Annotated in this window: 53 protein-coding genes, 1 tRNA gene and 3 pseudogenes (2 of these 57 cut by a window edge); 17 read left to right on the plus strand and 40 right to left on the minus strand. The window is 69.0% G+C overall.

The window, feature by feature from the left end; translation table 11 throughout:
* The 14 genes from AB0P03_RS14005 to AB0P03_RS14070 form a co-directional block, all read right to left on the minus strand.
* On the minus strand, positions 1-187 hold the 5' portion of the coding sequence (locus AB0P03_RS14005) for a hypothetical protein (RefSeq protein ID WP_363629016.1). Its footprint begins 77 nt before the window's first position; only the first 187 of its 264 coding nucleotides appear in the window; its start codon is at positions 185-187; its stop codon lies off the left edge, out of view.
* A gap of 5 nt (positions 188-192) precedes the next feature.
* Positions 193-786 carry a hypothetical protein gene (locus tag AB0P03_RS14010; protein WP_363629018.1) on the minus strand — a complete coding sequence of 198 codons (594 nt, stop codon included), beginning with the start codon at positions 784-786 and terminating at the stop codon, positions 193-195.
* 90 nt (positions 787-876) lie between these two features.
* Complete coding sequence (locus AB0P03_RS14015) at positions 877-999, minus strand: hypothetical protein (protein WP_363629020.1); 123 nt, start codon at positions 997-999, stop codon at positions 877-879.
* A gap of 846 nt (positions 1,000-1,845) precedes the next feature.
* On the minus strand, positions 1,846-2,415 hold the full coding sequence (locus AB0P03_RS14020) for a hypothetical protein (protein ID WP_363629022.1): 570 nt from the start codon (positions 2,413-2,415) through the stop codon (positions 1,846-1,848).
* 128 nt (positions 2,416-2,543) lie between these two features.
* Complete coding sequence (locus AB0P03_RS14025) at positions 2,544-2,972, minus strand: hypothetical protein (protein ID WP_363629024.1); 429 nt, start codon at positions 2,970-2,972, stop codon at positions 2,544-2,546.
* Entirely contained in the window at positions 2,965-3,219 is a 255-nt protein-coding gene (locus AB0P03_RS14030) for a hypothetical protein (protein ID WP_363629025.1), read from the minus strand. Before AB0P03_RS14030 ends, AB0P03_RS14025 begins: the two co-directional genes overlap by 8 nt.
* A gap of 109 nt (positions 3,220-3,328) precedes the next feature.
* Positions 3,329-3,799 (minus strand): hypothetical protein, encoded by a 471-nt coding sequence (locus AB0P03_RS14035; RefSeq protein WP_363629027.1) that lies wholly within the window; start codon positions 3,797-3,799, stop codon positions 3,329-3,331.
* Positions 3,799-4,140 (minus strand): hypothetical protein, encoded by a 342-nt coding sequence (locus AB0P03_RS14040; protein WP_363629029.1) that lies wholly within the window; start codon positions 4,138-4,140, stop codon positions 3,799-3,801. The genes AB0P03_RS14035 and AB0P03_RS14040 overlap by 1 nt, the downstream gene beginning before the upstream one ends.
* Positions 4,140-4,739 carry a hypothetical protein gene (locus AB0P03_RS14045; protein ID WP_363629030.1) on the minus strand — a complete coding sequence of 200 codons (600 nt, stop codon included), beginning with the start codon at positions 4,737-4,739 and terminating at the stop codon, positions 4,140-4,142. The genes AB0P03_RS14040 and AB0P03_RS14045 overlap by 1 nt, the downstream gene beginning before the upstream one ends.
* Before the next feature lie 238 nt (positions 4,740-4,977).
* A complete protein-coding gene (locus AB0P03_RS14050) occupies positions 4,978-5,451 on the minus strand; it encodes a hypothetical protein (protein ID WP_363629032.1) in 474 nt (157 codons plus the stop codon).
* Positions 5,452-5,511: 60 nt separating this feature from the next.
* Positions 5,512-5,901, minus strand: a complete 390-nt coding sequence (locus tag AB0P03_RS14055) for a hypothetical protein (protein WP_363629034.1) — start codon at positions 5,899-5,901, stop codon at positions 5,512-5,514.
* Positions 5,902-5,913: 12 nt separating this feature from the next.
* Entirely contained in the window at positions 5,914-7,734 is a 1,821-nt protein-coding gene (locus AB0P03_RS14060) for a glycoside hydrolase family 15 protein (protein ID WP_363629035.1), read from the minus strand.
* A 244-nt stretch (positions 7,735-7,978) separates the two neighbouring features.
* Entirely contained in the window at positions 7,979-9,142 is a 1,164-nt protein-coding gene (locus tag AB0P03_RS14065; protein ID WP_363629036.1) for a ThiF family adenylyltransferase, read from the minus strand.
* Positions 9,143-9,224: 82 nt separating this feature from the next.
* Complete coding sequence (locus tag AB0P03_RS14070) at positions 9,225-9,347, minus strand: hypothetical protein (protein WP_363629038.1); 123 nt, start codon at positions 9,345-9,347, stop codon at positions 9,225-9,227.
* Between the two features lie 268 nt (positions 9,348-9,615).
* Between AB0P03_RS14070 and AB0P03_RS14075 the strand changes: the two are divergent.
* Both AB0P03_RS14075 and AB0P03_RS14080 read left to right on the plus strand, forming a co-directional pair.
* Positions 9,616-9,894 (plus strand): annotated as a pseudogene (locus AB0P03_RS14075) (M14 family zinc carboxypeptidase); the annotation flags it as partial.
* Positions 9,895-9,915: 21 nt separating this feature from the next.
* Positions 9,916-10,845 (plus strand): hypothetical protein, encoded by a 930-nt coding sequence (locus AB0P03_RS14080; protein WP_363629159.1) that lies wholly within the window; start codon positions 9,916-9,918, stop codon positions 10,843-10,845.
* 62 nt (positions 10,846-10,907) lie between these two features.
* On the opposite strand, the gene AB0P03_RS14085 is transcribed toward AB0P03_RS14080, so the two are convergent.
* From AB0P03_RS14085 to AB0P03_RS14120, 8 genes are all read right to left on the minus strand, one after another.
* A complete protein-coding gene (locus tag AB0P03_RS14085) occupies positions 10,908-11,462 on the minus strand; it encodes a LuxR C-terminal-related transcriptional regulator (RefSeq protein WP_363629040.1) in 555 nt (184 codons plus the stop codon).
* A gap of 48 nt (positions 11,463-11,510) precedes the next feature.
* Positions 11,511-11,891, minus strand: a complete 381-nt coding sequence (locus AB0P03_RS14090) for a hypothetical protein (protein ID WP_363629042.1) — start codon at positions 11,889-11,891, stop codon at positions 11,511-11,513.
* Positions 11,892-12,136: 245 nt separating this feature from the next.
* Positions 12,137-12,637, minus strand: a complete 501-nt coding sequence (locus AB0P03_RS14095; RefSeq protein WP_363629044.1) for a hypothetical protein — start codon at positions 12,635-12,637, stop codon at positions 12,137-12,139.
* A 12-nt stretch (positions 12,638-12,649) separates the two neighbouring features.
* Positions 12,650-13,120, minus strand: a complete 471-nt coding sequence (locus AB0P03_RS14100; RefSeq protein WP_363629045.1) for a hypothetical protein — start codon at positions 13,118-13,120, stop codon at positions 12,650-12,652.
* Complete coding sequence (locus tag AB0P03_RS14105) at positions 13,117-13,713, minus strand: ATP-binding protein (RefSeq protein WP_363629046.1); 597 nt, start codon at positions 13,711-13,713, stop codon at positions 13,117-13,119. Before AB0P03_RS14105 ends, AB0P03_RS14100 begins: the two co-directional genes overlap by 4 nt.
* Positions 13,714-13,824: 111 nt before the next feature.
* Positions 13,825-14,289 carry a recombinase family protein gene (locus tag AB0P03_RS14110; RefSeq protein WP_363629047.1) on the minus strand — a complete coding sequence of 155 codons (465 nt, stop codon included), beginning with the start codon at positions 14,287-14,289 and terminating at the stop codon, positions 13,825-13,827.
* A gap of 114 nt (positions 14,290-14,403) precedes the next feature.
* Positions 14,404-15,054 carry an HAD family phosphatase gene (locus AB0P03_RS14115; RefSeq protein WP_363629049.1) on the minus strand — a complete coding sequence of 217 codons (651 nt, stop codon included), beginning with the start codon at positions 15,052-15,054 and terminating at the stop codon, positions 14,404-14,406.
* 16 nt (positions 15,055-15,070) lie between these two features.
* The gene (locus AB0P03_RS14120; RefSeq protein ID WP_363629050.1) at positions 15,071-16,279 is read right to left on the minus strand and encodes a helix-turn-helix transcriptional regulator; all 1,209 of its coding nucleotides are present in this window, start codon (positions 16,277-16,279) and stop codon (positions 15,071-15,073) included.
* A 254-nt stretch (positions 16,280-16,533) separates the two neighbouring features.
* Here AB0P03_RS14120 and AB0P03_RS14125 point away from each other — a divergent pair.
* Positions 16,534-16,710 (plus strand): annotated as a pseudogene (locus AB0P03_RS14125) (DUF4158 domain-containing protein); the annotation flags it as partial.
* Between the two features lie 256 nt (positions 16,711-16,966).
* Here AB0P03_RS14125 and AB0P03_RS14130 read toward each other — a convergent pair.
* Positions 16,967-17,620 carry a hypothetical protein gene (locus AB0P03_RS14130; protein WP_363629051.1) on the minus strand — a complete coding sequence of 218 codons (654 nt, stop codon included), beginning with the start codon at positions 17,618-17,620 and terminating at the stop codon, positions 16,967-16,969.
* A gap of 256 nt (positions 17,621-17,876) precedes the next feature.
* On the opposite strand from AB0P03_RS14130, the pseudogene AB0P03_RS14135 reads away from it, so the two are divergent.
* Positions 17,877-18,107, plus strand: a pseudogene (locus AB0P03_RS14135) (Tn3 family transposase); the annotation flags it as partial.
* A 175-nt stretch (positions 18,108-18,282) separates the two neighbouring features.
* On the opposite strand, the gene AB0P03_RS14140 reads toward AB0P03_RS14135, so the two are convergent.
* Complete coding sequence (locus tag AB0P03_RS14140) at positions 18,283-18,654, minus strand: hypothetical protein (protein WP_363629053.1); 372 nt, start codon at positions 18,652-18,654, stop codon at positions 18,283-18,285.
* Between the two features lie 111 nt (positions 18,655-18,765).
* Here AB0P03_RS14140 and AB0P03_RS14145 point away from each other — a divergent pair, with 111 nt between their 5' ends.
* Positions 18,766-19,887: an IS630 family transposase gene (locus tag AB0P03_RS14145; protein ID WP_363629157.1), complete on the plus strand. Its 1,122-nt coding sequence runs from the start codon at positions 18,766-18,768 to the stop codon at positions 19,885-19,887.
* 171 nt (positions 19,888-20,058) lie between these two features.
* Here AB0P03_RS14145 and AB0P03_RS14150 read toward each other — a convergent pair whose 3' ends face one another.
* From AB0P03_RS14150 to AB0P03_RS14160, 3 genes are all read right to left on the minus strand, one after another.
* Positions 20,059-20,427, minus strand: a complete 369-nt coding sequence (locus AB0P03_RS14150; protein ID WP_363629054.1) for a hypothetical protein — start codon at positions 20,425-20,427, stop codon at positions 20,059-20,061.
* A 385-nt stretch (positions 20,428-20,812) separates the two neighbouring features.
* On the minus strand, positions 20,813-21,118 hold the full coding sequence (locus AB0P03_RS14155; RefSeq protein ID WP_363629056.1) for a DUF397 domain-containing protein: 306 nt from the start codon (positions 21,116-21,118) through the stop codon (positions 20,813-20,815).
* Complete coding sequence (locus tag AB0P03_RS14160; protein ID WP_363629057.1) at positions 21,115-21,981, minus strand: helix-turn-helix transcriptional regulator; 867 nt, start codon at positions 21,979-21,981, stop codon at positions 21,115-21,117. Before AB0P03_RS14160 ends, AB0P03_RS14155 begins: the two co-directional genes overlap by 4 nt.
* 308 nt (positions 21,982-22,289) lie before the next feature.
* On the opposite strand from AB0P03_RS14160, the gene AB0P03_RS14165 reads away from it, so the two are divergent.
* The 7 genes from AB0P03_RS14165 to AB0P03_RS14195 are packed head-to-tail and all read left to right on the plus strand — an operon-like array spanning position 22,290 to position 28,364.
* On the plus strand, positions 22,290-23,504 hold the full coding sequence (locus AB0P03_RS14165) for a cytochrome P450 (protein ID WP_363629059.1): 1,215 nt from the start codon (positions 22,290-22,292) through the stop codon (positions 23,502-23,504).
* A complete protein-coding gene (locus AB0P03_RS14170; protein WP_363629060.1) occupies positions 23,501-24,004 on the plus strand; it encodes a deoxycytidine deaminase in 504 nt (167 codons plus the stop codon). The genes AB0P03_RS14165 and AB0P03_RS14170 overlap by 4 nt, the downstream gene beginning before the upstream one ends.
* Positions 24,001-24,540: a dCTP deaminase gene (dcd, locus tag AB0P03_RS14175; RefSeq protein ID WP_363629061.1), complete on the plus strand. Its 540-nt coding sequence runs from the start codon at positions 24,001-24,003 to the stop codon at positions 24,538-24,540. Before AB0P03_RS14170 ends, dcd begins: the two co-directional genes overlap by 4 nt.
* On the plus strand, positions 24,533-25,186 hold the full coding sequence (locus AB0P03_RS14180; RefSeq protein WP_363629062.1) for a hypothetical protein: 654 nt from the start codon (positions 24,533-24,535) through the stop codon (positions 25,184-25,186). The genes dcd and AB0P03_RS14180 overlap by 8 nt, the downstream gene beginning before the upstream one ends.
* Complete coding sequence (locus AB0P03_RS14185; protein ID WP_363629064.1) at positions 25,183-27,042, plus strand: amino acid--tRNA ligase-related protein; 1,860 nt, start codon at positions 25,183-25,185, stop codon at positions 27,040-27,042. The genes AB0P03_RS14180 and AB0P03_RS14185 overlap by 4 nt, the downstream gene beginning before the upstream one ends.
* Positions 27,006-27,797, plus strand: a complete 792-nt coding sequence (locus AB0P03_RS14190; protein WP_363629065.1) for a class I SAM-dependent methyltransferase — start codon at positions 27,006-27,008, stop codon at positions 27,795-27,797. Before AB0P03_RS14185 ends, AB0P03_RS14190 begins: the two co-directional genes overlap by 37 nt.
* Positions 27,798-27,824: 27 nt before the next feature.
* Positions 27,825-28,364 carry an AAA family ATPase gene (locus AB0P03_RS14195; RefSeq protein ID WP_363629067.1) on the plus strand — a complete coding sequence of 180 codons (540 nt, stop codon included), beginning with the start codon at positions 27,825-27,827 and terminating at the stop codon, positions 28,362-28,364.
* 99 nt (positions 28,365-28,463) lie between these two features.
* On the opposite strand, the gene lysS is transcribed toward AB0P03_RS14195, so the two are convergent.
* The 3 genes from lysS to AB0P03_RS14210 all read right to left on the minus strand — a co-directional run bounded on the left by lysS (position 28,464) and on the right by AB0P03_RS14210 (position 32,054).
* Positions 28,464-30,125, minus strand: coding sequence for a lysine--tRNA ligase (gene lysS / locus AB0P03_RS14200; RefSeq protein WP_363629068.1), 1,662 nt, complete (start codon positions 30,123-30,125; stop codon positions 28,464-28,466).
* Positions 30,126-30,303: 178 nt separating this feature from the next.
* Positions 30,304-30,738: a hypothetical protein gene (locus tag AB0P03_RS14205; RefSeq protein WP_363629069.1), complete on the minus strand. Its 435-nt coding sequence runs from the start codon at positions 30,736-30,738 to the stop codon at positions 30,304-30,306.
* Positions 30,738-32,054: a phage major capsid protein gene (locus AB0P03_RS14210; RefSeq protein WP_363629071.1), complete on the minus strand. Its 1,317-nt coding sequence runs from the start codon at positions 32,052-32,054 to the stop codon at positions 30,738-30,740. The genes AB0P03_RS14205 and AB0P03_RS14210 overlap by 1 nt, the downstream gene beginning before the upstream one ends.
* Positions 32,055-32,406: 352 nt before the next feature.
* On the opposite strand from AB0P03_RS14210, the gene AB0P03_RS14215 reads away from it, so the two are divergent.
* Positions 32,407-32,850 (plus strand): hypothetical protein, encoded by a 444-nt coding sequence (locus tag AB0P03_RS14215; protein WP_363629073.1) that lies wholly within the window; start codon positions 32,407-32,409, stop codon positions 32,848-32,850.
* A 247-nt stretch (positions 32,851-33,097) separates the two neighbouring features.
* On the opposite strand, the gene AB0P03_RS14220 is transcribed toward AB0P03_RS14215, so the two are convergent.
* Positions 33,098-37,072 (minus strand): ricin-type beta-trefoil lectin domain protein, encoded by a 3,975-nt coding sequence (locus tag AB0P03_RS14220; RefSeq protein WP_363629075.1) that lies wholly within the window; start codon positions 37,070-37,072, stop codon positions 33,098-33,100.
* Between the two features lie 404 nt (positions 37,073-37,476).
* Here AB0P03_RS14220 and AB0P03_RS14225 point away from each other — a divergent pair, with 404 nt between their 5' ends.
* Positions 37,477-45,093 carry a ricin-type beta-trefoil lectin domain protein gene (locus AB0P03_RS14225; RefSeq protein WP_363629076.1) on the plus strand — a complete coding sequence of 2,539 codons (7,617 nt, stop codon included), beginning with the start codon at positions 37,477-37,479 and terminating at the stop codon, positions 45,091-45,093.
* Between the two features lie 399 nt (positions 45,094-45,492).
* Positions 45,493-45,957, plus strand: a complete 465-nt coding sequence (locus tag AB0P03_RS14230) for a hypothetical protein (RefSeq protein WP_363629078.1) — start codon at positions 45,493-45,495, stop codon at positions 45,955-45,957.
* 903 nt (positions 45,958-46,860) lie between these two features.
* Here AB0P03_RS14230 and AB0P03_RS14235 read toward each other — a convergent pair.
* From AB0P03_RS14235 to AB0P03_RS14245, 3 genes are all read right to left on the minus strand, one after another.
* Positions 46,861-46,934: transfer RNA gene (locus tag AB0P03_RS14235), tRNA-Met, on the minus strand.
* A 72-nt stretch (positions 46,935-47,006) separates the two neighbouring features.
* A complete protein-coding gene (locus AB0P03_RS14240) occupies positions 47,007-47,696 on the minus strand; it encodes a hypothetical protein (protein ID WP_363629080.1) in 690 nt (229 codons plus the stop codon).
* Complete coding sequence (locus tag AB0P03_RS14245; protein ID WP_363629082.1) at positions 47,693-48,319, minus strand: sigma factor-like helix-turn-helix DNA-binding protein; 627 nt, start codon at positions 48,317-48,319, stop codon at positions 47,693-47,695. The genes AB0P03_RS14240 and AB0P03_RS14245 overlap by 4 nt, the downstream gene beginning before the upstream one ends.
* Positions 48,320-48,687: 368 nt before the next feature.
* On the opposite strand from AB0P03_RS14245, the gene AB0P03_RS14250 reads away from it, so the two are divergent.
* Positions 48,688-49,500, plus strand: coding sequence for an SAM-dependent methyltransferase (locus AB0P03_RS14250; protein ID WP_363629084.1), 813 nt, complete (start codon positions 48,688-48,690; stop codon positions 49,498-49,500).
* Positions 49,501-49,583: 83 nt separating this feature from the next.
* On the opposite strand, the gene AB0P03_RS14255 is transcribed toward AB0P03_RS14250, so the two are convergent.
* From AB0P03_RS14255 to AB0P03_RS14270, 4 genes are all read right to left on the minus strand, one after another.
* Entirely contained in the window at positions 49,584-50,729 is a 1,146-nt protein-coding gene (locus AB0P03_RS14255) for an HK97 family phage prohead protease (protein ID WP_363629086.1), read from the minus strand.
* Between the two features lie 67 nt (positions 50,730-50,796).
* Positions 50,797-51,834 (minus strand): hypothetical protein, encoded by a 1,038-nt coding sequence (locus tag AB0P03_RS14260; protein WP_363629088.1) that lies wholly within the window; start codon positions 51,832-51,834, stop codon positions 50,797-50,799.
* 80 nt (positions 51,835-51,914) lie between these two features.
* Complete coding sequence (locus AB0P03_RS14265) at positions 51,915-52,940, minus strand: hypothetical protein (protein ID WP_363629090.1); 1,026 nt, start codon at positions 52,938-52,940, stop codon at positions 51,915-51,917.
* A 93-nt stretch (positions 52,941-53,033) separates the two neighbouring features.
* Positions 53,034-53,951 carry an Eco29kI family restriction endonuclease gene (locus AB0P03_RS14270; protein ID WP_363629091.1) on the minus strand — a complete coding sequence of 306 codons (918 nt, stop codon included), beginning with the start codon at positions 53,949-53,951 and terminating at the stop codon, positions 53,034-53,036.
* Positions 53,952-54,061: 110 nt separating this feature from the next.
* Here AB0P03_RS14270 and AB0P03_RS14275 point away from each other — a divergent pair, with 110 nt between their 5' ends.
* Positions 54,062-54,241, plus strand: coding sequence for a hypothetical protein (locus tag AB0P03_RS14275; RefSeq protein ID WP_363629093.1), 180 nt, complete (start codon positions 54,062-54,064; stop codon positions 54,239-54,241).
* A gap of 17 nt (positions 54,242-54,258) precedes the next feature.
* On the opposite strand, the gene AB0P03_RS14280 is transcribed toward AB0P03_RS14275, so the two are convergent.
* Together AB0P03_RS14280 and AB0P03_RS14285 are read right to left on the minus strand one after the other, a co-directional pair.
* The gene (locus tag AB0P03_RS14280; RefSeq protein ID WP_363629094.1) at positions 54,259-54,504 is read right to left on the minus strand and encodes a hypothetical protein; all 246 of its coding nucleotides are present in this window, start codon (positions 54,502-54,504) and stop codon (positions 54,259-54,261) included.
* A 61-nt stretch (positions 54,505-54,565) separates the two neighbouring features.
* Positions 54,566-56,377 carry the 3' portion of a phage portal protein gene (locus tag AB0P03_RS14285; protein WP_363629096.1) on the minus strand. Its footprint extends 243 nt past the window's final position, so the window shows 1,812 of its 2,055 coding nt (coding positions 244-2,055); the start codon falls outside the window, past its right edge — the gene reads right to left on this strand; its stop codon occupies positions 54,566-54,568.

Genomic DNA, 56,377 nt, shown 5'->3' on the forward strand with positions numbered 1-56,377 from the left:
GCGCGCGGCCAGCGCTCAGGTAGGCCGGGCGCGGCAGCTCGACCGGCCGGCGCAGGCGGTGCTCCGCCGCCAGCACCGACACCAGCTCAACCAGCTGCGCCAGCAGCTCCTGTGTCAGGCCCCAGCGATCCGCACCGACCTCCGCCTCGTCCCGGCGCAGCAGGGCGTCGGCAGGCAGCCCCCGCATCAGGGTCAGGAGGCGTCGGGTGCCGACGAATTGAGGGTCACCGGGCCGTCGCCAGACGCCTCGGACGTCGAGCTGGTAGTACCGCTGAAAGTCGGCCTCGAGGTCGTCCCAGCGCTCGAAGGCGTCTCGGACGGCCCGATGAGTTCCCCCAGGCCGCCACCGCCCGCCAGGTACTTGGTCCAGGCGTAGCGCACCAGCTCCAGGATGTCGGAGTGGCTGGGGCGCTGGGCCATCAGCCGGGCGAAGCCGTCCTCGCCCAGCAGTCGGCGGCCCATCTCGGCGGCGGCCGCGATCAGGTCGGACGGCAGGCTCGGCTCCGAGCCAAGCACGTCCACGATCAGGTTGGCGGCCTGCGTCTGCTGCTCACCCTGTGCCTGAGCGGCCTCCACCAGCGAACGCAGCAGCAGCGGCAGGTACGGGATGCCGATCAGCGGCTGCCACACCTCCAACGGCAGCTCCGCCGGAAGAACGGCCACCTCGGTGCCGCCGAGGATCACCGGCTCCTCCCCGACGGTGTACTCGGCCTGCGCGGCGCCCGCCCTCTCGGCGGCGGCGGTCAGCCGGCGCCGGCGGGCGGCGTCCAGGTCGATCCCGGCCATGTCGGCTCCTCGGTCAGTCGGCAACGGAACGCCGCAGACCGTAGAAGCCGAAAGCACTTAGCGTCGCGCCGGGCGCGCGACCTCTTGACGCTAAGTGCGGTGGATCAGCCACGTCACGAGTGCGCCGCCGGTCGCGTACGCCGCCCCGCGCAGAGCTTGGAACAAGGCGGCCCGGCCGAGCCGGCGGATCGTTCGGAGCTGCTTTTGGGCCATGTACGTGTCCTTCCTCGTAGGGAAGAACCACGGTGGACGCCCGATCCAACTCGCCGGACGAGCAAGAACATCGGCAACCGCGTCGGACTGCGACTTGCTAACGTTAGAGGCGGTGGAACACAGTTGAACGGTTGTGAACGGTGGTGGGGGCGGCCGTGGGACGTGCCGGACGACTTAAACGGCCAGACCTTCCCGATGGGCCGCACAAGGAGCTGAACGACTGGCTCCATGACCTACACCGGCGCGCGCACTCGCCGTCCATCGGAGTGATGACGAACGCGCTGGCGGCCCGTAGTGTGCCCGACGCGAGCAGGACCACGATCTACAACGCTTTCAGCCACCCTCGTCTGCCGATGGCCAGCCTTGTAGACGCCCTTGTGGTCGAGCTTCTCAGCCGGATCAAGGGCCTATCGCAAGACCAGAGCGAGTCCACTGCACTGACCCTCAGCCAGCTGTGGATCCAGGCCGATGACGAAGACCGAGCGAAGCCTCCCAGCTCAACTACGCCTACGCCAACGAACACCCGACCATCCCTCTGGGGCGACTTGCCTGGCCTCGAGCAGAGATGGGCCGCCCCTTCGCCATCAGCACCGCTCGCGGGTAGGGGGTCATCTCTGTTCGATGACCTCCCCCTGCCTGGCTTCGAGAGTCCGACGGCGCACCTAGACGTGGCCCAGCCACCAAAGCCACCCCCCGTATGAACACGGCGATGCCCCGGCCAGGGGGGTAGCCGGGGCATCGCTGGGTCGGGCTGCCCCAGGGGGGGAGGGCCGCCCGACGTGATCCACAGTAGGCGCAGGGGCCACCTATGGGCACAGGCCCAATGTTGCTACTTCCAGGGGAAGTTCACGCCGCCGCCGGAGCGAAGCCGGGGTCGTCAGTCAGGTCGTACCACGGGTCGCCGACGGCCCCGCCGATCACCTTCAGCTCCAGCGGCAACGTGGACTCGGAGTCGTTGGGGAACTTCTGGTTCACCGACGCGACCTGCTCGCACAGCGGCACCAGCCGGCGGTAGTGCTTCGAGCCGTCGATCAGCTCCACCGCCGCCTCGAACTGCTTGCGACCGCCCACCTTGGGCGGGCTGTACCGGTAGAACGTCTTGCCGCTCTGGGTGGTCGAGGTGACCTCGCCACCGCCGTACACCGCGACGATGTTGCGAGCGTTCCACTCCTGAAGCTCGACCTTGACCGTCGCCGCGTCCTCGGTCTGAATCGTCCGAGCCGCGTACCGCAACTGGTGGCTCTTGATGTCCTCGAACTTGGGGTCGGTGTTCCACTCCAACGAACCCGGCTTGAACAGCCCGACCTCCGTCCACCCGGTCGGCATCGCCGCCACCGGGTCCGTGGGCGCGATCGTACCTGGCGGCGCCAGGTACAGCCGGGCCATCTGGGCAACGAACAGGCTCTCCGTGGGCACGGTCGATCCTCCTCAAGGGACGCGCCAGGGACGTGCCGGACCGTAGGCCCCGCCGGGCGGTAGCGTCGCGCCGTCCCCGCCCCTCACCGCGCATGAGGCTGTCGCGCAACTCGCACAATCCCCCGGCCTCACCCGGCAGCGGGGTGCGCGGTGAACGCGACTACGCCCACGTACCGGCCCTGCCCGGTCGGCTCCGGCAGCCACCCGCCCGCCGACAACGCCCGCACTGCGGTCACCACCGGCCTCCCCGGCTTCCCCTCCTGCGCGGCCAGCTCGTGCAGGGCCTTGACCGCGGTGGTGAACGCCAGGCGCAGCACCGGGCGCGGTGTGGAGCGGTCGAGGTCGCCGAGCGCTTCGACCTGGAGGTGAAAGGTGGCGGTCCAACGCCACCCCGGGGCGGAGCCACCAGGCACCTGGGTGATGCGGATACGCGGGTAGGGCGGAGCGTTGCGGGCCCCCACCCGGCCGGGGCCTCCCAGGACACCGGTCAGCTCGTCGTGTTGGGACAGCCAGGTGACGGCAAGCTCCTCGGCGTCCAGGGAGGCCAGGTCACGCACTCGCCTGGCCCTCGGCGGCCTTGTTGGCCGGCGCCTTCGACAGGGCCGGCTTGCGCTCGACCGCGGGCGCGAGGGCCTTGGCGACGGCCTCGGCGTCGGATGGGTCCACACCGGCCACGTACCCGGCGCTGATCAGTTGCCGGGCCTCATCGTGCGGCACCTCGATCTCGTCGCCGGGCAGCAGTGGCTTCCCCTGCCGGTCGAGGTGGTGGGCGAGGATGATCCTGACGGTGTCGGTGTGTGCCATGACGGGTCCTTCGGACGGGAATGGGGTGACCGGCCGAAGGAAAGCAGTCTGGACCTCTACCGTCCCGCCGGGCCAGACCGCGGGCAGGCCCGGCGCCTGGGGCTTGCGGTCACCGGTGCCGGTTGGCGACCTGCGAGGTGGCGCCGCTCATGAAGTGCGTGCCCTCGCCGTGCGCGAACTCCGCCTCGGCTGCCCTCGGGAAGTCGCACGTCACCTCAGCGCGGGTTCGCTCGCCGTCGATGGCGGCCTTGCCTGCCGAGATGGTCGCGGCGACCGCTTCCGGGTCCTCGGTGACCGTGCACCGGCAGCCGGCTGTCTCCTCGGCCGAACCGTCCGGGTCGCGGGGCCCGACGAGGAAGGCGTCGCCGACCTTGAACGGCACCGGGGCGGGCACAGTCTGCCCATCGGCGGCCTGATGGGTGGGCCGTGCCTGACCGTCCTCCTGGATGTGCCAGGTCTTCGCCGCCGGAGCTCGTCGCCGGGCCTCCTCCGCGACCTCTTCGGCCAGGCTCTGTGTGTGCCGCAGCATCAGCGGGGCCAGAAGCTGGGCGATGTCGGCGGGCAGGTCGAGGTGCGCCATCAGGGGTGCCCTTCGGGCCGGGTACCGTTCGAGGTACGGGCTCGGGCCCTCACCCGCACGTACGCCAGGGTCGGATGGCTGGCGCTGGTCACCTCGTCGGCAGCAAGCACCGTCCACTCGGTGCCGGTGGCCGGCTCGGCTACGACGTCGCCGACCAGCAGAGTGCCTGCCTGCCCGTCCAGGGCCAGGTGCCACGTGCCGTCGGTCTGCGGCGCGGCCCGCCCGGGCCACGGTCCCCGCAGCGGACCGAGCGGCCCGGTCATCTCCGCGCCGTGCACGTCCAGGACGGGTGTTCCCCGGGTGCGGACGCCGAGTTGCCGGTCGGCGAGCAGAACAGCCATCACAGCCCGCCCGTGCCGTAGCCACCCTGGATGGTGAGCCCGGGAGGGTTCGGCCTGATCGGCACCTGGTAGATGCGGCGGCCACGCAGCCGCCACCGGTCGGTGGTGTCAAGGTCCGGCGGCGCGAGCAGCACCGGCGGCTCGGCCGCGGTGTCGTAGGTGACCGACTGGCCCTCGACGGAGGCGGAGGCGATACGGCGCTGCCGCACGGGTGCGTCCGCGAGCAGCGGGTGATGGCAGGCCGTCGCCCTGACCCACAGGCGCAGCGGGGCTGTCTGCGGGTCGGCGCGGGCGTCGATGCCAGCGGTGTAGGTGATGGTGTAGGTCGGCGAGCCGAAGGGGCCCGACGGCGTGCCCGTGTCGAGGACGGCGGAGATCACCGCGATGAGGGGCGCGTGGTGGAGCACCCAGCCGTCGGTGCCAGCGTGGACGCCGCTCTCGGTGTACTGGACGGGCAGCAGCGGGCGGCCGAGGTGGGCGACGAGGGTGTCTTGGGCGTCCTCGATGGCGGTCTCAATGCGCTGCCGTACGCCGTCGTTGAGTGGGCTGAGAAAGCCGAGGCGGCGGGCGATCTCCTCGGCCGTGACGATCAGCTCCACCGTCGTCCTCCTGGTGTAGCTCGGTGGCGGGGGCCCGAAGGTAGGCGGAGGCGCCGTCTTGTGTCGTCCCGGGCCGCCGCACGATGGCGGCGGCCCTGCGCCGTGCTGCGAGTGCCAACACCTCCACTCACCCGTGTCCGACTGTCCCCGGCACTGGTAGGCGGCCTCATCCAATCCGCGAGCGCTCACCCGGATGAGCTGGAGGACCGGCCGGTTCTGTGCTGGTGGGCGCTTGAGGTCAGATCGGCAGACGGTAGTCGAAGTCTCGGTGCAGGTAGAGGCGTTCCTGGAACGTGTCCGCCCACACCTCCACGAGAATCAGGCCGTGGTCGGAGACTTCGGGCAGAGGCACGACCTTGACGCTCTTCACCGCGGGGAGCAGCACCCGGGGGAATCGAAGGAAGTCGATCCGTTGAGGCGGGCCCTGTCGAAGGTTGACCTCGGGGTACATGCTGGCGGTCGGTTCGAGGGCGTCGTCTTGGCTGAGGTGGGTGGCGGCGTACAGGGCGACGTCGTCGATACCAGCCCGGGTGAGGATCTGGTCGGGTTCGGTGTCGTCGTGGACGCCGTCGCGTGTGCGGTGCTCTTGATGGGTGCGGTCGAGCGTGTTCGGCCAGTCCGGACCCGGGGTCTTCTCCTGGGCGGTGGCGCTCTTCGAGTTAAAGTCGCCTGCGGCGATCAGGACTTGATTTTGGTTCTGCCAGGTCGTCATGATCCGGGCCTCGACCGTGCGAACCTCCGGAGAGTGGTAGCAGAGGTGCACTGAGGCGAGCTAGATGGTGGTCAGCGCCTCGCCGTACCGCACGGTCACCGCGGCCGGCGACTGCCACCAGCTCCTGGTCTGCGGCCACTCGCCGACTACCCGGAAGGCGTCCTGGTTGACGAAGACCGCCGGCGGGTTGCTCGGGTCCGAGGGTGCCTGCGGGGCCTGTGGGGCGATGAAGCTCCGCATCCCCAACATGCGCTCGGCTTCGAACCGGAGGAACCCTCCTCGCTGCTCAGAGAAGCTCGTCTCCTGTCGGAACAGCGCGGCGAAAGGGTACTTGGACAGTTCTTCATGGGCGGCGTAGAAGCGGTCGAAGTTGCCGCCGCCGCGACCGTCCGGCGTGAACCCGTCCTTCTCGAGGTTGAAGGTGCCGAACAAGATTGTGGGCCTGGCCATTTGGTGTCCTTCTCAGTGGGATTGGCAAGCCGGGGCGGCGACGGCGAGGACGGCGCGGATCACGCCGTCGTGGGACAGGCCTTGCGGGTAGTTTCCGAGGTGGATTCCCTGGGCGGGGTCGTACTGCTCGGCGAGGAGGCCGAGGTCGCTGCGCACGGCCAGGAGGCGGTCGAGTAGTTCCCGGGCCTCGCCGTTCCTGCCGATGAGGGCGAGGGCTTCGACCATCCAGAACGCGGTGGCGAGGAACGCCCCTTCGTGGCCGGCCAGTCCGTCCACGTTGTCGGCGGCGTCGGCGTGGGTGGGGTAGCGCAAGAGCATGCCGCCACTGGTGGAGAGTTCGCGCTCCACTGCTTCGACGGTGCCGATCACCCGCTTGTCGTCCGGGGGAAGGAAGCCGACGCGGGCGATGTGTAGGAGGGATGCGTCCAGATTCTGGCTGCCGAAGTACTGGGTGAAGGTGTTGCGTTCAGCGTCGTAGCCCTGGGCGCACACCTCGGTGTGGATGGCCTCGGCGGTCGCCGCCAGGCGCAGCAGGGTTTCCTCGTCGGTGGCACCGTGGCGGGACAGCACGCGGACTGCCCGGTCCAGGGCGACCCAGGCCCAGACCAGGGAGGAGACGTAGCGGCGGCGGGTGCCCCGGCTCTCCCACATTCCGTCGTCGGGTTGCTCCCACAGCGCCTCGACGTTGAGGGCGATGGCGAGCAGCAGGCGGTCGGCGTCGGGGCAGGGCGGGATGCCTGCGTCGTCGATCTGCTGGAGCAGGTCTGCGAGTTCGCCGTACACGTCGAGCTGGTGTTGTCCGGCGGCGGCGTTGCCGATCCGCACCGGCGTGGAGCCGCGGTAGCCCCTGAGGTGGGGCAGGGTTTCCTCGGCGGGGACGGGCTCGCCGTTGAGGCCGTACAGGGGTGTGGGGCCGTCCGGGCCGACGTGGGTGGTCAGCCAGTCCCGGTAGGCGGTGGCCTCTTCGGTGTACCCCAGGGACAGGAGGGACTGCATGATCCAGGCGGTGTCGCGTGGCCAGGTGTAGCGGTAGTCCCAGTTGCGTACCCCGCCGATGGGTGCGGGCAGTGAGGTCGTCGGGGCCGCGACCGTCGCGCCGCCGGCGTCGCACAGGCCCTTGAGGGTGAGCGCCGACCGGACGACGGCGTCCCGGTGCTGGCCCTGGTAGGTGCAGGCGGACGCCCACTCGGTCCAGTACCGCTTCGTTGCCTCCAGTGCGGTGCTGTCCGTCATCGGGGTGGGCGCCGGGGCGCCGGTGCGCGTCCACGTCAGGGCGAAGACGACGCTCTGTCCGGAGCGCAGCGGCATGTCGCACGAGGCGGTACCGCCGAGGTTGACGTTGTGGCTCGGGCCGTCCAGCCAGTAGGTGTCGCTGCCGGCTGTCACGCGCAGCCTGGAGGTGCCGTAGTCCACCTGGTGTATCCCGGGGGTCAGGGAGCCGTAGCCGGGGCGGGGGCGGAACTCGGAGCCGAGGCGGACCATGCCGCTGCGGCAGGTGGCGATGCGCACGATCGTCGGCGGCGCGTACCCGGTGGCGTCCGGGCTGGGCAGGAAGTCGACCACCTCCAGCACGCCGCTGCCGGTGTCCCAGACCTGTTCGACGGCAAGGGTGTCGCCGACGTAGCGGCGCTGGCTCACGGGCGGCGTGTTGGTGTATGTCGCCGGGCCGACTCGCCAGAATCCGGCCGCAGGGGTGCCGAGGAGGCTGGCGAAGACCGCGGCGGAGTCGAAGCCCGGCAGGCACAGCCACGTCATCGTGCCGTCGGACCGGGTGAGGGCGGCGGTGCGGGTGTTGCTGAGGAAGGCGTGCTCCTCGATGAGCGGATCGGGCATGGTGGAACTCCTGTGGCGCGGTTGGGTGGTGGGAGTGCGGCCCTAACCCGGACGGCCGCCATGGGTGGTGCGTGATGTGCGGATGCGCAGGAGCGCGGTGTTCTCGCCCCGGAGCGCTCGGCGATCGACGGCGGGCCGCCGTCGGGTAGGGAGAGAGCCGGCCATGGAGTCGGCCGTCCGGGAACTCATCGGACGGCGGGCGGTAGGCGTGCTGTCCTCCAGGCCCGGACGGTGCTGCTGTGGGTCAGCGGACGGCAGGGATCTTCCGCGAGTCGGCCTGTGTGGCGTTCGGGTGGTACGGGGCGCAGGAAGGGCAGTCGGGGGTGCGGGGGTGGGTGACGGGGCCCAGCGGCTGGTCGGCGGGGGCGATGAGGCTGTGCCGCTGGATGGTGCCTGCCGGGTTCGTACTGCGGGTGCCAGTGAGGTGGGTGAGCGCGGCGTGGGCGGCGTAGGAGCCCGCCAGGAGTGCGCTGGTGGAGATGACGGGGTTGCCGAGGGGGCGGGGCAGGGCGGCGGCCAGGACGTCGCCGTGGACGCCGGGCAGTCCGTAGGCGGTGGCGTCGGCGTGGCGCACGCACTCCCAGCACGGGCCGTCGCCGGTGCCGGGCGTGTACAGCGCGGTGCTGATGACGGGGCCGTGGTAGCCGGGGTCGATCCAGGCCCGGGAGGTGGCGAGGGCGGCGCGGTTGGCAGTCAGGCACAGGCCGTCGGGTTCGTCGGCGGCGAGGATCAGCAGGTCGCACCGGCGCATCAGGCGCGTGAACTGCACCTGGCGGGTGATCTGTTCGGGCAGCAGGACGAGGTCGAGGTCGGGGTGGCGTTCCAGCAGTCGTTCGCGGGCGGCGTCGACTTTGTGTCGGCCGAGGTCGGCGCGGGTGTAGAGGAGCTGCCGGTTGAGGTTGGAGTCCTCGACGCGGTCGTGGTCGGCCAGGATCAGGCGGCCGACTCCGGCGGCGGCCAGCGCGGCCGCGGCGGTGGAGCCGACGCCACCGATGCCGACGACGGTCACCGCGCAGCGCGCGAGGGCTTGTTGGATGTCCGCGCCGGTTCGGCGGGGGTTGCGGTCGACCATCTCCCAGTACTGGATACCGCGCCGGTGGAGTCGGACGGTGCCGGCGTTCAGGCGGGCGGCCGGGCCGGGTGGGGTGGCGTCCTGCACGTGCCCGGCGCGGATCAGGTCGAGGAGCAGCAGTCGCACCTGGGCGGCCGGGACGTCCGGGCGCTCGGCGGTGATCGCGTGAACTGCCTGGTCTGCCGTCAGGGTGCCGTCCAGGAGCTGGAGGAGGCGCCAGCGCCAGCCGTAGAGGTCGGGCAGGATGCTCGCGAGGCCGGGTAGCGAGCCGATCTGGATCCGGCCGTCCGGCCGGATCGTGGGCTGGTGCTCGGCGCGCAGTCGCAGGTGGCTCACTGGGGTTCCTCGAGTCGAGGGCGGACCGGGGGCAGGGCGGGCCTGGCACGCTGCCGGGCCCGCCACGGATGGTGCCGGTGGGCTACTGGCCGGAGACGGTGCAGCCCAGCAGCTCGTGGGCGGCGGCCGGGCGCAGCCCGCTGTCCTGCGGCTGCTCGGTGTCCTGCGGGTCGGTGGCCGGGGCGGCGGCGAGGGGGGCGTCCATGAAGGTCCTCCTGGCGGTATCGAAAAGGATGGTGGCGAATTCGCCGACACCTATGAAAGCATTCATCAACTCCCCCCGGAAGAGTTTTCCAGGGATTTAACAGATCACTTTCAATGCCCATTTTCGGGCAGCGCTTAATTCCGGCCCAGGATTATCCTGGACCGGTTTCGAGAAGGGGTTTTTAGCGGTGGCTGATTTCCTTTCCGGTCTGGACGAGCGGCTGGCCGGCTATGCGGAGCTGGTGCCGGCCGCGGAGCTGGTGCCTTCGGTGGAAGAGCTCACACGGCGGCTTCGCGGCATCGCCCGGCGCGAGGCAGGGTTGTGCCGGATGCGGCGTATCGGCACGTCACGTGGGGGTCGGGCGCTGGAGGTGCTGTCGGTCGGGGCGGGGAGGCGGTCCGTGCTGGTGGTCGGCGGACCGCACTCGAACGAACCGGTGGGGTATGCGACCGTCGCGTTCCTGGCCGAGCTGGTAACCGCACGGCCGGAGCTGCGCGACGGTGTTGCCTGGAATTTCCTGCCATGCGTGGACCCCGACGGAGCAGCGCTGAATTCCGAGTGGACGAGCATGCCGCTCGACCTCCACACTGAACACCGCTACTTCTACCGTCCGGCGCTGGCGGAGCAGCCGGAATGGACATTTCCCATTCCCTGGCGGGGCGGGGTCCACCGGTTCGGACTGCCGGAGCAGCAGGCGCTGGCCGACCTGGTGGACGAACTGGAGCCGGCCGCTGTCGTGAGCCTGCACAACGCCGAGTTCGGCTCCCCGTTCTTCGTCGCGAGCCGGGCCGTGCCGGGCCTGGCCGCCCACCTGGCCGCCATCGCCGGACGGCACGGCCTGCCCGTTGGCGACGCCGCGCCGTCGGACGTCGTCGGCTGGCCGGTGCTCGGCCCCGGGGTCTACCGGATGCCGCCGATCGAGGAGTTGACGGTCCGCGACCACGGGCAGCAGGCTCCGGCCTACGGCGAGCACCTGGCCCACCATGCCGCCCGGCACGGCACGCTGACCCTGCTGCCGGAGGTTCCGCGCTGGCACGCCGCTACCCGGTTCGAGGACTCCCCCGCGGTGGCGCTCGCCGTCCTGGCCGAGGCCCTGACGGGTGAGGCCGCCGAGGTGCAGCGGCTGCTGGGGCAGGCCGGCCACCCTGGCGACGTGTTCGCGCGGGCGGCCGCTGATACCGCCGCCGTCGCCGACGCCGTCACCCGCTCCTGGCAGCAGCGCGCCCAGGACGACACCCCGGTTCCGGGCACCGAACTCGCCGAGGCGCACTACGCGCGGGTCATGCTGACACTGCGCTCGGCGGGGATGGCACTGCGCTCCGTGTGTGAGGAGCCGCCCGGCAAGGCCGTCCGGAGCACCCGCGCGCGCCTGGAGAGGCTGCTGTTCGAGCGGGCGCGGCAGTGTGAGCACCAGCTGCGCGCGAGTCCGGTGGGACTGCGGCGCCTGGTGGCGGTGCAGGCCTGCGCCGCGTTGGCGGCCGCCGTTCTCGCTCGGTAGGCCGCAGGCCGGGCGCGGGCGGCCATCAGCCTTCGGCTGCGGCACGCGCGGCAGGGCGTGGTTCACGATGCGCCCCCGGCAGCGCAGAACGGGCAGGGCGGGGTGGTGGCGTCCAGGACCGCAGGCACCACCCCGTGGAGCCGGTAGACCGCCGCCGGGTTCCACTCAGTACGCATCCGGGCGCGGACGGCCGCCAAGTGGTTGGCGACCGTGTTCTGCGAGATCTTCTTGCGGCGGGCGATCCGCTCTCGGGTGCCGCCGTGTGCCAGAGCCTGGAACGAGGCGAGCGCGGTGACGGAGATCGCCGTCTTCAGCACGCCCCGGGGCGGGACCAGCAGTCCCGTCCGGCACGCGATGTCGGTGATCTGCGGCAGCGTGGCCGCCCCGAGCTTCTTCCCCAGCGTGCTGATGTGGGTCCGGACGGCGTAGTCGGACGCACCGGTGCGCTCGATGATCTGCACGACGTTCAAGTCTGCGGCCAGCAGCGCCATCACCTCGCCCTCTTCTTCCGTGAGGTCGGCGTAGTGCCCGCACCGGCGGACCCGGGGCTCCTGCACCACCGGAAGCCGGCGCTCGGGGGCACGCACCGAAGGAGGCGTCTGGTCGTTGTCGGTCATCGCACGGTCCTCGGGAACGGGTCGGCGGTCGAGGGGGACTGGGTGGCGTCAGACGACGGGCAGGATGGGGCCCATCAAGGAGGTGAGGACCCGCTGCTGCATGTCATAGAGCTGGTCGTGCAACTGCAGGACGAGCCGTTCGTCGGTGATCTCCCGGGCCTGGGGGCTCGGCCGGGTCTCGGCCCGCTCCGGCTGCGCGGCGGCGGGCCGCGACCGGCGCGGTGGGCGCGTGGGCGCGTGGTGGCGCAGCCGGAGCCGGTTGAACCCGTTGCGGTCGGGAATCCCGTACCACTCGCACAGCTCGGTGACCGTCGCGCCCAGATAATAGGAGCGCAGGATGTCCGACGCCCGGTCCGTCCAGCCGGTGCCGTCCTGGTGCCCGAGCGGGTCGGCCGCATTCTCCGCCGGCCCGCGGGAGCTGGATCGCATCGTGGTTCCTTCCGGTCTGCGGTTGCCGCAGGGCTTCGTCGTTGGTCTTGCTTGGAGATCGAAGCCGACCGTCCCCAGGGGGCGCAGCGCGACCGCCGGAGCGTGCGCCCAGCCTGGGAACGGTCAGCTTGCGGATCGGCTGCGGGGACAGCCGATCCGCCCCGGTCCGGCCGTTCAAGGGGGGATGAACGACCGGGCCGGGTGCCCGTCGCGGCCTCAGAGCCGCCTTCGGCCGCGACGGGAGTTCAGTGGTCGGTGCGCCGCAGTCGGTCGCGGGCGTGCCGCAGGGCCACGGCCAGGTCGCCCAGGTCGGTCGGCCTGCGCTCGCCGTCCGGGAGCACGAGCCAGCTCCTCCCGGAGACCCGCTGCATGCCGGGCGCCGGCATCGGGACCGTGTCGGGTGGATCACCGTCCGCGGGCCGGCCGATCAGCTCAGTACGCGGCATGTCCCACTGCGCGGCGGCCCGGGTCGTGACCAGGAATTCGACGCACTGGCCGGTGCGGTTGTGCAGCACCGGGCCGACCGGCCTGTCGGCCAGACGCAGGCCCTTCAAGACGGTCATGCCGAGCTGCTCGCCGTTGACGCGCAGGACGTTGAACAGCTCGCCGGTTTCGATGTCGGCGAGCTGGCCTGCCCGCCATCGGTCGACGGCCAGTTCCGGCAACCGGTTGGCGGCGGCCAGCCAGGTCGCTCCCTGGTTGAAGTTGGGGCTCTGCCGGACCCGGCCCCGTCTCGTGTAGACCACGGAGTTCTCCCGTCAGACCGCGACCAGGGTGCGGGCGGACGGCCCCGCCCCGGCGTCGACGGTCTCGGCGGCAGCCACGATGTAGACGACGTCGCCGTGGTTGACGGTGATGGCGTGGGACCGGCTCGCAGCGAGATCGTCGTAGGCCCTGGCCTCGGCGGCCGGGCTGCGCAACCACAGCCCGGGCGTGCTGTCCTCGGGAAGGTCGAGTTCGCCCACCAGCGCCTCGACTCGCGCGCGCAGCACCTTGACCGCCAGTCGGACGCCGTGGGCGCCGCCGCTCCAGATCCGCATCGGCTGGCCGGAGGTGTAGTAGGCGGTGACGGTGCACCAGAACGGTGCGGCTGGTCTCCAGGGCCGTTCGCGGGTGAAGACGCTCAGGGCGGTGGGACGTTCCGCCTCGGTCCGGGTGGGCGCCGACCGGGGTGTGGGGGGCGTTCGGCGGCGAGCCTTGATCGAGAGGCGTCTGAGCAGCGTTCTCATGCGACGCTCCTGAGCAGGGGGCGCGGCAGCACACGGTTGCGACTGACCCCAGTGCTGACCGGCCAAAGCCGCGAGCGCTGAGTCTCACCGGCGAGGATGTCCGTGCGCGCGCCGCTGGCGGCCGCCGAAGTAACGGCTTCCTCAGCGGTCTCGTTGTCGGCGACGGTGGCGGCGATCTCGAACCAGACAATCTTGGCCCGGGGCGGGGCTTCCGGATCCGGAGGCACATCGTGCCACCCAATCTTGTCCATGTACTTCTCGACGAGGAGCAGGCCTCGCCCTCCGGTCACTTCGGTCCCGGCGTTCACGAGGCGGGGCAGTTCCGGTGCCGGGTCAGCCACCCAGATGCGTAGCGTCCCGTCGTCGTGGAGTTGAGCACCGTAGCTGATCCGAAGGGTGTCGTCCTCCGCCTCTCCGCCACAGCCGTAGGCGATGGCGTTGCCGAGGAGTTCGGTGAGGCAGAGCTGCACGTCGGCTGCTATGGCGTCTTCGAGGACGACGCCGAGGTTGTTCAGGTCCCGGATGATCTGCCGCCGGGCCGACCTGACCTCCTCAAATCTCGCAGCGACCACGCGAGTATTAGTCGTGCGCATGACAGTTCCTCCGCGACGGGATGGTGCACGAGCAGTAGAGACTGGATTCCTGAAGTTGCCGAGTTGGGGAGCCGACTTCGTCATCAGCCGATGCGCCGGCGCCTGGAGCCCTCAGCGCCCGCTAGCGCCTTCACCCGAGCCACGTCCCCGCATGCCGTCGCCCGAGACGTGAGCCCTTCCCCGCGGCGCTGCCGGGCTCGAACGGGGCCCACCGCTGTAGAGCGGCTGACCCGGGGTGTCCAGCGCACCCGCGACCAGAAACCACCCGCGGTCGGCCAGGATCGCCGTCAGCCGGTCCCACTCCTCAACGCTGCCTGCCACCATCGACCGTGTCCAGGTCACGATGCCCTTCACCGTGCCACGCGACAGCGCGTCGGAGAGGTCAAGCCAACCGGATCGGTCGTTGAGGTCGGCGAGCGGCCCGGTGTCGGTGAACGTCTCCGCGACAACCCACTCCCGAGCATCCGCGTACTGGCGACACGGGTCCGCGAGAGCACCACCCGCGTCCCCATTGGCGGTTGCGATGTACAGCGCTACCGGGACTCGGCCCGGTGAGCGAGGTGTGTCCGAAGGCATGCGACCACTGTCGCGGAACTGCGACGGTCGGTGAACCTGCGCCCTGTACGACTTCCGGAAGCCGTACAGGGCGGTACTCGCATGGCGCGTACGAGTTCTTCGATTCGTCGTCAACTAGACGCCGGTGGTTGCCTCGTCCGGTGTCATAGCACTGGACCGAGGCGCCTCCAGCTCCAGAAGGCGCGCGACCCTCGAGGCCGTCTCCGGGCCGTCCGCGTGGACCGTGGCGATGCCAAGCAACTCGGCCGGCGGGAGGTTCCTACGGTGGTCGTCCACGAAGATGCACTCGGAGCCGGCCAGGCCCATGCGGTCGAGCGTGCGCTGGTAGATCGCCGGTTCCGGCTTGGCTATCCCCTCATCGCCACTGATCACCCGCACGTCGAACAGATCCCACACCCCGGTCTCCACGTAGGGGTTGTACGGGGCGAGGCCGTAGGAGTTCGACAACAGCGCCACCACGATCCCGGCGTCCCTGGCGGCACGGGCGAGTTCGACCATGGCGGGAACCGCGCGGACCTTCGCGTGCGCGCGCCCCATCAGATTGTCGGGCTCCACGCCCATGATCGCCGCCGTGCCCCGGTTCCACTCCTCCTGGGACATCCGACCGAGCTCCAGCTCCACGTACAGCGCACGGCCGACTGGATCGTCCTCCAGGGTGCTGCGCCAGGTGTCAGCGGGCAGGCCCTCCCGGGCGCACCACGCCCGGGACGACTGGCCGATGGGAGTGGTCATCACTCCCGCGAAGTCGAGGATCAGGCCGCGCAACGTGTTCTCCCGAGGGTCAGGCGAGTCGGACAGTCGGAGAGGTCCCGAGGATCTGGGACAACTTCCGCAGCCGGCTGGTGCTGGCTTGGCCGGCCTTCTGGATGATGACACCTGGGATGGCCTGGTGGCGCGACCACTCGGGGTGGGCGGAGCACACCTCGAGCAGGGTGTCGACGGAGGTGTCCCACTGGCGGGCGTCGCACTGCGCGAGCGCGACGTCGAGCATCATGCGGTTGTGGGCAGCCTGGGTGAGGCCGGTGGGGTCGAATCGTCCCGCGATCTCAAGGGCACGCCCTGCGTTGCCGAGCGCCACGTTGACGCCCACGGCTTGGGCGGCGGCGTAGGCGGGTCCGAACTGCATCCCGTTGCTGTAGACGTCGCGGCCCAGCCGGGCGGCCACGGCGTGGGACTGGGACATCAGATCAGCGGCGCGCGCGGAGTCGCCGAGGCGGGAGGCTGCTACGGCGGCGAAGGTGATGTTCTTGCCGTAGGCGGCGAGGAGCCCGGAGCCCTGCTCCGAGAACGTCGGCTCGTACCGCGCGGCCGCGGCCTCCGCTTCGTGTAGCGCCTGCTCCACCCGGTTATCGCGCAGGAGGACCCTCGCGCGGGCGGACCCGAGCATCGAGACCCGGACCGGGTCAGCGGCAAGTTCCGAGTACCGCATGGCGTGGCCGATGGCCGCGTACGCGAGGTCCCGCGCGCCGAGGAAGTTGGCGATCAGCCCGCACGCGCGGTAGGCGTCGGAAAGCAGAGCGCTCACGGCGGCTTCCTGGCCTGCCGGAGCATGCTTGGCGTAGAGGGCGACCGATCGCAGGAATGGAGCTGCCAGCACTCCGGCGTCCGTGTACGCGCCCCGCCAGTAGACCCGCCAGAGGCGCGACGCGGCTTCGGCGAGGTCGGCCGGGCCGGGGGCGGCGTCTTCGGAGGGGTCGAAAAGGATGCCGGCCGCCGTGTCATGGACGGCGCGGGACAGGTCGCGCAGCATCGCCCGGTCGTTCGGGCTCATGCCCCTACGGGGTGCTTGCTGCCCGAGGATCACCGACACGTCGGTGTGCAGGCCCTCGGCGATCCTCAGCAGGGTCGGGAGGGAGACGTTCCCGCCTTGCTCGAGCTTCCGCAGGGTGTGCAGCGAGACTCCGCTTGCGTTGGCGACATCCTCTTGCGTTCTCTTGCCGCGGAGCATCTTGACCCGCTCGCCTGTCGTGAACTCCGGCCACTGGCTCATACCGCCCACCCCTCCTCTGGTATCTCCTCGGACCGTACCTGCCCCCGACCACTGATGAACCGGGTTCACCACGAGAAGGTCCTACCCGCAAGGCGCATTGACGATCCGCCACCGATCCGCTTGCACGGTCTTGAGTAGCAGCGGTACAGCGGTTAGCGCTAAGCCTCCCGTGCAGGTCAGCCGCAGGAAGTACTTGATCGCGGTTCGGTAAACCGCCCTCCTGGCGCGTAGTTGCCTGCGTACGGTCAGTGGCCGTGCCCGTTGAGTTCTTAACTGATGATCAGGCCGCGTCCTACGGCACCTTCAAGGATGTGCCGACCCGCCCTGAGCTGGAGCGTTTCTTCTTCCTCGATGACGAGGACCGCCTGCTGATCGCGAAACGGCGGGGGGACCACAACCGCCTCGGCTTCGCTCTGCAGATCTGCACTGTCCCACTCGCCCAGCAGCGTCGTCCGCACCCTCACCGCCCAGCTCGCCGAGCTCAAGCAGCGGCACCGCGCCGAAGTCCAGGCCCTGCGGCAAGCCCTCGAAGCCGCGCATAGCGAGAACCTAGAACTGCGACGACGCCTCGGTCCCCGGTCTCACACGGAGCGCGTAATGGGCGAGCTGGGGGAATTGCATAACGGCTTCGAGGAGGAGTTCCGATCCTAGCCGGGAAGGGAGGAGGCACCTTTGACCTCTGATCGTTCATTGATCAGAGGATGGTGGACTGATCTCAGGTGGGGTGCTGCTGGCCGCTGGGAACACTCGACTAGCGACATCCTCGGGAGCCGGAGACAAGCCGAGTATCTCCATCGCGGTGATGGACCTGAGGCGATCCCTGAGTGCGGCGTCATCAATCCGGTCGATCAGAGCAAGCACCTCCTCACGCGTGTGATCCTGGAGCAGTTCCTTGGCAACTCGATCAGCCTCAGCGGTCAAGCGCCGTTGTGATCGTTTTGACTGCAGCGCAAGGGCTCCACCACAAGTCCCGATGAGCACGCCCCCGAGACTAGTCATCAGGGCCGCCGAGGGGCCGGCGGACGGGCCGTGACGTATCAGAGCCAGGACACCACCGCAAAGCAGGATGGTTGCTCCAGCGGCCATAAAGATCAAGCTGAGCAGGGAAAAGCGCGACGCCTCCTTGAGCGCCAGGGCCCGGACCTCAGCAAGGAACACCTGGCGCGGATCTTCACGTGTAGGTGGTGGTGGAGCCGCATGGAACGCGCCCGATCCCAGCTGAACGATTCGGTTGTTGTCGCCAGTAAGGACGAGGCCGCCCGCGTGCTGCCGGATGTCGATGCCGAGCCGTCGCTCGTTGTCCGATTGCTCAGTAACCACATCGTCCTGATCCTCTGACATGAGAGCCCCTCGTAGGTCAGGCCAGCCACTTGGCGAGGTCATTCGCACCAACCGTAGCGACAAGCGGTGGCGGGGGAGGCTGCACGTCCCAAGTTCATCGCATCAGCGTTGGCGACTACCGCTACGACCTTGCTGTGGAGGCGGAGGCACACCCAGAAGAGAATGACTGACCGTCACCAGGGTTCCGTTGCCGGACGCGACCGCAAGCGATCGACCTGCACAAACGTCATGCATCTCTTATTTCACCCCGGATACGCTGTGGAACACCCGCTACTTGGACGCCGCGGTCGAGCAGCTGCGGGCGCTGCCCGCCGAAGCGCGCGAGCACGACGTCCTGGACGAAGACGTCGCCCGCCTCTCGCCCCTCAAGGCCGGGCATCTGAACGTCCTGGGCCGGTACGCCTTCGCCCCCTCCCAGCCCGAGGGCGCCCTGCGCCCGCTGCGTGACCCGGACGCGGTGGACGACGACGACCAGGACGACGAGTAGCCCCGGCGGCCCCACCGAGAGGAACGGGCGGGCCGGCGCGTCGTTGAGCTGGTGCGCTGGCCCGGGCCCGGCCAGCCGCCCGGCATCCGAGCCGGGCTTCCTGCGGCCCGGCTCGTTGACCAGCACGGGGCGGGCCGTTGCCGCCCGCCCCGTGCCCGTCCGGCTGGTGTGCTGCTTACTGCAAGCCGAGCAGGAGGCTGCCGGCGGTGGTCTCCCGCTGCGGGCGGTACAGGAATTCGCGGGCGCTCGCGGCGAGCCCGTGACGACTGACCATGTCCTCGCTGGGAGCATGGGCCCGGTCGAAGGCCTTGTTGGCGACGTGGGCGGGAGCGTCGCTGGTGGCCTGGACCAGGCGTGTGAACTTGTCCAGGTCCAGGTGCCCGCGCTTGTCGGTGTCCGCGAGAAGGAACAGCCAGCCCGAGACGGGCTCGATTGCACGGCCAGAGTCTTCTGCGCCCAAGAGACTCAGCGCCTTGACGAACTGCTCCTTGGACAGGGTGCTGTTGCCCTTGCCGAGGCGGTCGTCGCCAGCGAGGACGCGCTCCATGTTCTTGAAGAACGTTTGGTAGTGCTCTGACCGCATAGGTTCGCCGGGTTGGCGGTGGCACCGTCCGGACCGGTTGGATGTGGGGGACATCCGAGATTCGGGGGAGGCATGGTGGCGGAGCCGGTCAAGGTTCGGAGACTGACCGACCAGGAGGGCCAGCAGTTACAGCGGATTGTGCGGCGCGGCAGTACGAGTTCGGTGCGCTACCGGCGGGCGATGATGCTCCTGGCGTCGGCCGGCGGGAACCGCGTGCCGGTCATCGCCCAGCTGGTAGCGGCCGACGAGGACACGGTGCGCGATGTCATCCATCGCTTCAACGAGATCGGTCTGGCCTGCCTGGACCCTCGTTGGGCGGGAGGCCGTCCCCGCCTGCTCAGTCCTGACGACGAGGACTTCGTCATCCAGACGGCCACCACCCGCCCGGCCAAGCTCGGGCAGCCCTTCACCCGCTGGTCGATCCGCAAGCTCGCCGTCTACCTGCGCAAGGTCCACGGCCGGGTGATCCGCATCGGCCGTGAGGCCCTGCGCTGCCTGCTCGCCCGACGCGGCGTCACCTTCCAGCGCACCAAGACGTGGAAGGAGTCCACCGACCCCGACCGGGACGCCAAGCTCGACCGGATCGAGCACGTCCTGGAACGCTTCCCCGATCGCACGTTCGCGTTCGACGAGTTCGGCCCCCTCGGTATCCGCCCCATCGCAGGCTCCTGCTGGGCCAACGAGGGTCGGCCCGACCGCCTTCCGGCGACTTACCACCGCACCCACGGCGTGACCTACTTCCATGGCTGCTACTCGATAGGCGATGACACCTTGTGGGGCGTCAACCGCCGTCGCAAAGGCACCATCAACAGTCTCGCCGCGCTCCGATCGATCCGGGCTGCCCGCCCGGACGGTGCCCCGGTCTACGTGATCCTGGACAACCTGTCCGCCCACAACGGCAAGAAGATCCGCTGCTGGTCCCGCAACAACAACGTCCACCTGTGCTTCACCCCGACCAATGCCTCCTGGGCGAACCCGATCGAGGCGCATTTCGGACCGCTGCGGCAGTTCACGCTGGCGAACTCGAACCACCCCAACCACACCGTCCAGACCCGCGCGCTGCACGCATACCTCCGTTGGCGCAACGCCAACGCCCGCCACCCCGACGTCCTCACCGCCCAGCGCCGCGAACGTGCCCGCATCCGCAGCGAGAAGGGCATGCGCTGGGGCGGACGAGCACTGGCTACCGCTGCCTGACCAGCTGCCGCCGATACTTCCTCCATGGGAAGCAGCAGGAAGCCGTACTGGCACACGTTCGGGACTCCGAAGACCCTCGTCCTCTACCGCACGCCAGACCGGTGGCGGTTCGCCATCTACTTCGAAGCACCTGGCGGCACCGCCGACGGCGCTCTCGATCATCCCGCGCCCTCAGGCGAGCCCGAGACGGCACAGGCTGCACTCCACCGCAGGGCCGAAGAGCTGACCCACCGACAGCTGGAAGTCTCGTGGCAGCCCACCGATCGACCGGACTGGTGGACCGGAGTTATCACCACGGTCGGACCAGTCTCCGATGTCGATCGCTGAGCCGCCCTCGACAAGCACGCAACAACCCGGTGAACCTATGCGGTCACAGCAGTAGACGTCCTTCAGCGTCTCCGCGCGGGGGTCATCGGCCGCGAGGCTGAATGCCTTGGCGACTCGATCGGCCACACGCTCGTAGTCGGCCAACGTCACGGTTCCACTCTTGTCCGTGTCGATGGTGTCGAAGTACTGCTCATGCCGGGAAACGGTGGCCATCAGGGTGTCCTCTCGATACTCGGGCGGAGCCGGCGGAATGCCGGGAAACAGGTCGCCCGCGACAGATCTATCCGCCAGCCCACCCTCAGACAATGACCGCCAGGGACACAGCCGCGCGCCCACCCATCCGAGTGACACGGCGGCACACGGCAAGCCGGTTCGCGCCCCGGCGTTCGCCCGACTTTCCGCGCCACCGGTCCCGGCACGCCGGTCACGGGATCGGGTACCGCCTACCGCTCACGCAGCAGGCCGATGTACAGGTCAATGACCGGCTGCTCCAAGTCGTCCTGGATGGAGCGCACCACAGCCAGGGCGTGGGCCGCCACCGTCTCAGGTGAGACTCAAGCTGCGACGGCGCTGTGTGACGTGCAGGAGCGGCCCGCGGCTAGGCAGTGGGGGCTGCGGTGCGATCGAATCGCCCAGCCCTGGCGCCTTCAAGGAAGTCCTTCCACTCGGTCCACGCGAAGAGGAGAGGGTCCTTGCCAGGGTTCAAGGTGTCACCCACCCCGACGAGTCCACGGTCGAGGAAGGCGACCTTGACACAGTTGGTGCCACCGCTGCTGGCCGTCAGCCACTCCGCACGTTCGAACTGGTCCCTGACCCACGCCGGATCAAGGAGGTTCTTCTCCTCAGCGGCGACGATGGTGTCAGCGTCAACGAGGGAAACGTGGGGCGCGAAGTCGTGGGTCACAAGAGGTCCTTGGCGATTCGAGCGAGCAGTTCCAGCGATTCCTTCGGCGGCAGGGCATCGGTCTTCAGGTGATCGCTGCAGGTGTGGTAGTCGGTGACGGTTGCAGGGTCGTTGAGGTGAAGGGCGGTCTTCATACCCTCGATGGTGACCGAGTCATGGCCGGTCGGGAACGTCCAGGCCATGAAGGGCCCGTCTGTGCCGGCGTGCGCGCCGCGCGACAGCGGGACGACCTGGATGACGATGTCACGGTGCGCGCGAGCCAGTTCGATGAGATGAAGCACTTGAGCACGGGCTGTAGCCCGACCGCCGACTTCCTGACGAAGCTGAGCCTCGGTGAGTACCGCCCAGATCCGTAGCGGGGTCTTGCGGGACAGCGCGCTGAGGCGGGTGTTCCGCCGTACCGTGATGAAGCGCTCAATGTCCTCGTCACTCTTCCAGGCGCGGCCAGCGACGACTACGGCCCGCTCATAGTCATCGCACTGAAGAAGACCGTGGACGACTACGGGACACCAGATGAACAGGGTGTTGGCGATCTCCAGGTTGACGAGGTAGTCGCCGAGGGGATCGTCTGCGACGCCGGGGTAGCGCTGGTGCCAGTCACGGTCGCGGGCGTTCCGCACCATCTCGCGCCAGGCTTCCTGGACGGCGGGGTCGGCGATCTGGAGGACATCGAAAAAGTGCGGGAGTTGCTGCGGCTTGATCCCCTGCGTACCGTTCTCGATCTTGGAGATGGTGGACGCGGAGCTATACCCGAGTGCGACGGCGGCTTGTTCGACGCTCCAGCCAAGTCGGGTCCGGGCAAGCCGGACTTCGCTCGCAAGGCGGCGTCGCCGCGGTGTCGGCTCGACAGCCACCTTCAGCACCTCCCCCTTCTCTGGGACAGGCTAGCGGTTAGGCAGTAACTCGCATATGCCGGTTCCGCGAAAAGGACAGAGTGTCCTTTCCGACCCTCTTGCCGTTTGCCTGACGTAGCGTCATCATCGGTTCACGGTTGGGAACGGGACCGTGCGCCACCCTGCGGTCGGCAGGCGCCTCCCGTCGCCCCCTCGAACTTCGTTACACCACAGCCCGATTGCCGCCTGTGGGCCCTCAGCCCGGTGCCACGTCCGTCCAGCTCGCGACGGCCCGGGAAGGCCCTTCGCGGACGTTCGGGCAGATGGGAGGCAGCAACATGGACCAAGCCACCGTCTTAACGGCGCTCTCCTCGGGACCGGAGCGCAAGCCCGCGCTCGCGACCTTGGCCAAGGGACCTCGGGCCATCGACTGTCCGGACCTGGGCAGCGGGCGGCTTGTCTTCACACGTCACCAGGAGGTGCGCCACCTGCTTCGGCATCCGGGCTTCGTGTGCGCGCCGACCGCCGCCGGCCTGCTGGACGAGATCAGCCCAGCGCTCCGGCCGGTACTCGAACCGGTTGCATCGTGGGTGCTCTACGCGGACGCCCCGCAGCACCCGCGGTTGCGGGGCCTGCTGGCGAGGGCGTTCGCACCACGCCGGATCGCCGCACTGGAACCGCAGATCGCCACGGTTGCGGACGCGCTGGTGTCCAGGTTCGTGGCGACCGGCGGGGGTGACGCGGTGCACAACATCGCGGAACCCCTGCCGGTCCACACGATCTGCGCGCTTCTCGGCATCCCGGACTGGGACCGGGACCTCGTCAAGGGCTGGTCCGACGACGTCATCCTGCTCACTGAACCTGCGCTCACCGGCGACCAGGAGCAGCGGCTCGCCGCTGCCTGGGCGGGTTTGTGGGACTACTTCACCGGGCTCATCGAGCACCGCCGCGCCCGTGCGGCCGACGACATCGTCTCGGCCCTGGTCGAGGTGGAGGAACAGGGGGAACGCCTCGCGCTGGAGGAGGCGGTGTCCAACCTGATCGCGTTGCTGATCGGCGGCCACGAGACGACGACAGGGCTGATCAGTGCGCTGCTCACCGCGATGGCGGACCACCCGGAGCCGGCAGCGGCGGCGGCAGGCTCAGCGGAGTCCGTCGCCGGATTCGTCGAGGAGGTCCTACGCCTGAACGGCCCGGCGCTGATCACCGCCCGGACGGCTGTCGAGGACTGCGAGGTCTTCGGAGTACCGGTGTCGGCGGGCCGACGGCTTGTGCTGCTCCAAGCATCAGCGAACCGCGACCCCGAGGTGTTCGAGGAACCGCAGGAGTTCCGGCCTGGCCGCCGCCCGAACCCGCACGTCGGCTTCGGCCACGGCCCGCACGCCTGCTTCGGTGCCGCGCTGGCCCGTATGGAGGCCGCCGCCGTGATGCGCTCCGTCCTGCGGCGCGGCTGTCGGCTCCATCTGGAGGACGGGGTGACCTGGAAGCCCTCCCAGGTGATCCGCTCGGCGACCTTCCTGCCGGTGCGGGTCGAGCGGGGAACGAAACGGTGATCCTGACCGGCGAGGCCATCCGGCGGTTCATCGCCCAAGGCCATATCGTCTTCTCCCCCTACGATCCGGCCAGCGTCAACCCCAACTCCATCAACTACCACCTGGGACGCGGGCTGAAGGTCTTCCACGACCGCACCGGCACGTTTGTGGAGACGGAGCTGCCGGACGAGGGCTACGTGCTGGAGCCCCACCGAATGTACCTCGGGCACACCGAGGAGATGATCGGCAGCAGCCTGTTCGCGATGCGGCTGATCGGATGCAGCAGCAACGGCCGCCGCGGGCTGTTCCTCCAGCTCTCGGCTGACCTCGGCCACACCACGTCCTGCCACCACTGGACGCTGGAGATCGTCGCGGCGCTGCCGATCCGGATCTACCCCGGCATGGTCGCCGGCCAGGTGTCTTTCTGGTGCAACACCGGGCTCATCCAGCCGACCTTGGCGACCTACGCCCGCTTCAACCACGCCTGCGAGTCCCAGACGCTGATCGGAGTACCGTCGTGATCCTCACCGGACCCCAGATCGCCCGGGAGGTCGAACAGGGCCGCATCAAGATCGACCCGTTCGACCCCAGCTGCTGCACCACCAACAGCTACGACCTGACGTTGGGCAGCCGCGTGGGCGTCTACCTGGACGACGTCCTCGACCCGAGGCGCGAGCCCGAGGTCGAGTACAGCGAGATCCCGTCGACCGGGTACCTTCTCGAACGCGGCGACTTCGTCCTGGGCCACACTGTCGAACGCTTCGGCAGCGACGCGCTCGTCCCCATCGTGCACGCCAAGTCCGGGTTCGCCCGCCGCGGCACGTTCGTCCACTGCACTGCTGACCTCATCGACCTCGGCTTCTACGGCTGCTCCACCTTGCAGTTGTACGCCACCCTCCCCACGGTCCTGTACCCCGGTATGCCGGTTGCGCAGGTCAGCTGGTGGGAGACCTTCGGCGAGATTGACCAGTTGTACAGCGGCAAGTACCAGGGGGCGGACGGCCCGCTGGCCTCGCGCAGCCACCTCGACGCCTGGGCGGTGGCCGCCCATGGCTGACGACGGCTTCACCCCCATTCAGCTCCGATCCGCCTGCCTGTTCGCCGCCCGGGCCCGCATCGAGGCTGTTCCCGCCTACCCGGGGGCCGAGCCGTACGAGGCCGGCCGAGCCGCCGGGCCCCTCCTTGCCGACTTCGCCCGCCGCATCGAGGACGAGGAACTCGACGGCCTGGTCCTCCAACTCACCGACCCCGGCCTCGGTGCCACCCTCGACGCCCTCACCGCCACCATCCGGGAGACCGTCACCGGCCTGCTCGCCGCGACCGGCGCCGACCCGGCCGCCGAACTCTCGGGCGCGGGTGCCGACGGCTGGTGGCTGCGGCTGGCCGGCATCCGCTGGTTCCTCGTCGTCTTCGCCCCCTGCTATCCCGGCGCCTCCCCGCGCTCCACCCGCGGATCGACCTCCACCTTCCTCCTTCTCCAGCCCGTCCAATCCTTCGACCGGCACGCCACCCCCAAGGGCGCGGTCATCGCGCCCGCCATCCGGGAGCGCATCCGCGACGCCCACTACGCCGCCGGCACCCCCTACGACTCCGACCTTGCCCAAGGGACCACTGAGGCGGCCAAGTTCGTCGCCGTGATCAACCCTGGTGACCCGCCCGTCGCGTGGTGGCGCCCGGGCCCGACCGAACCGGAGACCGCATGACCACCACCGGCCTCTCCACCCTGGCTGACGCCATCGCCGCCACGCACGCCTCCACCGCCCCCACGACGTGGGACGCGCCCACCGATCTGCTCGGCGCCGCCGCCGTGCTGTTCACCACCCACCCCGCCGACGGCGCCGATGAACTCCTGGCAGGCATCGCCCGCCTTCTCAGCCACGGCCCCCACCCCGCCGTCACCCTCCACGCCGGCGCGCCCGCCCGGGGCCCGCGCGAACTCGACATCCTGCACCACGCCCTCGCGACCGCCGCCGGACCCGGCCGACCGCCCTGGCCCCACGGCCCCGCCGACCCCGCCCGGCTGGCCGCCGCCACCCACGCGCTCACCGCCACCATCCCCTGCCGCCTGACCGCCCTACGCGCCGCCGCGGTCCTCCACCTCCTGCACCTGCTTCCCGACACCGACGGCCACCTGCACCGCGACCTGATCCGCCGCACCACCTGGCTCCTCGACCCCCGCACCGATGACCCAACCGCCCTGCTGCTGACCCTCACCGCCCCCAACGACCCGCTCGTCCCCGTCCCTCGAAGCCGCACCCACACCCGCGAACGCCACCCCGAGCCGCTCCCACTCGCCGACTGGGCCCTCTGGCCGGCCCCCGACCAAGTCCTCACCCTGTCCGGGCGCATCACCGCAGTCCGCACTCACAGCCACATCGCCTTCGCCGACCTCGCCTGGGACGGCCACGACGCCCAGCTCGCCTTCGACCCCGCTGCTGTCGCCGACCTGCACGCCGGCGACCTCGTCGCCGTCCGGGGCACCTGCTCCACCAGCCGCACCGGCCGCCCGACCCTGTTCGTCCGCCACCTGGAGCGCCACGAACCCGGCGCCCCACCACCGTTACCGGACGCCGCCCTCCTCACCCCGCTCCTCGGCCCGCTGCGCGCACACCTCGCCACGGGCGGCTTCCGCGAGACGATCAGCCCCGTCCTCACCGACGGCTACTTCGGCGGCTCCGCACGGCCGTTCACCACCTGGGCGCACGCCGTCGGACGCCGCCAGTACCTGCGCGTCACCACCGAACTCGACCTGCTCGCCGTCATCGCGACCGGCACCACCCGCTGCTACGAGATCGGCCCGAGTTTCCGCAACGAAGGCCAACGCGGCCGTCCCGCCGTCGAATTCGTGATGCTGGAGGCGTACGCCGCCGACCTCGACCTCGACCAGGCCACCGCCTACCTCGCCGACCTCGTCACCGCCACGACCGGCCTCAACGCCCCGCTGACCCACCAAAGCTTCGACGACGCCTTCCGCGAGATCACCGGCATCGACTCGACCGACACCACCGCCGTCCGGGCCCTGGCCGCCAAGCGAACCCCGTACACCGCCGAGCACACCGACGACCCCGACCGCCTCGCCCGGCGCCTGTGGCGCCACAGCGTCCGCCAGCAACTGCGAGGCCTGACCGCGATCACCGACATCCCCGGCCCCGCCTCACCCCTGATCGCCGGCACCGGCCGCCAGGCACAGCGCATCTGGCTCTACGCCGACGGCCTCGAACTCGCCGAGATCGCCGCCAACGAACGCGATGCCGCCCGCCTGGCCCGCTCCTTCACTGCCCAGTTCGCGGCCGACCGTCACCTCGCCCACCGCACCTACCAGCAAATCATCGACCTGTACGACTGCGGACTTCCCCCGTGCGTCGGCCTCGGCATGAGCGTCACCCGCCTGGCCAGCCTCCGCCCCGTCCCCGTCCCCGTGCCAGCTCAGCGCCGAAGCCCTGTGTTCCGAACCGCAGAGAGGACTCCATGGCCACCACGCCCACCTGGCCCCTGCCCACGGTACCCAGGTCCGCCGACGCCGTGCGGGCCGCAAGCTACCCCGACTTCGTCGCCATGATCAACCAGACCAACGTGATGCCCGGCGCCCACACCACGCTCAGCACCTGGGCCCTGCACTCCCGCCTCGCCCCGCAGCACCGCCTCCTCGACGTCGCCTGCACCACCGGCTTCACCTCGCGCGAGCTCGCCCGCCTCACCGGCTGCGCCGCCACCGGCTTCGACCTCAGCCACGACTCGGTCAACCTCGCCCGCTACAACTACCGCCTCCTCGACCCCACCCTCCGCCTCACCTACCACCAGGCCGACGGCACCACCTACCGGCCCGACCACACCTACAGCCACATCGCCGTCGGCGCCGCCCTCGGCTTCTTCCCCGACCCGCCCGCCATGGCGAACCGGCTTCTCGGCTTCCTCTACGACGGCGGATACGTCCTCGCCGCACCGTTCTGGGCCCCCGAGCCCCTGCCCGACCACGCCGCCGCCGTCCGCCGCGACGTCTTCGGCATCACCAGCCCCATGGAGACCCGCGACCAGGCCCTCGCCCTCTTCGCCGGCCTCGACGTCCTCCACCAGGCCGACCACACCCTCACCCCCGAACCCACCGACGCCATCGAGCACTACTGCCGCTCCACCATTGACCGAGCCTGCACCCAGAGCGGCAACACCGACCCCGCCGTCCGCACCGCCATGACCGACCGCCTGCGCGAGATCAAGCACGCCACCAACACGTTGCGCGCCCATCAGCGCTACACCGTGCTCGTCCTGCGCTACGACGTGGGCGCCTACCCGGACCGCTACGTCGAACTCTTCTGACCACCCAGCGAAAGGCACCACACCCGAGTGATCGTCTTCGTCAACGGCCCATTCGGCGTCGGCAAGAGCACCACCACGGGCCTGCTCGCCGAACGCCTGCCCCAGGCCCTGGTCATCAACCCCGAGGCCATCGGCCACATGCTCTGGGCCCAACTCCCGGAACCCCTGCGTACCGAGGAGTTCGAGCTGGAACCGGTCTGGCCGCCGCTCACCCACTGCATGCTCGACCAGGCCGCCCGCGCCTACGGGCGCCCGATCATCGTCCCCATGACCGTCGCCCGCCGCAAAGTCTTCGACCGGATCGTCCAGCCCCTGCGCGACGCCGGCCACGACGTCCGGCACTTCACCCTGCTCGCCACGGCCGCCACCATCCGCGAACGCCTGCGCGAACGCGGCGAAGGCCCCGACAAGTGGGGACCGCTCAGCTGGGAGGGCAACCAGGTCGAACGCTGCCTCGACGCCCTGCGCCAGCCCGCCTTCGCCGACCACATCGACACCGAGGACCGCCCAGCCACCGAGATCGCCGACGTGATCCTCACCCGCACAGGACTCCACGCAACGGCCTGACACAACACCGAGGGCCGGGCCGGAGCATGCTGCTCCGGCCCGGCCCTCGACGTCGTCAGCGACACGGCCGGGGCGGCCGCCCCGGCTCGGCCGCCAGCCCTACGCGACGGTCAGCAGCGACCGAATCCGGTCCGCCCCGAGCGCCAGCAACAGGGTCGGCAGCCGCGGTCCGGTGTCCCGGCCGACCAACAGCTCGTACAGCAGTACGAACAGCTCCCGCTGGGCCACCTTCAGCTCCGGCGACGCGGGGGCGTCCAGTGGCAGCCCAGCCTGGATCTTCGGCACGCCGTACACCAGCGCCGTCAGCCCGTCGAGCGACCAGTTCTCGTCCAGACCGTCCAGCAGCAGCTTCAGCGCCTCCCGCTTCACTGGAGACAGCTGCTCCAGCCGCTCTCGGTCCGGCTCCGCCCGCACCTGGGTCCGCTCTTCCGCCGGGACGTAGGTGCTCACCCACGCCTGCGCACGGTCTAGTCGGGGTTGGGCCTCATCCAGGCCGGCCAATGGCTCCCCGACAGTGAAGTCTTGAAGGATGCGAAGGGTCTGCTTCGGGTCGCCAGCCGCCACGTCCGCCACCGAGGCCAGCGTTCGAAACGGCAGAGGACGTGGGGTGGACGGCAGCGGCCCGGCCGCCGGACCCAGCGAACGGGCGCGCACCGCCACCTCCAGCTCCGTGGCCGTGGCCCCCTCTACCTTCCGGCCGAGCGCATCCCACTCGTCGTAGAGCCGCAGGATCTCCGCGTCTAGCGCGATGCTGAAGCTCTGGCGCGGCTGTCGGCGGTTGTAGAGCCACCGCAGCACCGCGGGCTCCACGACCTCCAGGATGTCGATCGGGGTGGGCACACCGCCCTTCGAACTACTCATCTTCGCCATGCCACTGATCCCGACGAAGCTGTATCCGAGGTACGACGGCGGAAGCCCGTCGAAGATCTCGCGCACCACCTGCGACCCGACGGTGAACGACGAGCCCGGAGAAGAATGGTCGACGCCGCCAGCCTCGAAGGTCACGCCCTCGAAGGCCCAGCGCATCGGCCAGTCCACCTTCCAGACCAGCTTCCCGCCGTCCGTCTCGGACAGCGCGAAGCCGCCCTCATGACCGCACTCGCACCGGTACTGCATCTGGGTGCTGGCGTCGTTGAAGCTGACGACCGTCGTCGAGTCCCGCCCGCAGACCTCGCAGTACGGCCGGTATGGGTAGTAGCCCGCGGCACTGGCGGCGGCCAAGTCCTCGTCGTCCTGCTCCACCTCGGCGTCGACGGCGGCCTTCTTCGTCCGGTACCGGCCGAGGACGCCGTCGATCTGCTGCCGGTGGCGCATCGCGTGGACGATCTGCTCGCGGTAGGCGCCAGAGGTGTACATCTGCGTCTGGCTGATCTCGTCGACCTCGACACCCAGCTTGGCCAGCGCCGCGCGGAGCGGAGCCTTGAAATGCTCCGCCCAGTTCTCGTGTTCTCCACACGGGTCAGGCACTGCGGTCAGCGGGCGGCCGATGTGTTCGGCGAAGTTCGAGGGGACACCGGCCGGCACCTTCCGGAGCCGGTCGTAGTCGTCCCAGGACAGCACATGGCGACACTCCAGCCCCCGGCGGCGCAGTTCGTCCGCCACGAAGTGCGGCACCATGATCTCGCGCAGGTTCCCGAGATGCACTGGGCCGGACGGGCTGATCCCGGACGCACACACCAGCGCAGCCCCGTCACGGCGTTTGCCCTCGGCGATCACCTGGTCCGCAGCCGCGGCCACCCAATCACCTTGCTTCACGCCCACGTCACAATCCTCCGGCTGATGGGTATTCAGTAGCTTCTAGATTAGAGGTGGTTGGGAAAGATCGAGAACATGTCGCGGCGCGACACCGGCCATGGAAGCCCGGGTGTCGCAGCTGGCGGCTGGAGAGCCGGAAGCCCGCCCCCCAGGGTCGGGGACGGGCTCCGGACGGCTGCCGGGGTTACTCCCAGCCGAGGGCCTGCCGGAATCGGTCGAACTCATCGCGCGGGATCGGCTGGGTCGGCACATACAGCAGCTGTGTGACCGTCCGGTTGGTTCCTGGGTAGGTCCGGTTCTGGTAGATCCGCAGCCGGGGGAAGACGACGGTCTGCTCGGGGCGGGTGAGGTCGAACAGTTGCTCCAGGTCGTGGGGCAGCGGGGTGCCGTCCTCGTCCACCAGGTCGACGTGGCCAATGGCCAGGGGTTGATGGGCGGTGATTCCCGGGGTTGGCTCCACCTGGTTCAGCTCCGGTGCAGCCGTAGAGCTGGACGGTGGGTCGAGCGGCGCGGCGGCCGAAAGCTCGGCGGGCGGGGTCTCCAGATCCGCGCCGCCCGCACTGGCGGCCTCCGCAGCGGCTTCAACGGCCGGCTTCGTGGCGGGCTTGCGGGCGGCCATCAGTGCGCTTTGAAGGTGCCGTAGACGAAGGACTCGGGGCGCGGCACCTCGAGGCCGATACGCTCGGAGCCGCGCATCGTGACGACGCCCCTCTCAAAGTTGTCGCGGTTCTCGGTGCTGACCTGGACGCTGACCTGCTCGCGGTCGTACAAGCGGGCGCCCAGACCGAAGCTGCCGACGAGGAACTTGCCCTGGGTGATCGCCATGGAGTCCACCACGGCGAGCCGCCAGACGATCTTCTGCGCGCCGATCGCGACGTTGACGGCGACCCGGTACGCGCCCTGAAGGTCGGTCTCCAGCTCCAGGTCCTCGAAGTCGAACGGGTGGAGCACGATCCCGGTCGGCGGGTAGTAGGCGAGCACCGCACGGGTGGCGGCACGCCGGATCGCCGCGCTCTGCTTGTCGGTGTCGGTCTGGGCGTAGGTCTGCACCCCCTGGGTGTTGACGATGCCGGTGATCTTCTCGTCGCCGCCGGCTCCGAAGAGGAGTTCGTTGTCCTCGGTCATCTTGACGCCGTCAACGAGTTCGCTGTCGATGATGTCGCGCAGCCGCGGCTCGTCGGCGAGCGTGTTCTTGTGGACCGGGATGGTGTGCGCGATCTCGGCGACCGGGTAGGTGACGGTCTTGAAGGTCAGCTGCGACTGCGGGGCCCGCGCGTACACCTCGACGGCGGCCGTGCCGCCGGGCGGCACCTCCATGGCCCGCTCGGGCACGATCGCCGCCGCGTTGGTGAAGCCGGTGACACGCACCCCGTAGAGCAGGTTCGCGGTGGTGGTCTGGGAGGGGAACAGGTCCCGGATGCGGCCGGGCCGCACGGCGCGCGGCACGATGTCCAGGTGCTCAGGGGTACCGAAGCCGAGGACACCGGCGGTGCCGGCGCTACGGCTGAACACGTCCTTCCGGCCGAGTTGGTCCAGGGCGCTGCCGTCGATGGTCACCATCTGGTCGAAGGAACCCCGGAAGCCGGCGGCCTTGAGGCCCTTGAACTCCTCGCTGTCGAGGAACCGCTCGCCGAGGGACTTCACCTGGCTGGCCAGGTGGGCCGCGAGAGCGGCGTCCTTCGGGGCGAAGGGCTGCGAGGTGGGCTCGTTGAGGAAGGCGTGGACGGTCGCCGCGCCTTCCAGGTCGGTGATCAGCTGCTTGATCTCCTGCGCCTCGCTGAGGGCCTTACGGAAGGCGGCGGCCTTCTCGGCCGAGACGGTCACTCCGCCGTCCTCGACGGCGAAGGACGCGCTGATGGTGTCGAGCTCGGCGGCCTTGGCGCGCAGCGCGCTGTTCAGCTCCTTGAGCCGACTCTTGTCGATGGTGGTGGGCACGGTGTTGCGCTCCTTGGGATGGTGCCGGGCCACCCCGCCAACGCGGGACGGAAGAGGTCCAGCCGTGCGACCGGTCAGCACCGGATCACCACGGCGATCGGCACACCGTAGGAAGAGCTGATTGTTAGTGTCGCGTCGAGGCTCACGCCGCGTTCCCCCACTGCTGTCAGCGCTGCCCGACGCTCTCAAGTCGTCTTTTCATCAGCCGATTTGGCTGTGCCCAGCTCGGCTTGGGGCTGGTGAGTGTGGTGCTGTTCGGCAGGGTGCCGGGCAGCCGGCCATCCGCCGGCCAATGCGCTGGAGACCCATGTACCCCTTCCCCCGACCCCAACTACCGCCTCTGGATGCCCCCATGGGCTGGCTTGCCGAAGCCGGCCATGACGTGAACCCGCTCCTGATCATCGACGGGCAGGAGTTGCGGGTCGTCCAGACCCCTACCGGGTGGGCACTGCTGATCAGCACTTCCTCCACGGTCGAGCTGTCCGGGCCGTCGGACACCTCCGCGCAGGCGCAGGAGTGGCTGCACCAGTACGCGGCATGGCGTCTGTGGCCGCTGGCCCGCACCCGCGGGCCCTGGGGCTGCCTCGCCCTGGCTTCGGAGGGCTGGATGACCGCGCTGGCGCGCACGGCCCTGCCCCCGACCGTGCAGGTGCACCTCGGCGTGCAGGAGGCCGAGGTGCACGCGGCCGCTCACCTGATTGTCCCGGCCGGGTCGTCTACCGAGGGCAGTACCAGCCTGCCGCCGGGGGTCCGGGCGGTCCAGGAACGCTTCTGGCCAACCGACACAATCCGTTGACCTGCAGTGACATCTGATCGGAGAGGTGACCGTTCCCACGATGTTGGAGATCAATTCCCGGCGGCCCTCCACAGGGCGATACTGACCAATGCGAAATCCTGCTGCTGTCCGTTGGCCGCGTGATGAGCGTTGCGCGCGCACTCCTGGGACGAGAGGAAGTCGGACGGCCAGCAGCATGGGAGCCAGATACGGCGCGGGCCCGGCGGCACAGAGCTGTGCCGCCGGGCCCCGTCAGGATCGTGAAACGTCAGGCGGTGTTCGGGTACATGGTCCAGCGCTGGTTGGCGTGACCGGCTGAGCAGTCCCAAATGCCCAGGGCTGTGCTGTTGGCGTCGTTCCAGCCGGGCAGTTCGATGCAGCGCTTGGCCGTGGGGTTGTAGATGGTGCCATCCGCCTGCAGGGTCCAGACCTGGCCGGTGGCGCCGCTGCAGTCTGCTGTGACGACCTGGGTACCGTTGGCGGTGCCGTTGTCCATGGTCGAGACGCAGCGTCCGCCGGTGCGCAGGGTTCCGTCGGAGGCGAAAGTGAACTTCTGGCTGGCTCCGTTCCAGCAGTCGTAGAACCTGAGGTTGCCTCCGTTGCTCGCACCCCAGTTGTCGAAGCAGCGGTTCGGATTCTGTACAGAGCTGATGTTGTAGCTGACCGGCGTCGGGACGGGCAGTTTGCGCGGGGTGCCGAAGCGGGGCAGGCCAGCCTCGGACGCGGTGCCCAGGTACTGGGTGAGGGTGCCGCTGGAGTCGGTCACGATGAGGCCGGGGTTGCCGTCGCCGTTGATGTCACCCGGTGAGTCCACGACGGGGTAGGCGGCGGAGCTGAATCCGCCGGGCAGCAGCGCGTTGGCGGTCGGGCTGGTCCACTGCTGGCTGCTGTTGTTGAGGCAGTCCCAGAGGATGAGGTGGTTGCCTGGGTTGTTCTGGCCGTCGGGGACGGCGAGACAACGGCTGGATTGGGGGTTCTGCAGGGTTCCGGTGTACGGGCCGTCGACCCACTTCTGGGAGCCGGTTCCGTTGCAGTCCCAGAGCTGGATGTTGGTGCCGTTGTAGGTGTCGCCGTTCTTGACGTCCAGGCACTTGCCGAGGACGTGGAGGGTGCCGTCACTGCCTCGGGTGAAGGACTGGCCACTGATGCCGAGGCAGTCCCACAGCTGGGCAGGTGTGCCGTTGCCGGTGTACGCGCCGTTAATGTCGGCGCACATGTTCGCGCTGGCAGCGTTCTTCACGGCCGAGACGAGCGCCTTGTGAGTGGGTACGTGCAGGGATTTTGCCGCTGGCGTGCCACTGGTAAGGGGCATCGCCAGGGTGGTGATTGCGCCGGTGGTGGTGTCGCGTACCCACAGCGTCGGGACACCTGCGATCACGCCAGGGGACAGCAAGGTGAAGCCGTCCCAGTCCTCGTTGTCGCCGCCGAGGTCGACACCGTCGCCGAGCGGGCAGCCCCCGACCGAGCTTCCTGGGTAGAACCGCAAGCGGCCGTTTTCGATCGTGATGACGTTCGGCCGGCTGGCACTGTTCGGCATGGCGCTGAGGGCTGTCAGCTGATCGACGTGGTCCCAGGTGCCGCCGAGGCCCTTAGGGCACGTGCCGCTGTTGCCGATCTGCATGACGCCCGAACGGTCGCTGAAGTGGCCCGGCGTTCCGGCTGGCACACGGGTGGAGTCATTGAAGTAGACGTAGAAGTGCTTGGTGCCCTTATTGTAGGCGAACAGGTCGTCGACGCTGTTCTGGCTGATCGAACCGCGGTGGGCGATCAGGTAGTTGTTCCAGCTGTCCTGCTCGGGGCTCTGCGCCTTGGTGGAAGCGATGCCAGGCTGGGCAGTGAAGTCACTATTGCCCGGAAGCAGCGTCAGCGAGCCGTCCGCAGCAGGGATCAGGTAGTCGGGGGTGCCGTCGAAGTCGACGTCACCGGCGACGACCTTGGTGGCTTGGTTCCAGGGCGCAAAGAAGTCGTAGGTCGCGGCCTGGGGCTGAGTGTTGCCCGCGTTGTCCGTGGCGCGTACGTACAAGCGGTGGGTGCCCCACTGGTCAGGGTTGAGGTTGATCGGGATATCCGCGTAGGCGTTGCCGTTGGCGTCGACGCCAGCGACGGGCTGGGCCTTGTAGCCGGTCGGCGGGATGTTGTCGTCCAGGTTGTACTGGAACTCGCGAACGCCACTGGCCAGGCAGGTGCCTCGGGTGCAGCCGCTGGGGACCGGGTCGGTACTGGTGACGCGGATGGTGGCGCCCTTGTCGCCAGCGTGGCCGGTGGGCTTGATGCCGCTGCCGATCGGGGGGAAGACGGTGGAGGGCGCGATGTAGGCGAGGGTGGGTGGGGTCAGGTCGACGTTGAAGTAGCAGTAAGCGGTGCCCGCGCTGCCCATCAGCCCGTCGGTGGCCCAGGCGTTCCAGCCGTACTGGTGCCCGTCGGAGGCCGGGAAACCGATGTTGGCATCACCCCAGCCCCGGCCGTTGATCGCCTGGCTAGTGGGCCAGGTGACGGTGGCGGGAGCCCCATTGGCGTCCGCCGCCATGTTGTCCCATATGTGGAAGCCGACATTGATGTTCGTCCCCGGCATCGGGGTGGAGGCATAGGCGTGCAGAGTGATGTCGGAGGCGCCGTTGCCCAGCGGCACGGTTCGCCCGATCCAGCCTGGCTGACCGCTGCCGCAAGCGTAGCCGTTCGGGTTGATCGGCATCGGGCTGGTGTACATCGAGTCGGGGGTGTTCGGCGGGAGGTCGTAGGTCGCGATGACATACGGATTGGTGTTGAACCGCATGAAGTGATCGATGCTGGTGGAGCGAGTCTCGTCGCCGAACAGGCCAACGGTCAGTGGCCGACCTTCCTGGACTACCTGGCGCAGCGCGCCCGTGACATCGAAGTCGACACCCTGATACCCACAGGAACCGTACGCACTCTTGGGCCACTTGGTCTCGCCGTCTTGACGTACGCCGGGCTGGTTGTTCCAGGTGGTGCCGCCGTCGATGCCCCAGGTCCACTTGAGGGTGACCGGCGCGGTGGCGCTGCAGTCATGAGCTGCGCCGTAGGTCTCCGAGAAGTACGCCTGGGCGTGATCGATGTACATCTGCGGGGTCAGGGCCCCAGTGCCGATCTCGTAGAACGAACGCTCCATGCCATAGCAGTTGCTCCGGTAGTGCTGGTAACCCACGCCCTCGCCGTTGTCCTGGGCGACGTCGTACTGCGGCGAGCCGGCGCACCCCTCCATCACCTGGGCGAAGTGGCTGGTGCCCATGGTCGGGGCGGGCTGGAAGGTCGGGTCGATGAACAGCGGCCAGACGGTGCCGTTCCCGGCCATCAGGTCCGTGTCCGGGGTCAGGGTCAGCTTGCCGTTCGTCGTGTCGACAGGGACCGGTTTGACGTGTGCTCCGAAGCCAGGGCCGTCCGTGGAGGATGCGTCCGGGCTGGTCGAAGGAGAGACCGAGGCGGGAGCGAGCGAGCCGACGCGCGGCGCGGCAACCGACGTCTTCTTGGCCGGAGCTGCGCTTGGTGCTCCCGACTCCGTGACTGCTGAGTCCCACATGAGGGGAACGGGTGCTCGGAAAGCGGGTGTGCCGTCCGGCCCTGCAGCCGTCAGATTGCCCTGCGAATCGGCGGAGACGGTGAGGCCCTTGGCGGTGGTGCCGAAACTGAGGGTTTTGAGCACTGGGTTGGCGGCGGCGTTCGCATCCTTGACGACCAGGACCTCACGGACGGCGCCCTGGTCGGACACATCGACCCGCAGGTCCACGCCAGGCAGGACCGCCGGATAGGTGGCGGTGCTGCCAGACACCGTGGGTGCGGGCAGAGCAACCGGGAAGGTCAGCGCAAGGCTGCGCCCGTGGCTGTCGGTCAGCGTCGCCAACGGGCCGGTGCCACCGCCGGACAGGGAAACCTGCGACGGTGTGGCGCTTGGCGAGTAGGACCCGTCCGGGCCGCGGTTGAGTTTGGCGTCGACCGGGGTCCACGTGCCGTCCTGCTTCTTCACACGCGTCGGCCGGAGGTGTGAGGTGACGGTGAGCTTGCCGTTGGGCTCGGCGACGGTGAGCGAGGTCTCGGTGGTCAGGGCGTCAACCGTGACCGGCTTGCCTGTCTTCTTTGCCGTGAGCTGGGCCGCCTGGACGGCGTTGCCCGGGATCATGTCGGACGACTTCGGGGCGTCCGTCGACGATTGGCCGGGCGGTACGGCGAACGGGCGGTCGTCGGCCGCCGCGATGCCGGGCGTGGTCGCGAGGAGGGCGAGCGCGCACACGGCAGCGAGGCGTCTCGTCAGCCTTCGAGCGGCTGACGGAAGAACGGGAAAGAGTTCCCCCATGGTGTGTCAATCACTTTCAGACAGGGCTGAATCCCCACGAACGGTTGTGCGATGCGTCACATTGACCGGAGTGAGGTGTGGTCTTTGTCCATTTCTGGCGCCATATCCAACACATCGTTCACTGACGATGAGTCATGTGAATAGGTCACGCGTAGCCGAACGCTATTGCGTCCCTTGGCCTGCTGGCAATACGGTGCCCGCCGTCCTTCATGGACTTGATCTGACCACACATCAACACAGTTCAGATCAATACGGATAAAGGAACGATAAGGGTACGCATGAAACTCAGAAGGACATGGCCAGTCGGTCGGCCACCAGGAGGGGGCGGCCGACGAAGCGTCTTGACCGCAGCGGCCTTGACGGCCGTGATGTCGTTGGTGGTTCCGCTCGCCAGCTCTAGTACAGTCTTCGTCGCCCGCGCCGCCGATCACGGCAATGACCGGCTTCCCGAACTGCCGCGCGTCAGCGGACACAACGCCGACGGCAAGGCGAACCGTAAGGACCTGCCGCGCCCAACCGGGGCCCGCGACCTCACGACGCACGCCCCCACCCAGGTGCAGTGGCCCAGTCAGGCCACGGCCTCGGTCGATCTGAAGGCTGAACCTGCGAGTCCGGGCAAAGGGAGCACTGCCAAGGGTGGTGACAGTGCTGGCGTTCAGGTCGGCCTGACCCCGGTCCGGCTCAGCGCTGCGTCGCCCGACCACGTCAGTGACAAGGCCAAGGCAGCGGCTGGAGACGCCTCCCAGATCGGCAAGCCTTCCTCGGTCGAGGTCAAGGTCGCCGACCGCAGCCAGAGCAACAAGGTCAACGTCGACGGCCTCCTCGTCGGGCTGAAGCGCACCGACGGCGGCCGTCAAGCCGCTAGCCTCAACATATCCCTTGACTACGGTGCGATAGCCGACGCTTACGGCGGCGGATGGGCCTCCCGGCTCCACCTGGTCGCCATGCCCTCGTGCGCGCTGACCACCCCCGAGCTGGCCGAGTGCCGGACCCGGCAGCCGCTCGACTCCGTCGTCGACCCGGTGACCAAGACGATCAGCGGAACCGTCGCGGTGCCGGGCGGCACCCCGCTGGGCGCGGAAGCCTCGCCCAGCGGGGTATCCGCCATGAAGCTCGACTCGCTGTCCGCATCCGCATCTGCCGCCACCTCCGCGAACAGCGGAATGGCCGTGGCGGCGGAATCCGCGCCCGGCGGTTCCCAGGGCTCATACACCGCGACCGACCTGTCGACCACCGGCTCATGGTCGCAGAACGCATCCGGCGCCTTCACCTACAGCTATCCCATCACCACGCCACCGTCGGTGACCGGTACAGCGCCCGGGGTGGCCCTTTCGTACAATTCCCAGGCCGTTGACGGCGAGACGTCGGCTCGCAACTCTCAGGCGTCCTGGATCGGCGATGGTTGGTCGTACGGTCCCGGCTTCATCGAGCGCTCCTACAAGGCGTGCAAGAACGCGGGCATCGACAACTCCGGCGACCAGTGCTGGGCCGGCTGGACCGCCACCATCTCGCTCGGCTCCCGCACGGGTGAGCTAGTGCGTGATGACAAGGGCCTATACCACCTGCAGAACGACGACGGAACTCGCATCGAGCGGCTGACCGGCGCGGTCAACGGCCTGTGGCAGGGCGAGTACTTCAAGGTCACCACCACCGACGGTACCTCCTACTACTTCGGCCTCAACCACGCCCCCGCTACGACAGCCGACGGCGCCACCAACAGCGCCTGGGGCGTCCCGGTCTACCACCCGAACAGCGGCGACCCCTGCTACAACGCCGCCAAGGGCAAGGACTCCCAGTGCGACCAGCAGCCCGGCTGGCGCTTCAACCTGGACTTCGTCGTAGACCCGCACGGCATCGTGCAACGCTACGACTGGGCCACCGAGTCCAACCGCTACGCCATGGGCGCAGGCCAGGCCGGCGCATCCGGCGGCAATGGCACCCTCACCACATACACCCGCGGCGGCTACCTCACCCGCGTCTCCTACGGCTACCAGCTCACCGACGTGCTCGCCGGCCGAGAGCCCTCCGCCCGGATCACCTTCGACACCGCCGAGCGGTGCGTGACCTCTGCGGACACCTGCAAGCCGGAGAACCTCAACTCCTCCACCGCCACGAACTGGCCCGACGTCCCGTACGACCTGGCCTGCCAGGACGGCTGGACCACCAGCGGTACCGGCTCCAACGTCTGCCGGTCGGCGTCGCCGACGTTCTGGTCCACCAAGCGGCTCACTGCCATCCGCACCGAGCTGCGGACCCAGAGCGGCTGGCAGGCCGTGGACAAGTACGAGCTGACGCAGGTCTTCTCGGACGCCGGCGGCATCATGGACCCAGTCACCGGCAAGACCCCGGACAAGCAGAACGTCGGGAGCCTGCAGTCCGTGATGTGGCTGTCCAAGATCCAGCACACCGCGCAGGACCCTTCCACCGGTGGCAGCGAGGTCAAGCTCGACCCGACCACCTTCGCCGGGACCGAGATTGACAACCGCGTCGACGGCTCCGACACCGGCGCCCCGCCCCTCTACCGGCCACGGATCATCGGCGTCAACACCGAATCCGGCACGTCGATCGTGGTCACCTACCGCGACCCGGAGTGCTCGCGGACCAAGGGCACCATACCCACCTCGGCGGACAGCAACACGATGGCCTGCTACCCGGTGTACTGGACCCCGACGGGCGCGGCCGCGCCGATCGCGGACTGGTTCAACAAGACCCTGGTCGCCAAGGTCACCGCTTCGGACACCACCAAGGCCAACTCCCCTTCCCGCGAGACCTCCTACAGCTACAGCAGTGCCGCGTGGCACCGCGACGACTCGGACCTGACCGACGACCAGTACCGCACCTGGAACGACTTCCGCGGCTACCGCACCGTCACCACCACCACGGGCACCGCACCCGACCCGGTCAGCCAGACCACCGTCTCCTACCTACAGGGAATGAACGGCGACTACCTCGCCGACCGGACCACCCGGCGAGTCAGCAAGCCGAAGAACTCCCTCGGAGAGGAAGCCGTCGACAGCAACTGGCGCGCCGGCACACCACAGGAGACCGCCACCTACACCCAGGCCGGCGGCACTCCCATCACCAAGCAGTTCAACGACGCCACGGTGCTCGCTCCCGGCCCGACTGCCAGCAGGACCAGGACGGCCTGGACCTCCAAGACAGGAGCTACGGTCTCAACACTGCCACCGCTGGAGGCACACCGCGTCAAGTCGACTACCAGCCGCTCCAGCGCGTTGCTGTCCGACCAGAAGTCCTGGCGCACCGGCCGCACCGTCACCACTTACGACGACCTCGGACGGCCCATCACGGCCGACAACCAGCCCGACCTCACCACCGGTGACGGCCGAACCTGCGCCACCACAACCTACGCGGCCGCACCGTCCGGCAACCCGATGATGCTCAACTACCCGAGCGACATCCTCACTGTCGGCGGAGACTGCAACACCGCACCGTCCGCCACCACAACCATCAGTGACCGACGGCTGATCTACGACGGCAGCGCCGATCCGGCCAACCCCGGCACGGTCAACGTGCTCGGACAGAACGGCACCACGCTCGGCTACACCACGGCGACCCAGTCGCTAAAGTCGTACGACGCCCAGGGCCAGGCCACCTACCAGACCCTCACCGCGCAGGCCTTCGACGCCTACGGACGCATCACGCGCAGCATCGACGGCGCAGGCGCGGTCAACCTGACAGCCTACAACCCGGCGACAGGAACGCTTCCGACCGAGATCTCCACGACCAACCCGCTCGGCTGGAACGCCAAGAGCGTCCTCTCCCCAGCCCGTGGCCTGGTCACCAGGGCGATCGACGCAAACGGTCGCGTCACCGATGCGACCTACGACGCGCTCGGCCGTCGCACCGCCGTGTGGCTGCCCGGCAACAGCAAAGACGCGGGCAAGACGGCGGACCGGACCTTCAGCTACGAACTCCACGGCGTCGATCCAACCCCGTCGAGTCACGCGAACCCGCCTAGCGTCACCACGCAAACACAGTTGGAGAACGGCACCTACCGGACCGACGCCACCATCTACGACGGTTTCGTTCAGCCCCGCCAGGTCCAGTCCACTCCCGCCAACAGCGCTGGCGGCCGCGTGGTGACCTCCACGCGGTACGACAGTCACGGCAAGGTCACCAAGACCACTGCCGCTTGGTCCGACCCGACCACCAGCCCTGGCACCGCCCTGTTCGAGGAGGATGACAACACCGTCCCCTCTCAGACCCGGACCGTCTACGACGGCGCCGGTCGGGTGATCGCCAGTAAGCTCTTCGCCAAGGCCACTGAGCTGTGGCAGACCGCCACCGCCTATCCCGGCGCAGAACGGACCGACACCACTCCGCCCGCTGGCGGCGTTCCGACGACGGTGTACACCGACGCCCTCGGCCGGACCACGGCCTCCGTGCAGCACGGCGGGCCGGGCATCGGCGACGTGACGACCCACTACGCCTACGACGCGCGCGGCAAACTCACCAGCACTGCGGACAACGCCGGCAACGCCTGGACCTACAGCTACGACGTCCGCGGCAACAGGATCTCGCAGAACGACCCGGACACCGGTACCAGCACCACGGCGTACGACGACCTCGGCCGGGTGGTAAGCACCACCGACGGCCAGGGAAAGAGCCTCTCGTACACCTACGACCTGCTCGGCCGCAGCACCGGCCGCTATGAAGGCACCGACACCGGCGACCAGTCGAAACTGCTCGCAACCTTCACCTACGACACCCTCGCGAAGGGCTACCCGACCTCGAACACGCGCTTCGTCGGCGGCGCCGCAGGCAGTGCGTACGTACAGAAGATCAACGGCTACACCACCAGGTACCAGCCGACCTCCACAACCAGCACCATCCCCGCCACTGAGGGCAAGCTCGCCGGCGACTACACCCAGACCGCTTTCTACACCGACAACATCGGCCTGCTCGCCGGCTACGGCTATAGCGGGGACGGCGGCCTGCCCGCCGAGAAGCTCGGCTTCGGCCGCGACCTGATGGGCGAGGTCGTCAACACCGGCACCGACAGCACCAAACTGCTAGACCTGGCCAACTACAACGCGCTCGGCCAGCTCCTGCTATCCCAATACGGAAACCGCGGCGAACTGCTGCGTACAGCCCGCACGTACGACGACACCACCGGCCGCCTGACCACGAGCAGCGTCAAGCTGCAGCAGTCCGACGCCAACCCGATCTCGTTCACCAGCTACGGCTACGACCAGGCCGGAAACCCCACCAGCACCTCCGAGCTCCAGTCCTCGGGCGGCACCGACCAGGTGACCGACACCCAGTGCTTCCGCTACGACGGCATGGACCGTCTGGCGGAAGCATGGACTGACACCTGGGGCGTGAGCGCATCCGGCGCGGGCCAGACCTCCCGCTGCAACAACAGCAGCGTCGGACTCAACTCGCTGGGCGGACCGGCTCCGTACTGGCAGAGCTTCCAGTACAACCTGCTCGGCGACCGCACCCAGCAGGTCAGGCACGACCTCACGGGAGACACCTCCCGCGACATCACCCAGACCAGCACCTACCCCGGCAACGATCGGACTCCCGCCGCCAAACCCAACACACTCACCACCGTCACCTCCCGCACCGGCACCCCGACCAGCACCCTTCCGTCAGCTATGGCGGGCACCGGCAACACCCAGCTCTGCCTCGACATCACCAGCGCACGAACCGCCGACGGCACAGCGGTGGATACCTGGACCTGCAACGGCAGCGGCGCCCAGAAGTGGAGCCGACCAGGTGACGGGACCCTGCGGGCGCTCAGCAAATGCGCCGTTCCGAGCAACGGCAGCGGCGGTGCAGGCGTCGGCATCATGCTGGCCACCTGTGACGGCAGCAACAATCAGAAGTGGCAGGACGGCGCCAACGGCGCTCTCGTCCATGCCGCCTCCACGCTGTGCCTGGACATCCCAGGATGGAACCAGAACCCCGGCACCCCGATCGGTCTCTGGTATTGCACCGGCAACGCCAACCAGAACTGGCCGGCCGCTGTCAACGCACCGAGCGGTCCTGCATACACGGCGACATTGACTCCGCAGTACGACGCGGTCGGCAGCACCACCGCCCGAGCAAGCACTGGCACTACCACCCTGCCGTCTGCCGTTCCGACGGGTACCACCGCGCTGTGCCTGGACGCGTCCGGTGCCCAGAATGCCAACGGCACGGCAGTCCAGACCTGGACCTGTAATCGCAGCGCGGCACAGGACTGGACCATAGACACCGACGGCACCCTGCGGGTCCTCGGCGCCTGCGCCCGCCCCGTCGGCGGGACCGGGGGTTCCAACGCCCAGATCGAACTCTGGGCCTGCGACCCGAATGACGGCAGCCAGCAGTGGCGCACCGGAACCGACGGGTCCCTCGTCCACAAGACCTCCGGCCTGTGTCTGGACAATCCAGGGGGCAACCCCAACCGTGGCACCCGCGTCGTGTTGTGGACCTGCAACCGGGGCCCGAACCAGAAGTGGGGTCCGAACGGAACCCAGCCCACCGCCGGCGCGACCCAGGCCTTCAACTACAACAGCGAGGGCCGCACCGAAAGCGTCACCACCCCGAACGGGGCGGGTACCAGCACCTCCCAGTACCTCTACGACGCCAACGGAAGCCTGCTCATACAGCGGGGCCCTGACGGCACCCTCCTCTACCTGTTCGACGGAGCCGAGCAGCTCACCCTCTCCACAGACGGCACGACCGTCTCGGGCAAGCGCTACTACCAGCATCCAGACGGCACCACCGTCATCCGGACCAACAGCGGAGCCGTCACCTACGAACTGACCAACCCCCAGCACAGTTCCACCCTCCAGGTCGACGCCGCCACCAAGGCCGTCGCCCGGCGCGCCTTCGACCCGTACGGCAGCCCCCGCGGCACCGCCCCGGCCACCTGGGCCGACAACCTGGGCTACCTCGGCAAACCCACCGACAGCAGCAGCGGGCTCGACCTGTTGGGGGCCCGCAACTACGACCCGGCCCTGGGCCGGTTCCTCACTGTCGACCCGGTCTTCGAATCCGGCGACTCCAACCAGATGGGCGGGTACACCTACGCCGCCAACAACCCGGTCGCCAAGTCCGACCCGTCAGGCTTGATCCCGCTGGGATGCGGAACGGAAGGCGCCTGCTACGGCTACACGCCCGACAACGGTTGTAAAGGTGGGACGTGCGGAGGCTCCGACAACGCAGAGTGGGGCGCTCAGCACGGACTGACTCCCAACAATGGCGGCGGATGCAAGCCGGGCGATTGCGGAACCGCCAAAGCCGCGCCCAGCTACTGGGACTGGCTGGTCATGAAGCGTGAACTTCAGAAGTATTGGAATTACACTCACGAGAAGGTCTGCCTTGACCGGCGAGGCTGTAAAACTCTTGCAGAGTGGAAACAGGACGGTGCAGATCGGGCCCAGAATCTTAATAATTTCCTTTCGAGTGTCGCTCATGGCACCGAGATGGTCGCAGGATCCACTGTCACGGCGCTTGGCGGAACACTTCTTGCGTCTGGCGCAGCCGAATGCGGTTCGGGAGTTCTATGCCCAGCGGGTGCTCCTTCCATGGCCGGCGGAGCCGCACTTGTAGCTCCCGGAATGTCACTGGCTGCGGACGGCGCCAGGGGCCTAGGCGATGACCTCGGGAAGCTCTTCTCGGAGGCGGATTCGTCCTGGATTCCCGAAGATGCAAACGCTAAACTCCCCGACGCCTGGGGAGCTGGCAAGGGCACCAAGAAGGGCGTCGGATGGCGCTGGAATGACGGCAAGGGGAACGGCGTCCGCATCGACCAAGGAAATTCAAACAACTCCCAAGAGTACCAGCAGGTCGATCATGTCGTAGTCAACTACGGTGGGAAGATCATTGGTCGAGACGGGAAACCGATTGAAGGCCCCATCAATAAGGACCAGCACAACGCATACATGGCCCACATTCCACTGGAAAATTGGCTCAAGTGGAATAATTGGTACTCCCCCTCTGGGTGAGTGAAATTCAACTTCCCCATGCCAATGAAGGGATGACCACTGAAGACAAAGACGCCTCACAGGCTCTAGCGTTGACATAGCCCTTCAAGCTATATCCACCCCGAGCATCCATGTGAGCATCTGGTCGAATTCTTCCAGTCGTGCCCACTCTCTCCTCGAACCCCTATCAAACTCATGTTTGATAGGGGTCCTTGGTGTCAATCGCCCAATCCGCACTAGCCACGGTGCGCCGCCTCGGCCACCTGGCTCTCGGTAAGCATTTCCCTCCGCGCTATGCCGCCTGACCCGCCACGCTGGCAGCGAACAACTGAAACACCGCGCCTACCCGGATCTGGTGCCGACCTACGAGGTGCCATCAGGGGCCTGTTCGAACGATCGCGAGGCGAGTACCCTTGGACCGTGATTGATCATGGCATTGCCCTCCCTTATCACCGCCTTCATGTCGTGCCTGCGGTTGTGGCGCTAGCCAGCCCATCATTGCAGCGGGAGGTGTGGCTTGACCCGAGCGAACTGCAGGACCTCAACCACATCGCACACGTTCTATTCGATGACTTCTGCGATGCGGACGATCCGTCGCGCTCGTTGGGGTACAGCCTTCGCACAGACGAGGAAGTCGAGCTGATGGCGCGTCTTGGCGCTGCCTACACGGCCGTTCAGGATGCGGTCGGCGCTGATGCCCCTGACGAGGTCTACCTGGACTCGCCGGACTGGCCTGCCGTAGTCGCCACAGCGGCTCGGCTGGCTCAGGTGATGGTGACCAATGACCTCACGGCTTTGGAAAAGCTACATGAAGCCGGCTATCGCTGGCCGCCCGCCACCGGGCAGGCTCCATTCGAGACCAGCAATGGGGAAGTTAATTCATGACGGCAGCCAGTACTCCACCGAGAGTTCTCCTTATGCCCAGCTCGGCGGCACTCGCTTCAACAGTCAGACGTTGGACCTGATATCCGGAAAGACCCCCGGATGTTCCCCGAGCGGGCGAAAGGCCGTGGATGCCGCGGAAGAGGACGGTGGCAGCCGAACACCGACTGGTCGCCGATCTCCGGCAGCCGCTGCCCGCTTCCGGATAGCGGACAGGACCCTGGACGCCATCGACCTCCTCAATAGAGGGCCCGAGGATGCGGCCGGGGCGGTCGAGGCGGCCGGAGAGGTGCTCGACGCCCTCGCGGCCACGGCCTTGCCTGCCCAGAAGGCCGATCTGCTGGCCGCAGCCCGGCCCGACGACGCCCCACACGCCCTACCCGATCAGCGGAGACACGAAACGCCCCTCACGAACCCGTGAGCGGCGATCCAAAAGTCAAGACAACAATACGCCGGTCAACCCGACAAACTGTCGGATTGACCGGCGTATTCGGTCGGATGGCCCTTCTGGGTGCGGGAGGGCTACCGGGCGTTGGCGACGTGGGCCACAGCCGACCTGGGGGCGATTACGCGGGACGCCTACCGGAACCACGAGCTTGGGCGCGGCAACTACTCGCCGATCGACCTGGCCGAGCAGCTCGGCGTCTCGCACGCGGCGATCTCTGCCGCTGCAGCCAGGCGCGGCTGGAATCCCGCGATCAGCAAGGCAGTTGGCGTGCTGGCGAGGCGGTAGCGCTCTCGCCAGGCAGTGAGCACGGCGGGGTTCCGGGTACCCCCTGCACCTGGTGGCGGCGACGCTCGGAGAGAACGAGGTGCGACGACGTCTGGACGCCGTGCGGACGGCCTGACCGGGGTCCGGGATGCCGAAGGGGCGGATACCGTGTGTCCGCCCCTTCGGCTACTGAGTAGCGGGGACAGGATTTGAACCTGCGACCTCTGGGTTATGAGCCCAGCGAGCTACCGAGCTGCTCCACCCCGCGTCGGTGAGACCGACTGTACGGCACGAACCGGTGGTCACAAACCTGGTTGCTGCACGGTCGGCGCCGATGGGATCAGCGCGCGAGTTGTCCGGCGAGGGTGGGCGACGGCTGCGGCACCTCCCCGAAGTCCTCGTCGTCGCACAGGATGGTCAGCCGGTTGATGACGCTCTCAAGGGCTGCGGGGAGTCGTGGGTGGAGCCCTTCATGGCAGCGGGCGAGTATGTCACGCCGGACGTCCTCGGGCAGCAGCGGAGTCAGTGCCTGGAAGGTACGGCGGGTGCGCGGTGTGGCCGAAACGCTCTCGGCCTGGCCTCGCCAGTGGGCCGCGTCACGGGTCTCGCCGAGGGTGAGGTGGTGCAGGTGCAGCAGGTAGGCGGCTGTGGCGCTTCCGGAGCCAGCCGCGAACTGCCACCAGAACTGGGCGGCGTCCGCGCGGTTGGTGACGAACAGCAGGCTGCCGAAGACGAGCGCTCCTTCGGGGTGGACCTGGTCGGAGTTGACGAGGCGGTCGAGGGACCGGCCGGCCTGGGGCGCGTTGAGGACGAGGGCGACCGCCAGGTCGAGTTCGTGGAAGGCTTGCTCGTGATCGGAGGGGAAGGGGGCCGGAGCCGCCGTGATGTGGGCGGCTGCGGCGGGCGGCGCGGTGCTGGTGCAGGTGAAGATCCTGGCCTCGGCGGTGTCCGTGTCCGGGCCCAGGTCGAGGTGCGGGTCGGCGTGCCAGGTGAGGAGGCTGGGGTGTTGGTCGGCGGCGGGTCGGCTCACTGGTCCTCCTTTGGCCGTTCGGCGAGTTCGGGCCTTCCGATGGCGTTGGCGAGGCGGCGGCGGGCGTGGCGGAGGTTGGAGCGCAGGGTCGACAGGGGGGTGCCGAGGAAATCGGCGACCCCCTGCTCGTCCAGGTCGAGGCAGTACCGGAGTACCACGCTGTCGTGCTGGCGCTCGGGCAGTTCGAGGATCGCGGTCATCAGGCCGATGCGCTCGGGCAGCGTCTCCAGGCTGATGCGGGCCTGACGGCGGAAGTGGTCGATGACGGCGTCCAGCGCCGCCGCCTGCACGGCGACCGGCTCGCTCTGCGCAGCGCGCCAGGCCGCGAGGTGTTCCTTGAGGAGCCTCCAGGCATAGGCTGCGGGGATCTCCTGGCGCAGGGCGAAGGACCAGTTGCGGCGCAGGTGCTGCTTGGTCGCCGCCACGACCAACTCGGGACCGCCGTCGCGATAGCCGACCTGGGTACGGACGAAGCCCAGCCAGGCACGTTCGTGGGTGGCGCAGAACGCGTCGAAAGTGAGCGTCAGGCGTGCTCCGCCCGGAGTCGTCCCGTTGGTGTCGGTCAAGGCCCGGCCTCCCCTGCGGCCGCCGACGTTGGGCGGCTCGTCCCGGTTGATCAGCATGACGGTTCCCCTCCCCGTACCGGCGTGTGGCCGGTGCTGGTGCGCTTCGGGGGAACTCGTCTCCCCCCGAGGCACATGCAAGCGCAGTCAGGGCCCCTGGGTGCAAAGGAGGCGCAAAGAAAATGACTGACGGTAATAGTATGACTACTGCATTACCTGATCGATTGTCAGGTCGTCGTGTCTTAGGTTGGTCATCGCGCTCCCGCGCCGGCCGGAGCGGGCGGGTTCGCCCGTCCGGGCGGCGTCGGGGTTGACATGCAACGGCCCCGGGCAGGTACCGCAGGAGCATCCGCCGGTGGCGCGCCGTGGCGCGCTCCGCATGGCGCAGCGCGGACAGCAGTGCAGGACGAGACGGCCGGGGGGCCACGGTGGGCACGTACAACGACGAGGACGAGATCGACCTCCAGCTCCATCGGGCCCACTCCGCCCGGATGTACGACTACTACCTCGGCGGGACCACGAACTTCGCCGCCGACCGCGAGGCCGCCGGCCAGGCGATCGCCGTCTTCCCGGCCGCCCGGGTCGCGGCGCGGGCCAACCGGGCCTTCGTGCACCGCTCCACACGCCTGCTCGCTGGCCAGGGAGTCGCCCAGTTCCTCGACATCGGTACCGGGATCCCCACCTCGCCGAACCTGCACGAAGTCGCGCAGGGGATCAACCCGCAGGCCCGGGTGCTCTACACCGACAACGACCCGATCGTCTTCGCCCACGCACAAGCTCTGCTACTGAGCAGCGCAGAGGGCATGACCGCCTACCTCCAAGCCGACGTCACCGATCCCGCCGCGATCCTCTTCTCGGAGGAACTCGCGCAGACCATCGATGTCACCGCGCCGGTCGCCCTCAGCCTCAACGCCCTGCTCCACTTCATCCCCGACGACCAGGACGCCTACCGGATCGTGGAACAGCTCAAGAACGCCCTCGCCCCGGGCAGCGCTCTGGTGATAAGCCACGGCACCCCCGACTTCGGACCGGCCGAGGCCGAACGGATCACCCAGGTCTACGCCGCCGCCGGCACCACGGTCCGCATGCGTACCCGTGAACACATCGAGCGGTTCTTCGATGGCTGGGACCTCCTCGACCCCGGGGTCTGCCCTACCCACAGGTGGCGGCCGGACGGCGCCGAGCAGGGGATCACTGAAGCCCAGGTGAGTGCCTACGCCGCCGTCGCGGTGAAGCGGTGACCAACTGCTGCAAGTGAAGCATCTTCGGTGCCAACGGATGCAATCGTTCGCCCGCGAAATCCCGAACGTTCTGAACTGACCGATCACCCGGTGGTCCGCGCGTCCGCGAACAGGGCGAGGGCCGCACCGATCTCGCCTGGCTGGATCACCACCGTGGCCAGGGTCTTGCTCTCGTCAGCGGGAGGCTCGGGCGGCTGCCAGTCGATGCCGGCAGCGGTGAGCACCGCGACCAGGTGCTGCACGGCGGAGGCCAGGCGGTCGGCGTTCTCCCCGGAGAGGACCTGCCCTGCCTTGTGCTGGAGGTCCGCGAGGGTCTTCATCTGGGAGGCGACCCGTTCGATGTCGGGCGCGAGGGCGGCCAGCGCCGCGTCGGGGCCGGTTCCCTCGACGTCGAGGACCAGGCGCACGGGGCTGGGCTGGCCGACGGTCGGCACTCCGTCGCCGGAGAGCGTGTACGGGACTTCCCAGCTGGTCGAGCCGAAGCCGCCTTCGGTGTACCTCCAGACGGTGGCGATGACCCGGTCCGGGTAGGTGCCGATGATCTCCACCGTGCCGGACTCGAGGCGGTCGTCCTCGGTGGGACGCAGGCGCTGCTCCACGGCGGAGGCGATGGCGTCGATCCGCTCCTCCAGCGTGCCGGCCAGAGGCGCCAGTTCCACCTGGGCCTCGCCCAGGACCCCGCGGGCCTTGCCGGGGTGCTGCTTGAGATCGAGCGTGGACGTGTGCTCATTCGCGCCGAACAGCACCGGACTGTACTCGTACAGGTCCAGGTCGGTGATGCAGCGAACGCCCTTGATCCGCTTGGCTGTTCTGACCTGGTAGCCGATCGACCACTGCACCTGGTCACCGAAGAACAGCAGGTTGGCGTACATGTCCTTCCCGGCCTGGGTGGCCAGGTTGCAGCGGCCCTTGACGAGCAGCGCGCCGGCCTCGGCGGGCCAGGGCTGCCCCTTGGGCAGAGCGGCGGGCAACCGCGGGTCGCCGGGCAGCAGTTCCTCGGTGCGCTCGGTGCGGGCCGTCCACACGTTCCAGTCGTGCGACCACACTCCCTTCGGCGTGATCTCCGTGAGGGTGCGGGCGTAGGCGCCGGGCTCGATCACGTCACCGTCGTGGTCGCGTAGTCCGGTGATCGACACGAGCGTGGTGAAGGTGCCCTCCTGGTCGTCGGTCTCCAGGATGCCGAGGGCCGCCTGCTTGTGGTCCAGCGTGCTGCTGGGGGTCGGTGCCACCGTGTCGCTCCCGGTTCGCTGGGTTGGTGGCGGTCACGGTAGGCGGAGGGCTGGCTTGGGTCTCGTTCTACTCGTCGTACCAGTTGTCGTCGTCGGTCTCGGCGCGGACCTGCTGGACGTGCCAGTCGCCGGGGCCTGCGAGGATGACGATCTCGGACTCGTCCAGGCAGCCGATGCCGGTCCCGGGCACGGCCAGGATGCGGGTGACCGGCACGTCGCCGCTGATCGTGTAGCCGACGGGGACCTCGCCGCCGTGCGTGGCGAAGTCGGTGGCGACGTGTTCTTCGGTGGTGAAGGACGACAGCGGGCGCAGGGGCAGGTCCGTGACTGTGCCCTGGCCGTCGATCTGGCTGACGTGGGTGTCGTCGTAGCCGCCGGTGAAGCCGCGGTGGACGGTGATGTGGGTGACGCCGAGGCCGGCGAAGTGGTCTTGGGTGTTCTGCCACATGGCGGTGAGGAAGGCGCGCAGCACGGGCCCGTCTTCGGCGAGAGCCTGGGCGGTTTCGGCGTCGAGGTGGGGGTCCCCGTGTTCCCAGGCCATGGTGTCGGCGAGGTTGAAGGCCTGGCGGGCGCTCTCCTGGAGGGCGAGGGCGTTCGCGTCGTGGTCGTTGGAGGTCGCCGCCCACCCGGCGACGTGGTGGGAGACGGCCTCGGCGCGCGCGAAGTCCCGGTACTCCTCGGCGTTCATCCTCACATAGCCCCAGGGCTCGCGGCGGGCGCCGCTGTCGAGGTCGGCTTGCTCTACGTAGTCGGCGTAGCCGGTGGCCCCGGACTCCGGGCGGTACGCGGCGAGGTGTCCGGCACGGACCCGGGCGAGGCGGTCGCGTTGGCGGTCGTTCAGCAGCTGCTCGTCGGGAACGCCGTCCATCCGCCGGGCAAGCGAGTCGCACATGGCGGCCTTGAGCTTCGCGGGGGACCTACCCCGCTTCCCGAGCAGGTCGTCCTGGCTCACGGCGTGGTCGTCCGCGAGGGTGCCCGGAAGGCCGACTCGGCCGGCACCCGGGTGGTGGGCGAAGCGGCCTTGGAGGTCGCGCGCGTGCCGGGCCTCGTCCCAGAGCCAGCTCTTGCGGCGCAGCCGAAGGGTGACAGCGGGGAAGTCGTGCACCGCACCGCCTTCTGCCGGGGATCAGGACGCCGGCAGCGTGGCACCGGGCCCGGGGCGGTGTCGCGCCGAGCGGTACGGGGCTACTCCGCGGTCTGCCAGTGCCAGGTGCCGGGGCCGGCCAGGATGATGACCTCCGACTCGTCCAGGCAGCCAAGCCCTGTGACCGGTGTCGCGATCACCCTCTCTGCGGGCACGATCGCGCTCATCACGAAGCCGGGTCCCTCGTCCGTGGCGAAGCTGTGGGCGACGTCCGGGTCGAGGGAGAAGGCGGAGAGGGGGCGCAGCAGCGGGTCGGAGAGGGTGCTGCCGTCGGCTGTCCAACCGGCGGGTGGCCGCCCGTCGGGGGTGGCCAGGCCACGCCACACTGTCAGGGAGCCACGGTCCGCCTCGGCCAGGTGGTTCTGGGTGCGGTCCCACATCGCCGCGAGCATCGCCGCGTGGCCGGTACCGAAGGCGGCCCGCTGGTCGGCGGTCTCCCGCGCGATCTGGTCGGTGCTGGGCCAGTCGGCGGCCGGGTGCAGCCCGAAGGCGTCTCGTGCGGTCTCCTGAAGGGCGAGGGCCCGAGCGTCCTCGTCGTTGGAGGTCATCGCCCAGGTGGCGACCACCTGGTTGACGGCGTCGAGCCGCAAGAGCTCGCGTGCCCGGTCGGCATCAACGTGAATCCAGGATGCGTCCGCCGGGGAGTCGCCCGGCCAGGCGGTGTTGGCGATCCCGGTCGCGGGGTCCTCGTACGCGTGCACCTCCCCCGAGCGCACCTTGTCGAGCCAGGTCCGGTCGGGCTCCAGCAGCAGCGTCTCGTCCGGCATGTCCCGCAGGTCGCGGGTGATCCCCTCCACCACGTTCGCCTTGTACGCCCGGGCGACGCGCTCGCTGTGACCGTCGCGGAACACCAGGCCGTGCTGCTCCTCGTCGAAGCGGGGTTCGGAACGCGGCGCCCTGGATGGCCGGCTCGCGGCCGCCCGGATGCGTTCCAGGAGCGGGTTGAGCCCCGCGCCGGGGCCGTGCGCGAACCGCCCTCGGCCGTCTCGCGGGTGCAGGTCTTCGCGGAACGGCTCGGTCTTCCAGCGCAGGCGAAGGCGCACTTCACGAGCTACGGGGAGAGCCACTCGAACTCCTGGTGATTGTGCGCAAGTCGAACCGGCACGATCTCAGGAGAACTGCCTACCGTCGTGGTCTACTCACGGTTGGGGACGCCTGTGTCAACGAAGCCAGGCTGTGAAGTGCTGGCGGACCTCGTTCTCTAGTTCGTCAGGGGTCCGCTTCGATCGCATCTCGGCTGCCCAGGAGTCAGGACCAGCGTGCAGTTCATGCCACTTCGGTCGGGGAGCGTGCTGGATCCTGGTCCGCCCCGGATGACGGATGCTGAAACCCTCAAGGGTCGTGTTCCACAGCGGCTTGAACTCCGAGTTCAGCTCAGCCACGGCTGGCGCAATGAAGAGGTCGTCAATGAACAGCACTCGGACACAGAAGTCCATCGGGTCGAGGTTCCGGCTCTGGTCGAGGGTTCGGCAGTGCTCCTCGAGTCGCACGCTCACCGCGGGGGGCTTGAGATATGCGTCCATCGGCACCGACCCCGGCCCCTTCTGAACACCGCCCACGTACAGCGGAATCGACGTTCCGGAAACCGGGGCGTAGAGCTCGTTAGCACCGATGTAGTAGATCGCATAGATCCCCGAGTTCCGCGCCCATGAAGCGGCCTTCACAAGACTGGCGGCCTCGACCGAGCGGAACCGCTCGACGACGCTGTGTACCAGGCTCTCGGGCCGCAGCGGGTCGAAGCTGTACTCACGCAGGCGCGGGTCCGGCAGCTCCCGGATCCGGTACTCCTGGTCGCGGCTCCGGCGAGTCTCGGCAACCACGGATCGCGGTCGTGCTGCTTCCTCGTTGCGGGCGATCGCGAGAAGGTTCCGCAGCGGGACTGGGTCGGCGTTCAAGGTTCCCGCGAGCACCTCGATGGTTCGGTCGGACGGAGGCGGGCCGTCAGGGCTGAACGCCGCCGAGACCGTCGTTCTCGACAGGCTTCCCTCGCTGGCCACCTGCGCTTTGGTCTTCTGTGACCGGGCGAGCAAGTCGGCGAGGGCATCACTCAGTTGCTGCCGACCACTCTGGTCACCCATGGGGCTCACTCCTCGACTTACAGGTGTACAGTGTGTTCAATCCGGCGGATTGAACACGCGCTGAACGCTGGCGCGTTTCACACTCTCCCAATTCTCCAGGAAGGGCAGCCATGCGGGCTCTCGTGTTCGTGACCATCGCTCTGGCGAGCCTCGTCGTCGCTCTCGCCAGCGGCCTGCTCCGCTACTGGCGAACCCGTTCCTTCCCCGAAGCCGTAGAGCGAGGCGCTGCCGCCGCTGGCGCCACGCTCGCCCTCGGTGCCGCCTACCTGGCCGTCCTCTGGGTGAAGTGACGAGTGCGGCCAACCGGCTACTGACGGTCTCCGGCATCAGACAGCGACTCCGCCTCTCGCCGCAGGCTGTCCGACGCGGCCTTGCCGAACGGCTGGGTCAGGACGCGCCGGGCCGCTTCCTCCCGGGAGACGCGGAGCACCTGGGCGAGTCCGTCGAGCGTCGTGACGGGCTCGCCGTTCGCGTAGCGGATGTCCCAGCGCCGGCTGCGCAGCCAGTCCTCGTTGAGCTGCTGGCGGTCGCTGGGGGGCGTTCCGGTGGTCATGCTTCATCCTCACACGGGGGTACGGGCGCGGTGCTCGCGGTCCTGCGGTTGGACCGGGTAGTCAGTGTTCGAGTCGCCAGGCCAGGCGGCAGCGACAGTTGACGGACTGACCGGGCGGGGCGGTGGTGTCACCGGGGTGGCGCAGCAGGGCGCCGCCGATGGTGAAGGGCTGGCCGTAGGGCTGGGTCTGGCCGTCAGCCGCGTCGTGGTCGGGCCTGGTGCGGCCATCGTCGTGGGCGACCCAGCGACGGACCAGGCCGGTGTGGGCGCTGGCGGCGGCCTGGTCGCGGGCGCTCTCGACGGTGGCGGTGGCGAGGTGGTTCGCCTTGACGCTCGCCCAGCTCGCGAGAGAGCGGCCCCAGTCGCGGGTGGCCTCGGCGATGCCCGCCAGGCTCTTGCCCTCCAGGTCGGCGCCGGCCACGTCGTCGGCGAGGGCGTGGGCCTGCTTGGCGAGCCATGTGGTGAGAAGCGGGGCGATCGTGGGCCAGACGGCGACGGTGGCGGTGCTGGTCGAACCGAGGGCGGCGTGCAGCTCGGTCGCGGCCGTGGTGGCGGCCTGTTCGATGAGGGGCTGGAGGGTCTGGGCGGCCTCCTGCTGCCAGGTCGGGACGTCGATCACCTGGTCGACGGGCAGGTCCTTGACGCCGGTGCGGGCGGCGGTGTCGCCGCGGTTGTCCCAGTGCCGGGTGCCCTTGCGGTGCCGGGGGGAGTTGAGTCGGGCGACGGTGCGTTCCGTCCAGCGGGTTGCGAGCGTCTGGAGGGCGTCGTCCAGGCGGTCGCGGAGGGAGTCGGCCGCGGTGTCGTCCAGGACGAGGTCGGAGGTGGGCGTCAGGGCCTTGCCTGCGGCCGGCGCCGGGGGCGGTGTCGTGGCGTCGAGGGCCGGGGCGTCGGCGGCGCGGGCGGGCAGGGCGGTACGGCCGGAGGCCAGCCACAGGGCCCGGGTCGCTGGCGTATCGTCGATCTCGTCGGCGTACCCGGCGAGTTCGGCGTAGGAGCGGACGGAGCGGACGCCTGCGGCGACTTCCTCCCGGGCTTCGGACAGGCGCTTGGTGCGGGGCTCGCGCAGCACGTCCACGTCGGAGGTGTCGAAGTAGACCTCGTTGTCATCCCCGGCGTCGTCCTGGAAGGCGTCGGCCATCAACCGCAGGTGCGGCGGCATGGTGATCTCCCAGAACGTCGTCTTCTCGGCGCGGGCGTTGTCGAACGTCCTGCCCGAGGCGTTGCCGAGCTGGGACTCCGGGACACCGAACGCGGCGAGCAGTTCGACCTTGGAGATGGCGGCGACGGTCTCGTACGCCATGTCCCGGGGCGTGACGGAGGTGTCGGTGACGGTGACGTTGCCACCGCTCAGCACCGTCCATGCGCCTGCCGCGGACGGTCCCGTGGCGAACTTGGAACGCAGCAGGCGCAGTTCGTCGTCGTCCATGTCGCCGTCGATGCCGATCACGCCGCCGGGCCTGGCGTCGTTGTTGACGAACGACAGGTTGTAGTGGCGGGTGAAGAAGTCAAGGTCGGCGGACAGGCCGGCGGCCTCCAGCGGGGTGATGCCGCTGTACGGGTCGAGTGGGTGGGGCGTGCGGATCCACCGCACCTGCTCAACGTCGAGGTTGCGCAGTTCGCCGGTGATCGTGACGGTCTCGAAGTGGGAGATCAGGTCGCTGCCGGTGGAGGGCACGGGTCGGGTCCGGCCGGGTGGCAGCAGGTCGATGCGCAGCAGGTCGCCGCCGCGCGAGAAGGTCGGTTCGAGGAACACCCCGCGCTTGGAGAGCAGCAGTTGCATGCTGACCCGTTTCTTGAACGTCCACGCGCCCTCGGCGGGGTTGGCCCTGACGTTCATCGCGCGGTAGAGCGGGTGGGCGTCGTGGGGCGGCAG

Source organism: Kitasatospora sp. NPDC088779 (genome assembly GCF_040685395.1).
Classification (GTDB): domain Bacteria; phylum Actinomycetota; class Actinomycetes; order Streptomycetales; family Streptomycetaceae; genus Kitasatospora.

Bases quoted from the DNA above. Each gene is read 5' to 3' on its own strand.
- AB0P03_RS14205 (WP_363629069.1), bottom strand. From the start codon at position 30,738: ATGGCCGCCCGCAAGCCCGCCACGAAGCCGGCCGTTGAAGCCGCTGCG.
- AB0P03_RS14280 (WP_363629094.1), bottom strand. From the start codon at position 54,504: ATGACCACCGGAACGCCCCCCAGCGACCGCCAGCAGCTCAACGAGGAC.
- AB0P03_RS14055 (WP_363629034.1), bottom strand. From the start codon at position 5,901: ATGGCCAGGCCCACAATCTTGTTCGGCACCTTCAACCTCGAGAAGGAC.
- AB0P03_RS14245 (WP_363629082.1), bottom strand. From the start codon at position 48,319: ATGCTGATCAACCGGGACGAGCCGCCCAACGTCGGCGGCCGCAGGGGA.
- AB0P03_RS14180 (WP_363629062.1), top strand. From the start codon at position 24,533: ATGGCTGACGACGGCTTCACCCCCATTCAGCTCCGATCCGCCTGCCTG.
- AB0P03_RS14110 (WP_363629047.1), bottom strand. From the start codon at position 14,289: ATGCCTTCGGACACACCTCGCTCACCGGGCCGAGTCCCGGTAGCGCTG.
- AB0P03_RS14090 (WP_363629042.1), bottom strand. From the start codon at position 11,891: ATGCGATCCAGCTCCCGCGGGCCGGCGGAGAATGCGGCCGACCCGCTC.
- AB0P03_RS14035 (WP_363629027.1), bottom strand. From the start codon at position 3,799: ATGGCGCACCTCGACCTGCCCGCCGACATCGCCCAGCTTCTGGCCCCG.
- AB0P03_RS14010 (WP_363629018.1), bottom strand. From the start codon at position 786: ATGGCCGGGATCGACCTGGACGCCGCCCGCCGGCGCCGGCTGACCGCC.
- AB0P03_RS14050 (WP_363629032.1), bottom strand. From the start codon at position 5,451: ATGACGACCTGGCAGAACCAAAATCAAGTCCTGATCGCCGCAGGCGAC.
- AB0P03_RS14130 (WP_363629051.1), bottom strand. From the start codon at position 17,620: ATGTCAGAGGATCAGGACGATGTGGTTACTGAGCAATCGGACAACGAG.
- AB0P03_RS14060 (WP_363629035.1), bottom strand. From the start codon at position 7,734: ATGCCCGATCCGCTCATCGAGGAGCACGCCTTCCTCAGCAACACCCGC.
- AB0P03_RS14270 (WP_363629091.1), bottom strand. From the start codon at position 53,951: ATGGGTGACCAGAGTGGTCGGCAGCAACTGAGTGATGCCCTCGCCGAC.
- AB0P03_RS14070 (WP_363629038.1), bottom strand. From the start codon at position 9,347: ATGGACGCCCCCCTCGCCGCCGCCCCGGCCACCGACCCGCAGGACACC.
- AB0P03_RS14040 (WP_363629029.1), bottom strand. From the start codon at position 4,140: ATGGCTGTTCTGCTCGCCGACCGGCAACTCGGCGTCCGCACCCGGGGA.
- AB0P03_RS14080 (WP_363629159.1), top strand. From the start codon at position 9,916: ATGCCGCTCGACCTCCACACTGAACACCGCTACTTCTACCGTCCGGCG.
- AB0P03_RS14100 (WP_363629045.1), bottom strand. From the start codon at position 13,120: ATGAGAACGCTGCTCAGACGCCTCTCGATCAAGGCTCGCCGCCGAACG.
- AB0P03_RS14105 (WP_363629046.1), bottom strand. From the start codon at position 13,713: ATGCGCACGACTAATACTCGCGTGGTCGCTGCGAGATTTGAGGAGGTC.
- AB0P03_RS14085 (WP_363629040.1), bottom strand. From the start codon at position 11,462: ATGACCGACAACGACCAGACGCCTCCTTCGGTGCGTGCCCCCGAGCGC.
- AB0P03_RS14015 (WP_363629020.1), bottom strand. From the start codon at position 999: ATGGCCCAAAAGCAGCTCCGAACGATCCGCCGGCTCGGCCGGGCCGCC.
- AB0P03_RS14120 (WP_363629050.1), bottom strand. From the start codon at position 16,279: ATGAGCCAGTGGCCGGAGTTCACGACAGGCGAGCGGGTCAAGATGCTC.
- AB0P03_RS14140 (WP_363629053.1), bottom strand. From the start codon at position 18,654: ATGGAGCGCGTCCTCGCTGGCGACGACCGCCTCGGCAAGGGCAACAGC.
- AB0P03_RS14275 (WP_363629093.1), top strand. From the start codon at position 54,062: ATGCGGGCTCTCGTGTTCGTGACCATCGCTCTGGCGAGCCTCGTCGTC.
- AB0P03_RS14185 (WP_363629064.1), top strand. From the start codon at position 25,183: ATGACCACCACCGGCCTCTCCACCCTGGCTGACGCCATCGCCGCCACG.
- AB0P03_RS14165 (WP_363629059.1), top strand. From the start codon at position 22,290: ATGGACCAAGCCACCGTCTTAACGGCGCTCTCCTCGGGACCGGAGCGC.
- AB0P03_RS14030 (WP_363629025.1), bottom strand. From the start codon at position 3,219: ATGGCACACACCGACACCGTCAGGATCATCCTCGCCCACCACCTCGAC.
- AB0P03_RS14215 (WP_363629073.1), top strand. From the start codon at position 32,407: ATGGGCTGGCTTGCCGAAGCCGGCCATGACGTGAACCCGCTCCTGATC.
- AB0P03_RS14150 (WP_363629054.1), bottom strand. From the start codon at position 20,427: ATGGCCACCGTTTCCCGGCATGAGCAGTACTTCGACACCATCGACACG.